Origin of the sequence: Altererythrobacter sp. C41 (genome assembly GCF_016803135.1) — a bacterium.
In the GTDB taxonomy this organism is placed as follows: domain Bacteria; phylum Pseudomonadota; class Alphaproteobacteria; order Sphingomonadales; family Sphingomonadaceae; genus Pelagerythrobacter.
This window is the reverse complement of the sequence record NZ_JAEVFE010000005.1, coordinates 114,233-169,965: the sequence shown is the minus strand read 5'-3', so window position 1 is coordinate 169,965 and position 55,733 is coordinate 114,233. Positions and strand designations below refer to the sequence as shown.

Annotated in this window: 50 protein-coding genes and 1 tRNA gene (2 of these 51 running past the window's edge); 25 read left to right on the top strand and 26 right to left on the bottom strand. The window is 67.5% G+C overall.

All coding sequences use genetic code 11. From position 1 onward, the window contains the following. The 4 genes in view from JNO53_RS10965 to JNO53_RS10950 are tightly spaced (each overlapping or abutting the next) and all read left to right on the top strand, a layout consistent with a single transcriptional unit that may run on beyond the window. Window positions 1-579, top strand: partial view of a DUF1611 domain-containing protein gene (locus tag JNO53_RS10965; RefSeq protein ID WP_203110872.1) — the 3' portion only. Its footprint begins 462 nt before the window's first position; the window shows 579 of its 1,041 coding nt (coding positions 463-1,041); the start codon falls outside the window, past its left edge; its stop codon occupies window positions 577-579. Continuing rightward, on the top strand, window positions 576-1,715 hold the full coding sequence (locus tag JNO53_RS10960; RefSeq protein ID WP_203110870.1) for a YkvI family membrane protein: 1,140 nt from the start codon (window positions 576-578) through the stop codon (window positions 1,713-1,715). Before JNO53_RS10965 ends, JNO53_RS10960 begins: the two co-directional genes overlap by 4 nt. After that, window positions 1,712-3,289, top strand: coding sequence for a serine hydrolase (locus JNO53_RS10955; protein ID WP_203110868.1), 1,578 nt, complete (start codon window positions 1,712-1,714; stop codon window positions 3,287-3,289). The genes JNO53_RS10960 and JNO53_RS10955 overlap by 4 nt, the downstream gene beginning before the upstream one ends. After that, complete coding sequence (locus JNO53_RS10950) at window positions 3,286-4,476, top strand: dipeptidase (RefSeq protein ID WP_203110866.1); 1,191 nt, start codon at window positions 3,286-3,288, stop codon at window positions 4,474-4,476. Before JNO53_RS10955 ends, JNO53_RS10950 begins: the two co-directional genes overlap by 4 nt. On the opposite strand, the gene JNO53_RS10945 is transcribed toward JNO53_RS10950, so the two are convergent. Next, a complete protein-coding gene (locus JNO53_RS10945; protein ID WP_203110864.1) occupies window positions 4,473-4,718 on the bottom strand; it encodes a hypothetical protein in 246 nt (81 codons plus the stop codon). The genes JNO53_RS10950 and JNO53_RS10945 overlap by 4 nt on opposite strands. 13 nt (window positions 4,719-4,731) lie before the next feature. After that, window positions 4,732-5,784 carry a Leu/Phe/Val dehydrogenase gene (locus tag JNO53_RS10940; RefSeq protein WP_203110862.1) on the bottom strand — a complete coding sequence of 351 codons (1,053 nt, stop codon included), beginning with the start codon at window positions 5,782-5,784 and terminating at the stop codon, window positions 4,732-4,734. Window positions 5,785-5,912: 128 nt separating this feature from the next. Between JNO53_RS10940 and JNO53_RS10935 the strand changes: the two genes are divergently transcribed. Further along, the gene (locus JNO53_RS10935; protein WP_203110860.1) at window positions 5,913-6,377 is read left to right on the top strand and encodes an Lrp/AsnC family transcriptional regulator; all 465 of its coding nucleotides are present in this window, start codon (window positions 5,913-5,915) and stop codon (window positions 6,375-6,377) included. A gap of 50 nt (window positions 6,378-6,427) precedes the next feature. Further along, the gene (locus JNO53_RS10930; protein WP_203110858.1) at window positions 6,428-6,688 is read left to right on the top strand and encodes a hypothetical protein; all 261 of its coding nucleotides are present in this window, start codon (window positions 6,428-6,430) and stop codon (window positions 6,686-6,688) included. On the opposite strand, the gene JNO53_RS10925 is transcribed toward JNO53_RS10930, so the two are convergent. Further along, window positions 6,685-7,344 (bottom strand): queuosine precursor transporter, encoded by a 660-nt coding sequence (locus tag JNO53_RS10925; RefSeq protein ID WP_203110856.1) that lies wholly within the window; start codon window positions 7,342-7,344, stop codon window positions 6,685-6,687. The genes JNO53_RS10930 and JNO53_RS10925 overlap by 4 nt on opposite strands. A 121-nt stretch (window positions 7,345-7,465) precedes the next feature. On the opposite strand from JNO53_RS10925, the gene JNO53_RS10920 reads away from it, so the two are divergent. From JNO53_RS10920 to JNO53_RS10900, 5 genes are all read left to right on the top strand, one after another. Next, window positions 7,466-8,773, top strand: coding sequence for a NupC/NupG family nucleoside CNT transporter (locus JNO53_RS10920; protein WP_203110854.1), 1,308 nt, complete (start codon window positions 7,466-7,468; stop codon window positions 8,771-8,773). Window positions 8,774-8,783: 10 nt separating this feature from the next. Then, on the top strand, window positions 8,784-9,713 hold the full coding sequence (locus tag JNO53_RS10915) for an isopenicillin N synthase family dioxygenase (protein WP_203110852.1): 930 nt from the start codon (window positions 8,784-8,786) through the stop codon (window positions 9,711-9,713). A 238-nt stretch (window positions 9,714-9,951) separates the two neighbouring features. Then, window positions 9,952-12,495, top strand: a complete 2,544-nt coding sequence (locus JNO53_RS10910) for a TonB-dependent receptor (RefSeq protein ID WP_203110850.1) — start codon at window positions 9,952-9,954, stop codon at window positions 12,493-12,495. 141 nt (window positions 12,496-12,636) lie between these two features. Next, window positions 12,637-13,350, top strand: coding sequence for a TonB family protein (locus tag JNO53_RS10905; RefSeq protein ID WP_203110849.1), 714 nt, complete (start codon window positions 12,637-12,639; stop codon window positions 13,348-13,350). 71 nt (window positions 13,351-13,421) lie between these two features. After that, the gene (locus JNO53_RS10900) at window positions 13,422-14,450 is read left to right on the top strand and encodes a mannose-1-phosphate guanylyltransferase (protein WP_203110847.1); all 1,029 of its coding nucleotides are present in this window, start codon (window positions 13,422-13,424) and stop codon (window positions 14,448-14,450) included. Window positions 14,451-14,709: 259 nt separating this feature from the next. Here the strand turns inward: JNO53_RS10900 and JNO53_RS10895 are convergent, their stop codons facing one another. The 4 genes from JNO53_RS10895 to JNO53_RS10880 all read right to left on the bottom strand — a co-directional run bounded on the left by JNO53_RS10895 (window position 14,710) and on the right by JNO53_RS10880 (window position 19,015). Further along, entirely contained in the window at window positions 14,710-15,012 is a 303-nt protein-coding gene (locus JNO53_RS10895; protein WP_203110845.1) for a polyhydroxyalkanoic acid system family protein, read from the bottom strand. Beyond that, window positions 15,012-15,752, bottom strand: coding sequence for a hypothetical protein (locus JNO53_RS10890; protein WP_203110843.1), 741 nt, complete (start codon window positions 15,750-15,752; stop codon window positions 15,012-15,014). The genes JNO53_RS10895 and JNO53_RS10890 overlap by 1 nt, the downstream gene beginning before the upstream one ends. Then, a complete protein-coding gene (locus JNO53_RS10885; RefSeq protein WP_203110841.1) occupies window positions 15,752-16,969 on the bottom strand; it encodes a toxic anion resistance protein in 1,218 nt (405 codons plus the stop codon). Before JNO53_RS10885 ends, JNO53_RS10890 begins: the two co-directional genes overlap by 1 nt. Window positions 16,970-17,260: 291 nt before the next feature. Continuing rightward, window positions 17,261-19,015: a fatty acyl-AMP ligase gene (locus tag JNO53_RS10880; protein ID WP_203110839.1), complete on the bottom strand. Its 1,755-nt coding sequence runs from the start codon at window positions 19,013-19,015 to the stop codon at window positions 17,261-17,263. A 129-nt stretch (window positions 19,016-19,144) separates the two neighbouring features. On the opposite strand from JNO53_RS10880, the gene JNO53_RS10875 reads away from it, so the two are divergent. From JNO53_RS10875 to JNO53_RS10860, 4 genes are all read left to right on the top strand, one after another. Beyond that, entirely contained in the window at window positions 19,145-19,720 is a 576-nt protein-coding gene (locus JNO53_RS10875) for a regulatory protein RecX (protein WP_203110837.1), read from the top strand. Further along, on the top strand, window positions 19,721-20,203 hold the full coding sequence (locus JNO53_RS10870; protein WP_203110835.1) for a DUF192 domain-containing protein: 483 nt from the start codon (window positions 19,721-19,723) through the stop codon (window positions 20,201-20,203). Between the two features lie 61 nt (window positions 20,204-20,264). Beyond that, window positions 20,265-20,663 (top strand): NADH:ubiquinone oxidoreductase subunit NDUFA12, encoded by a 399-nt coding sequence (locus JNO53_RS10865; protein WP_203110833.1) that lies wholly within the window; start codon window positions 20,265-20,267, stop codon window positions 20,661-20,663. Between the two features lie 2 nt (window positions 20,664-20,665). Next, window positions 20,666-21,178 (top strand): DUF2155 domain-containing protein, encoded by a 513-nt coding sequence (locus JNO53_RS10860; protein WP_203110831.1) that lies wholly within the window; start codon window positions 20,666-20,668, stop codon window positions 21,176-21,178. Here the strand turns inward: JNO53_RS10860 and aat are convergent. Continuing rightward, window positions 21,097-21,792 (bottom strand): leucyl/phenylalanyl-tRNA--protein transferase, encoded by a 696-nt coding sequence (gene aat / locus JNO53_RS10855; RefSeq protein WP_203110829.1) that lies wholly within the window; start codon window positions 21,790-21,792, stop codon window positions 21,097-21,099. The genes JNO53_RS10860 and aat overlap by 82 nt on opposite strands. A 99-nt stretch (window positions 21,793-21,891) precedes the next feature. Between aat and JNO53_RS10850 the strand changes: the two genes are divergently transcribed. Both JNO53_RS10850 and JNO53_RS10845 read left to right on the top strand, forming a co-directional pair. Next, a tRNA-Trp gene (locus JNO53_RS10850) sits at window positions 21,892-21,967 on the top strand. A gap of 198 nt (window positions 21,968-22,165) precedes the next feature. Then, entirely contained in the window at window positions 22,166-22,315 is a 150-nt protein-coding gene (locus JNO53_RS10845) for a hypothetical protein (RefSeq protein ID WP_203110827.1), read from the top strand. Window positions 22,316-22,394: 79 nt separating this feature from the next. On the opposite strand, the gene JNO53_RS10840 is transcribed toward JNO53_RS10845, so the two are convergent. After that, entirely contained in the window at window positions 22,395-23,936 is a 1,542-nt protein-coding gene (locus JNO53_RS10840; RefSeq protein WP_203110825.1) for an alanine/glycine:cation symporter family protein, read from the bottom strand. Window positions 23,937-24,197: 261 nt separating this feature from the next. On the opposite strand from JNO53_RS10840, the gene secE reads away from it, so the two are divergent. From secE to JNO53_RS10815, 5 genes are all read left to right on the top strand, one after another. Next, on the top strand, window positions 24,198-24,392 hold the full coding sequence (gene secE, locus JNO53_RS10835) for a preprotein translocase subunit SecE (RefSeq protein WP_203110823.1): 195 nt from the start codon (window positions 24,198-24,200) through the stop codon (window positions 24,390-24,392). Between the two features lie 32 nt (window positions 24,393-24,424). Next, window positions 24,425-24,961 (top strand): transcription termination/antitermination protein NusG, encoded by a 537-nt coding sequence (nusG, locus tag JNO53_RS10830; protein WP_203110821.1) that lies wholly within the window; start codon window positions 24,425-24,427, stop codon window positions 24,959-24,961. A gap of 616 nt (window positions 24,962-25,577) precedes the next feature. Beyond that, complete coding sequence (rplK, locus tag JNO53_RS10825; RefSeq protein ID WP_119513976.1) at window positions 25,578-26,009, top strand: 50S ribosomal protein L11; 432 nt, start codon at window positions 25,578-25,580, stop codon at window positions 26,007-26,009. A gap of 4 nt (window positions 26,010-26,013) precedes the next feature. Then, on the top strand, window positions 26,014-26,709 hold the full coding sequence (gene rplA / locus JNO53_RS10820; RefSeq protein WP_119513975.1) for a 50S ribosomal protein L1: 696 nt from the start codon (window positions 26,014-26,016) through the stop codon (window positions 26,707-26,709). Between the two features lie 127 nt (window positions 26,710-26,836). Continuing rightward, complete coding sequence (locus tag JNO53_RS10815; RefSeq protein ID WP_203110815.1) at window positions 26,837-27,016, top strand: hypothetical protein; 180 nt, start codon at window positions 26,837-26,839, stop codon at window positions 27,014-27,016. Between the two features lie 9 nt (window positions 27,017-27,025). Here JNO53_RS10815 and JNO53_RS10810 read toward each other — a convergent pair whose 3' ends face one another. From JNO53_RS10810 to JNO53_RS10790, 5 genes are all read right to left on the bottom strand, one after another. Beyond that, window positions 27,026-27,988: a polysaccharide deacetylase family protein gene (locus JNO53_RS10810; protein ID WP_203110813.1), complete on the bottom strand. Its 963-nt coding sequence runs from the start codon at window positions 27,986-27,988 to the stop codon at window positions 27,026-27,028. Between the two features lie 54 nt (window positions 27,989-28,042). After that, on the bottom strand, window positions 28,043-28,804 hold the full coding sequence (locus JNO53_RS10805) for a competence/damage-inducible protein A (RefSeq protein WP_203110811.1): 762 nt from the start codon (window positions 28,802-28,804) through the stop codon (window positions 28,043-28,045). A 65-nt stretch (window positions 28,805-28,869) separates the two neighbouring features. Beyond that, the gene (locus tag JNO53_RS10800) at window positions 28,870-30,381 is read right to left on the bottom strand and encodes a flavin-containing monooxygenase (RefSeq protein WP_203110809.1); all 1,512 of its coding nucleotides are present in this window, start codon (window positions 30,379-30,381) and stop codon (window positions 28,870-28,872) included. A gap of 123 nt (window positions 30,382-30,504) precedes the next feature. Further along, on the bottom strand, window positions 30,505-31,548 hold the full coding sequence (locus tag JNO53_RS10795; RefSeq protein ID WP_203110807.1) for an ACP S-malonyltransferase: 1,044 nt from the start codon (window positions 31,546-31,548) through the stop codon (window positions 30,505-30,507). Then, window positions 31,545-33,734, bottom strand: coding sequence for a thiamine pyrophosphate-dependent enzyme (locus JNO53_RS10790; RefSeq protein ID WP_203110805.1), 2,190 nt, complete (start codon window positions 33,732-33,734; stop codon window positions 31,545-31,547). Before JNO53_RS10790 ends, JNO53_RS10795 begins: the two co-directional genes overlap by 4 nt. A 119-nt stretch (window positions 33,735-33,853) precedes the next feature. Between JNO53_RS10790 and JNO53_RS10785 the strand changes: the two genes are divergently transcribed. Further along, window positions 33,854-37,189 carry an amidohydrolase family protein gene (locus JNO53_RS10785; RefSeq protein WP_203110803.1) on the top strand — a complete coding sequence of 1,112 codons (3,336 nt, stop codon included), beginning with the start codon at window positions 33,854-33,856 and terminating at the stop codon, window positions 37,187-37,189. Here the strand turns inward: JNO53_RS10785 and JNO53_RS10780 are convergent. From JNO53_RS10780 to JNO53_RS10740, 9 genes are all read right to left on the bottom strand, one after another. Next, the gene (locus JNO53_RS10780; protein WP_203110801.1) at window positions 37,171-38,502 is read right to left on the bottom strand and encodes a PepSY-associated TM helix domain-containing protein; all 1,332 of its coding nucleotides are present in this window, start codon (window positions 38,500-38,502) and stop codon (window positions 37,171-37,173) included. The genes JNO53_RS10785 and JNO53_RS10780 overlap by 19 nt on opposite strands. 12 nt (window positions 38,503-38,514) lie before the next feature. Continuing rightward, window positions 38,515-40,515: a TonB-dependent receptor family protein gene (locus tag JNO53_RS10775; protein ID WP_203110799.1), complete on the bottom strand. Its 2,001-nt coding sequence runs from the start codon at window positions 40,513-40,515 to the stop codon at window positions 38,515-38,517. A 21-nt stretch (window positions 40,516-40,536) separates the two neighbouring features. Continuing rightward, complete coding sequence (locus JNO53_RS10770) at window positions 40,537-41,157, bottom strand: SCO family protein (RefSeq protein ID WP_203110797.1); 621 nt, start codon at window positions 41,155-41,157, stop codon at window positions 40,537-40,539. Further along, a complete protein-coding gene (locus JNO53_RS10765) occupies window positions 41,150-41,710 on the bottom strand; it encodes a copper chaperone PCu(A)C (protein WP_203110795.1) in 561 nt (186 codons plus the stop codon). Before JNO53_RS10765 ends, JNO53_RS10770 begins: the two co-directional genes overlap by 8 nt. Window positions 41,711-41,781: 71 nt before the next feature. Then, on the bottom strand, window positions 41,782-42,195 hold the full coding sequence (locus tag JNO53_RS10760; protein WP_203110793.1) for a DUF2946 family protein: 414 nt from the start codon (window positions 42,193-42,195) through the stop codon (window positions 41,782-41,784). A 34-nt stretch (window positions 42,196-42,229) separates the two neighbouring features. Then, window positions 42,230-43,030, bottom strand: a complete 801-nt coding sequence (locus JNO53_RS10755; RefSeq protein WP_203110791.1) for a TSUP family transporter — start codon at window positions 43,028-43,030, stop codon at window positions 42,230-42,232. Window positions 43,031-43,140: 110 nt separating this feature from the next. Next, complete coding sequence (locus JNO53_RS10750; RefSeq protein WP_203110784.1) at window positions 43,141-44,607, bottom strand: efflux transporter outer membrane subunit; 1,467 nt, start codon at window positions 44,605-44,607, stop codon at window positions 43,141-43,143. Then, window positions 44,604-47,846, bottom strand: coding sequence for an efflux RND transporter permease subunit (locus JNO53_RS10745; protein ID WP_203110782.1), 3,243 nt, complete (start codon window positions 47,844-47,846; stop codon window positions 44,604-44,606). Before JNO53_RS10745 ends, JNO53_RS10750 begins: the two co-directional genes overlap by 4 nt. A 3-nt stretch (window positions 47,847-47,849) precedes the next feature. Then, window positions 47,850-48,944, bottom strand: a complete 1,095-nt coding sequence (locus JNO53_RS10740; RefSeq protein WP_338015340.1) for an efflux RND transporter periplasmic adaptor subunit — start codon at window positions 48,942-48,944, stop codon at window positions 47,850-47,852. 182 nt (window positions 48,945-49,126) lie between these two features. Here JNO53_RS10740 and JNO53_RS10735 point away from each other — a divergent pair, with 182 nt between their 5' ends. Further along, a complete protein-coding gene (locus tag JNO53_RS10735) occupies window positions 49,127-49,738 on the top strand; it encodes a TetR/AcrR family transcriptional regulator (RefSeq protein WP_203110778.1) in 612 nt (203 codons plus the stop codon). A gap of 43 nt (window positions 49,739-49,781) precedes the next feature. On the opposite strand, the gene JNO53_RS10730 is transcribed toward JNO53_RS10735, so the two are convergent. The 3 genes from JNO53_RS10730 to bglX form a co-directional block, all read right to left on the bottom strand. Further along, window positions 49,782-51,071: a sugar MFS transporter gene (locus JNO53_RS10730; RefSeq protein ID WP_203110776.1), complete on the bottom strand. Its 1,290-nt coding sequence runs from the start codon at window positions 51,069-51,071 to the stop codon at window positions 49,782-49,784. A gap of 146 nt (window positions 51,072-51,217) precedes the next feature. Next, the gene (locus JNO53_RS10725) at window positions 51,218-52,897 is read right to left on the bottom strand and encodes a sulfatase family protein (protein ID WP_203110774.1); all 1,680 of its coding nucleotides are present in this window, start codon (window positions 52,895-52,897) and stop codon (window positions 51,218-51,220) included. A gap of 5 nt (window positions 52,898-52,902) precedes the next feature. Further along, complete coding sequence (gene bglX / locus JNO53_RS10720) at window positions 52,903-55,227, bottom strand: beta-glucosidase BglX (RefSeq protein WP_203110772.1); 2,325 nt, start codon at window positions 55,225-55,227, stop codon at window positions 52,903-52,905. 211 nt (window positions 55,228-55,438) lie between these two features. Between bglX and JNO53_RS10715 the strand changes: the two genes are divergently transcribed. Beyond that, window positions 55,439-55,733 carry the beginning of a TonB-dependent receptor gene (locus tag JNO53_RS10715; RefSeq protein ID WP_203110770.1) on the top strand. It continues 2,756 nt past the right edge of the window, so the window shows 295 of its 3,051 coding nt (coding positions 1-295); its start codon is at window positions 55,439-55,441; its stop codon lies beyond the right edge, outside the window.

Sequence of the window (55,733 nt, the reverse complement as noted above, 5' to 3'; positions counted from 1 at the left end):
ACCGTCGGCACCGATTGCGCGCTGGGCAAGAAGTACACCGCGCTCGCGCTGCACCGCGCCTTCGTCGAGCGCGGGATCGACGCGGACTTCCGCGCCACGGGCCAGACGGGCATCATGATAGCGGGCGGCGGTATCCCGATGGATGCCGTCGTGTCCGATTTCGAAGCAGGCGCGGCGGAGATCCTGAGCCCCGACGCGCCCGCTGATCACTGGGACGTGATCGAGGGGCAGGGCTCGATCTTCAACCCGGCCTACGCCGCGGTGTCGCTCGGCCTGCTGCACGGCAGCCAGCCCGACGTCTTCGTCGTCTGCCACGATCCCGCGCGCAAGGTGATCCTCGGGCTCGAAGACTTCGTCTTGCCCTCGGTCGAGGAGGTGGTCGATCTCACGATCCGCCTCGGTAGCCGCACCAATCCGGTGATCCGCTGCGGCGGCGTCAGCCTCAACACCTCAAGTCTGAGCGCCGGGGAGGCTGAGGCGTTGATGGCGGCGGAGCGCGAGCGGCTCAACATCCCGGTCGCCGACCCGATCCGCGGGGGCGCCGCGTTCGCCGCACTGGTCGACAGCTGCCTCGCATGAGCACGGGCGAAGCCGTCGGCGGGGGGAACTGGTTCCAGCGCTTCCTGTTGCCGGGCTTCGCGCTCAAGGCGGTGATCATCGGCGGAGGCTACGCCACGGGGCGCGAACTGGCGGAGTATTTCGTGCCGGCCGGACCATGGGGCGGGCTGGCGGGAATGCTGCTGGCGACGCTGATCTGGAGCGTCGTCGCGGCGCTGACTTTCGCGCTCGCCCGGGCGATGAACGCCTACGACTACCGCGCTTTCTTCAAGGGGCTGCTCGGACCCGGCTGGGTGCTGTTCGAGGCTGCCTATCTGATCTTCGTCGTCCTGATCGTCGCGGTGTTCGGCGCCGCAGCGGGCGCGATCGGGGCGGCGACCTTCGGCTGGCCGGAGCTGGCAGGTTCGATCCTGCTGGCGGCGGCGATCCTGGTGACGACCGCCTTCGGGACTGCCGGGGTCGAGCGCCTGTTCAAATACGCCTCGATGCTGATCTACACGGTCTACGCGCTGTTCATCGTCTTCGCGCTGACGAGCTTCGGCGATCTGATCGGACAAGGCTTCGCCGCCGCGCCGTCACCGGCCGGGGACTGGATGGCGGGCGGGTTCACCTATGCGAGCTACAACATCGTCGGCGCGGTGGTGATCCTGCCGGTGCTGCGCCACCTGACCAGCCGGCGCGATGCGCTGATCGCGGGCGTCGTCGCCGGGCCCCTGACCATGCTGCCGGCGATCCTCTTCTTCACCGCGATGATGGCCTACTACCCGGCGATCGGAGCGGAGATCCTGCCGTCCGACTTCCTCCTGCGGCAGATGGACGTGCCCGGCTTTCACGTCCTCTTCCAGGTGATGATCTTCACCGCGCTGCTCGAAAGCGGTGTCGGCGCGATCCATGCGGTCAACGAACGGATCGCCGGCGCACTGGAATCGCGCGGACGCCCGGCACCGGGGCCGGCCCTGCGCGCATTGATCGGCGCGGCTATCCTCGCCGGATGCATGTTCATCGCCGTTCGCGTGGGTCTCGTGGACCTGATCGCCAGCGGCTACCGCTTCCTTGCCTGGCTGTTCCTCGCCGTCTTCGTCGTGCCGCTGCTAGGCATCGGCACTTATCGCCTCCTGCGCGGAGGCCGCGAACCCCGACCGGAGGTATCGTCATGAGCCACGTCCGCCTGTTTGCCCTCTCGTTCCTGCTGATATGCTCGGCACCCGCGCTGGCCGATCCGCCGGCGGATATCGGCGAAAGCGTCGAGGCGCTGCGGCAGGAGATCGGCGCCGTCGGCGTGGCGATCGCGATCGTCGAGGACGGAGAGACGACGCTCGCGCGCGGCTGGGGCGTGCGCAAGCTGGGCGAGCCTGCACCGGTCGACGCCGAAACGCTGTTCCAGACCGGCTCGACCGGCAAGGCCATGACGGCCGCGGCGCTCGCGATCCTCGTAGACGAGGGCAAGATCGCGTGGGACGATCCGGTGATCGAGCACATGCCTTGGTTCCGCATGTACGACCCCTGGGTCACGCGCGAGATCACGATCCGCGACCTGCTCGTCCATCGCAGCGGTCTGGGGCTCGGGCAGGGCGACCTGCTGTTCGTGCCGCGCAGCAGTCTCACTCGCCGCGAGACGGTCGAGCGCGTGGCCTTCCTCAAGCCGAAGACGAGCTTCCGCTCCGCCTATGCCTACGACAACATCCTCTACACCGTGGCCGGACAGTTGATCGAGGAAGTCACCGGACAGACCTGGGAAGTCTTCATGCGCGACCGCGTATTGCGCGCAGGCGGGATGGAGAACGCGACCAGCGACAGCGCGGACCGGTTCCGCACGCCCAACCGCTCGTGGCCGCATGCCCGTCTCTCGGGCGTGCTGCGAGGTCTCGGGCCGCAGCAGGTGCTCGACGAGCGCGACGAACTCGGCCGCAGCGCCGCACCCGCAGGCGGGCTTGCGCTGAGCGCGGAGGACATGGCGGCCTGGCTCAAGATCCAGCTCGCACACGGCGCGCTGCCCGGCGGCGGGCGGCTGTTCAGCGAGGAGCAGGCGCGGGAGATGTGGACGCCGGTGACGCCGATGCCCATCACCGAACTGCCCGACAGTCTGAAGCCCGCACAGCCCACGCAGCAGGCCTATGCGCTCGGCTGGCAGGTGCAGGACTATCGCGGACACCGTATCGTCCAGCATAGCGGCGGTGTGTTCGGCTCGATCACCCGCGTGGTGATGATCCCGGATCTGGACGTCGGTTTCGCGATCATGATGAACAGCGAGGACAGCGGAATGATCCTCGGCCTGACCTACGACCTGCTCGACCACTATCTCGATCAGCCCGATTTCGACTGGACGACCAAGTGGCAGGACTGGTTCGAAGCCCGGCTGCAGGGGGGCAAGGAATACCTCGAACAGGCGCAAGCCTCGCCGGTCGATGTCGGCCCCTCGCTCGATCTCGCGCGCTACGCGGGGCGGTACCGCGATGCGTGGTACGGCGACGTCGTGATCGGTGCCACGCCCGAGGGCCTGAGAATCGACTTCACCCCCACGCCCGACATGGCGGGGCGGCTGAAGCATTGGCAATACGACAGCTTCGTCACCGAATTCGACGATCCGGCGATCGAGCCCGCCTACGTTACCTTCGCGCTCGATGCGGACGGCAAGGTGACCGGCGTGACCATGAAGCCGGTGAGCGTTATCGCCGACTTCAGCTGGGACTATCAGGATCTCGATCTGAAGCCCGTGGAGGACAAGAAATGAAGAAGCCCGCCCTGCTGCTCGCCGCCACGGCGCTCGCATCCTGCTCGGCCGTGGGCGAGGAGAAACCCGCCGGGCCTGCATCGCTTCACGCGGACATGCTCGTGCTCGACACTCACCTCGACACGCCGCTTCATTTCGAGCGCGAAGGGTGGAGTTTCGCCGACCGGCACGCGCTGGCGAACGACCTCGTCCAGCTCGACATTCCGCGGATGAAGGACGGCGCGCTCGATGGCGGGTTCTTCGTCATCTATACCGAGCAGGGGCCGCTGACACCGCAGGGTTACGCCGATGCGCTGGCGTTCGCGCGCGAGCGGTCCGACCTGATCGATGGCGTGGTTGCGGAGAACGGCAGTGCGATCGCTCCGGCGCTGACCGCCGACGATGCGCGGCGGCTCAACGGCGAAGGCAAGCTGATCGCGTTCAAGTCGATCGAGAACAGCTACCCGCTGGGCGAAGATCTCTCGCTGCTGCAGGAATTCTACGACAAGGGCGTGCGCATGGCCGGCCCGGTCCATTCGGCGACCAACCAGTTCGCGGACTCGGCGACCGGGGAAGCGCGCTGGAGCGGCCTGAGTCCCCTCGGCAGGAAATGGGTGGCGGAGATGAACCGGCTCGGCATCGTCATCGATGCCAGCCATTCTTCGGACGCCGCGTTCGACCAGCTTCTGGAGCTGTCGAAGTATCCGATCATCCTGTCGCATTCGAGCCTGCGCTCGGCCTACGATCACCCGCGCAATCTCGACGAGGAGCGTCTGCGCAAGCTCGCGGCGAAAGGCGGCGCGATGTGCATCTCGACCATCTTCATGTCGGAGATGAACATGTCTCCGGCGCGGGCCGAGCTGTTCGGGCAGTACGAGCAGATCGGCGGGATGGCACCGGAGGAGCAGGCCGAACTCACCCGCAAGTGGCGCGAACTCGACAAGACCGAACCGATGTGGGCCGCCGATTTCGAAGACTACATGGCGATGGTCCTGCGCGCGATCGAAGTCGGCGGGGTAGACCATATCTGCTTCGGCGCCGACTGGGACGGCGGCGGCGGCCTTGCGGGGATCGAGGATATTTCGGCGCTGCCCAAGGTGACCGAACGGCTCGAGGCTGCAGGTTATTCCGATGCCGACATCGAGAAGATGTGGAGCGGCAACGTGCTGCGCATCCTAGCCGCGCAGGGCGGGGAACCTCGACCTTAGGCGAACGCCTCCTCCACTGCCTCCAGCCTCACCGCGACCGCCGCCACGGTTGCGCCCAGCTTCGCCGCAATGACGGCCGCTTGCCGGGCGTCCAGCCCTGAGATCGTCGCTTCGATCCGTACGGCCTCGCCGTCGAAGCGCGCCGACAGGGTATCGGGGATTATCGCGCGCTGCGCGAATGCACCGGTGACGCGCGGCAGCGACTGCGGATCGGCAATCGCGTCGATGCGGAACCGGTGCATGGCGAGATGCGCCTCAGGCCGCCGCCTGCTGCGCCCGGCCGATAACTTCTTCCGCCATCTCGTCGGCAACGGTGGCGGGCGAGCGGCTCTCGTGCGCGGCGCGCTCGAGGATCTCGGCAACGCGCGGGGCAATGGCGGCGACACGCTGCGCCACATCCGTTTCGGTCTCGCCAAGGTACTCGGCGGAGACGCTGATGATCCCGCCCGCGTTCGCGACATAGTCGGGCACGTAGGCGATCCCGCGGTCGAGCAGCATGGCGCCGACCTCGGGGCTGGCGAGTTGGTTGTTCGCGGCGCCGCAGACCAGGCGCGCCTGGAGCTTGCCGACGCTCTCGCGGGTCAGCGCTCCGCCGAGCGCGCAGGGCGCGAACACGTCGGCCTCGACTTCGGCGATCTCGCCCACTCCGACGACCTTTGCGCCGAGGGCGACGCGCAGCTCCTCCCGCCGGGCGGGGCTCGGGTCCGCGATCACCAGGCGCGCACCCTCTTCGGCGAGATGGCGGCAGAGATCCGCTCCGACGTTGCCGGTTCCCTGCACGGCGACTGTCAGGCCGCGCAACTCGCTGCCGAGCGCAAAGGCGGCCGCGGCCTGCATCGATTCGAACACGCCCCGCGCCGTCCAGGGCGAGGGGTCGCCGCCCGCGCGCCCTTCGGCCGGCGGCAGGCCCGCGACGTGGCGCGTCGCCTTTGCGACGTCCTGCATGTCGGCGACCGAAGTGCCGACATCCTCCGCCGTGACGTAGCGCCCGCCGAGTTCCTCGACCGCGCGGCCGAAGGCGTGGAACAGGCGCGCCCGGTCGAATTCTCCCCCCGGCCTGCGCAGGACCGCCTTGGCCCCGCCGAGCGGCAGGCCGGCGAGCGCGTTCTTGTAGCTCATCCCTTCCGCCAGCCGCATCGCATCGGCCCGCGCCCCGTCCATGTCCGGGTAGCTCCAGAAGCGGCATCCGCCGGCACCCGGCCCCAGCGCGGTCGAGTGGATGACGATCACGCCTTCGAGACCGCTCTCGGGGTCGCGCAGCGGCACGCACTGCAGCGGCGGGGTCAGGCGGGCGGGGCGGGCAACCATGCAAGTCTCTCCTTCACGAGCTCGCGCAGATCATCGCACCGGTCCGCCGGAGAAACTTGCTCGCTTTGGCGGCGGTGCAGCTTCTTTGGGGGATGTTCCTGCCCGAGATGTGGGATTATGAGAAACAGATGACCCAGCTCGACCGATACGAGAAAAAGATTCTCCGCGAATTGCAGCGTGACGCGAATCAGACGACGGCGCAGATCGCCGAACGGGTGGGCCTCTCCGCCTCCCCCTGCTGGCGGCGCATCGACCGCCTCGAGCGCGAGGGCTACATCCGTAAGCGCGTGGCGATCGTCGACCGGCGCAAGGTCGGCCTCAACGCCCATGTCTTCGCGCAGGTGAAGCTCAACGCCCACGGACGCGCCAATCTCGACGAGTTCAGCGAGACGATCCGCGGCTTCCCCGAAGTGCTCGACGCCTATGTCCTGATGGGGACGATGGATTTCATGCTGCGGATCGTGGCGAAGGACATCGACGCCTACGAACGTTTCTTCTTCGATCAGCTCAGCAAGCTGCCCGGCGTTCAGGAGATCAATTCCACCGTCGCCCTGTCGGAGATCAAGGCGACGACCGAGCTGCCGCTGGAGTGACGCCCGGGCGGCGCATGGCCGCGGGCCGTGATCTGCGCTAGGCACCCCGCATGGACCTCGACGACCTTCTCCGCCGCTATTTCGCGACCGACGACATCGATGCCGTGCCCGGGCCTGCGCTGGCTGCGGGGATCGAGCGGTGCCAGGTGGATCTCGGTCTCGAGACCGATCCCGGCAAGCGCTTCGCGCTGTGGACGCTGCTCTACATGCTCGGCGCCGCGCCCGATCTGGACGAGGTCTTCGAGAGTCACGAAGAGCGCGAGGCGGCCCGCAACTTCATGGACCTGCTCGACGCCGCCGGAAAATCTTAGGCTCGATCGAGCCGCCGCGCGATCTTCACCGCGATCGCGATCAGGAACGGCACGAGGACGAGCGACAGCACGATCTTCGCCAGCGCCTGGCCCACGATGAGCGATCCGATCTCGCGCTCTCCGCCGAAGGCGAGAGTGATGAAGATGACCGAATCGATCGCCTGGCTCAGCGCCGAGGCGACCGCGCCGCGCACCATCAGGCCCACGCTGCCGTTCGCCTCGCCCTCTCCGCGCAGCTTCGAGAAGATCCACACGTTGAGCAGCAGCGAAACGAGATAGGCGACCGGGCCGGCCGCCATGATCCGCGGCGTCGTCGCATGGATGAGCTGGAACGCCTCCAGTCCTTCCGGCCACATGGCTGGATCGGCCGGCAGGCGCAGCACCACCAGGATCAGCACGATCGACATGGCGAGCGGCAGGAAGCCCCAGACCACCAGCCGGTTGGCCGCCGGCGCCCCGTGTACCTGCGCGGTCGCGCTCGACAGCACGACCAGCACCAGGAACGCGAAGATGCCCGATTCCACCCCCAGCGAGGTCGGCCACAGCATGACCTGCTTGACCGCGAGGAACCCGGCCAGAACCGTCATCCCGCCATAGACCAGCGCGAAGACGAAAAGCGAACGGGGGATGGGATTCGCGGCGGATGCGTCGTTCATGGCCACCGCCTATTGTCTCGCCGGCAAAAAGGGAAGCGTGGCTAAGCGGCGCTGCCCGTTTGACTGTGGATGCCGGGCAGGCAAGAGAGCGGCTTAGATATCTCGCCGAACAGGGCCGTCCATGCATCCAGTCGTCACCAGCCTGCTCGGGATCGTCGCGATCCTGGCGCTCGCCTTCCTTCTGTCGACGGGCAAGCGGCGCATCCGCCTGCGGGTGGTAGCCGCGGCCTTTGCCCTGCAGGCCCTGCTTGCGTTCCTCGTCCTGCGCACCCCGTGGGGCCGGGCGGCGATCAAGGGCATGAGCGACGGGGTCGCGGCGCTCCTGTCCTATGCCGATGCGGGCACCGCGTTCCTCTTCGGGGCGGACAATCCGCTGGAGAACACCTTCGCGCTGGGCGCGCTGCCGGTGATCGTGTTCTTCGCCTCGATCGTCTCGATCCTCTACTATCTGGGTATCATGCAGCGCGTGGTGCGCTGGGTCGGGGGAGCGATCGGCTGGGTGACGGGCATCAGCCGCGTGGAATCGCTCGGCGCGGCGGCGAACATCTTCGTCGGCCAGTCGGAGAGCCCGCTGGTGGTCCGCCCCTATCTCGCCGCGCTGTCGCCGAGCCGGCTGTTCACGCTGATGACCGTCGGCATGGCGGGCGTCGCGGGCACGATCCTCGCAGCCTACGCCGGATTGCTCGGCAACGAATACCTGCCGTTCCTGCTTGCCGCGGCCTTCATGTCGGCGCCCGGGGGCATCCTGATGGCGAAGATCATCATGCCCGATGACGAGGAACCCTCGCCCGAGGCGGAAGGGGAGATCGTGCTGCCCCGCGGGCGGATCAGCGCGGAGGGGCCCGCCGCGATCACCGAAGGGGACAAGGCCCACGAAGTCGAAGTCGCGGAAACGTTCGAGGAAGGGCACAGGCCCGCCAATATCATCGAGGCAGCCGCACAAGGGGCGCAGACGGGCGTCAAACTGGCCGTGGCGGTCGGCGCCATGGTGCTGGCCTTCGTCGCGCTGGTGGCCCTTGCCAACGGCATTCTCGGCGCCGTCGGCGGACTGTTTGGACAACCCGAGCTGTCGTTCCAGATGGTGCTCGGCTGGCTGTTCGCGCCGGTCATGTTCCTGATCGGGGTGCCGTGGGAAGAGGCAGGCATCGCCGGCGGGCTGTTCGGCACCAAGATCGTGCTCAACGAATTCGTCGCCTTCATCGAGCTTGGACAGCTCGAGATGCTGACCGACCGTAGCCGCGCGATCGTCACCTTCGCGCTGTGCGGCTTCGCCAATTTTTCCTCGATTGCGATCCAGATGGCGGTTACGGGCGGACTCGCGCCGAATCAGCGCCCGGTCATCGCGAAGCTGGGCCTGCGCGCGCTGGCCGCGGGCAGCCTCGCCAATCTGATGAGCGCTGCGCTGGCAGGCCTGTTCCTACCTTATTGAGTCGCAGCACATGTCCGAGATCGCTTCCGTTTCCATCGCCCGCCCGCTGTCCGAAGTTTCGGAAGAGATCGGGCGCAGCTTCGAGGAATACGGCTTCGCGGTGATCCGCGACCACGGCATCCCGGCCGACCTGATCGCGAAGGCGGAAGACCTCTCCAAGGCGTTCTTCGCCCTGCCGGACGAGGTCAAGCGCGCCTATCACATCCCCGGCGGCGGCGGCGCGCGCGGCTATACCCCGTTCGGAACCGAGAAGGCCAAGGACGCTTCGGTCCATGACCTGAAGGAATTCTGGCACGTCGGCCGCTCGTTGCCCGAGGGTCATCCGCTCGCCGAATACATGGCGCCGAACCTCTGGCCGACCGAGATCGCCGGGTTCCGCGAGACCTTCGAGGCGCTCTACACCGCGTTCGAGACAGCCGGCGCACGCGTGCTGGAGGCGATCGCGCTCCACCTGGGTCTGCCGCAGGACTGGTTCGCGAGAACGGTGGAGGACGGCAACTCCGTCATGCGCCTGCTGCACTACCCGCCGCTGACCGGCGCCGATGCCGAGGGCGCGATCCGTGCCGCCGCGCATGGCGACATCAACACGATCACCCTGCTGCTCGGCGCCGAGGAAGCGGGGCTCGAGCTGCTCACCGCGAGCGGCGAATGGAAGGCGATCGAGGTTCCGGAAGGCGCGCTGGTGGTGAACATCGGCGACATGCTCGACCGGCTGACCAACGGCACGCTCCGCTCGACCACTCACCGGGTGGTCAACCCACGCGGCGAGGCGGCCTATCGCTCCCGCTACTCGATGCCGTTCTTCCTCCACTTCCGGCCCGACTTCACGATCGAGACGCTGGAAAGCTGCATCGACCCCGACTCGGACGAGGCGGCCCCCGCCCCGATATCGAGCCACGATTTCCTGATGCAGCGGCTGCGCGAGATCAATCTCGTCTGAAATCGGCGCCCGGTTTTCCACCGGATCGCAAAATCTCCCATGATGTTGCATTGCAGCAACAGCGCGAAACCCCAGTGAATCCGCGCTTTTTCGCGGATTGCCGCGGCGGCGGCGGCGTAAGGTGCTGGACTGTCACTATTTGGTAACAAAAGCGACTTCCTAGCGTCGCGGTTCGTGCCTATCGGCCCGACATCCGTTTCCACCCCCGCAACCGAGCCTCACCGAAGGGATCGTTTTCATGAAGCTCAAGTATCTCCTGGCTGCCAGCGTCGTCAGCCTTTCCGCCGCGGCCGTGATGCCCTCCACGGCACATGCCCAGTCCACCGGCTCCGTCGACTTCGAGAATGACGACGTCATCATCGTGACCGGCACGCGCGACTCCGACGTCGGCGGTGTCGATGTGCCCAACACGCCGAAGGCGAAGCAGGTGCTGACCGAGGAAGTGATCCGGCGTCAGCGCCCCGGCCAGACCGTGAACGACATCATCAACCTCGTTCCGGGCGTCAGCTTCCAGAACAACGATCCCTGGGGTTCGGGCGGCGGTGGTTTCACCATCCGCGGCTTCGGCGCCGATCGCGTGTCGCAGACCCTCGACGGCCTGCCGCTCAATGACTCGGGCAACTACGCGCTCTACACCAACCAGCAGATCGACCCCGAGATTCTCGAGCAGGTCAATGTCAACCTCGGCGTGACCGACGTCGACAGCCCGACCGCGTCCGCGACCGGCGGCACGGTGAACCTGCGCACGCGGGTTCCCGGCGAAACGTTCGGCGTCGTCGCGACGGCGAGCTACGGCAACATTCTCGCCGAAGGCGCCGGCGACCGCCCCTACGTTCGTGCGTTCGGCATGGTCGACACCGGCGACATCACCGGCTTCGGCACGCGCGCCTTCGTTTCGGCGTCGTGGACCCGCTACGACAATCCGTTCAACAACTACGGCGAAGTCCGCAAGCAGCAGTACAACGGCCGCCTCTATCAGGAGATCGGCTCGAACGGCGACTTCATCTCCGTGGCCGGTCACTACAACGAGAACCGCAACAACTTCTTCGGCTCGTTCGACGTGCTCGATCTCAAGGAGATGGTGCAGAACGGCGAAGGCCGCGACCGGTTTTACGAAATCAACTATCCCTGCACGATTCCGGCTGGCCAGTTGGGCGGCGGTTTCGGCGAGGGCACAGCTGGCGTCGCCGAGCAATATGATGACCGGAACGGCTGCGGCGCGGAATTCGACCGGCGCTACAACCCGTCGAACACCGGCAACATCCGCGGTTCGTCGCGTTTCACCCTGTCGGACGGTTTGACCCTCACGGTCGATCCGAGCTTCCAGTACGTCAAGGCAAATGGCGGCGGCGTGGAAGATCTTCGCGAAGGTTTCCAGACGATCGGCGGCGTGCAGTACACCGGCTTCATCGGTGGCGGTTACTACTACGGCATGGACCTCAACGGTGACGGCGATCTGGAGGATCGCGTGGCCGGTATCGACCCCAGCCAGACGCGCACCGATCGCTACGGTGTCATCGCGAACCTGATCTACGACATCAACGACGATCACCGCGTCCGCCTGGCATACACGCTCGACCACGCGCGTCACCGGCAGACGGGCCAGACGGGCTTCCTGCGCGCGAGTGGCGAGCCGTTCGACGTGTTCCCGATGAACGATCCGGTCCTGACCTCGGACGGCTATGCGCTGAACAAGCGCGACCGCCTGTCCTACGCCATCCTCAATCAGGTATCGGGCGAATATAGCGGCACGTTCGGTCCGCTCGGCGTCGTGGCCGGGCTGCGGCTCCCGTTCTTCAAGCGCGAGCTGAACCAGAACTGCTTCACGACCTCGGCGTCGGGCTTCGTCGACTGCCTCGGCAATCAGGACACGGCTGCTTACGAAGCGGCCAATCCGGAAAATGCGCCGCCGCAGACGCGTACCTACAAGTACGACAAGCTGCTCCCGAACATCGGGCTGACCTACGACTTCGGGAACGTCTCGCTGTTCGCGAACTATGCCAAGGGCCTTTCGGTGCCCGGCACCGATCCGCTCTACGACTCGCTCTTCCTGGCCGACGTTCGTGAATCGCAGCCGGTTCCGGAAACGACCGACAGCTTCGACGTCGGCCTGCGGTACGGCTTGGGCAACAACCTGACGGCGCAGATCGCCGGCTGGTACACGCGCTACAACAACCGGCTTGCGTCGGCCTACGATCCGATCCTGGACGAGACCCTTTACCGGAACCTCGGCCGGGTGGACAAATACGGCATCGACGGCTCGGTGGCCTGGAGCCCGACTCCGAACACGCTGCTCTACGTGTTCGGCTCGTTCAACAACTCCGAGATCAAGGACGACGTTCTGGGCGGCCAGTGCGGCCTCGACGATGAGGGTATGCCCGATCCGGCGCAGTTCGGTTGCACCGTCGCCACGGTCGGTCAAGACTACTATCTTCCCACCGCGGGGAGCCGCGAGAGCGGCTCGGCCAAGTACACGGTCGGTGCGCGTGGTCAGATCAACTTCGGCCCGGTCGAATTCGGTGCGCAGGTCAAGTACACGGGCAAGCGCTTCGTCAACGACCTGAACGACACCACGGTGCCGTCCTACACGCTGGTCGACCTCGACGTGCGCTACACTCTCGGCGAGTTCGCGCCGGGCAAGGAAGCGGCGCTCCAGTTCAACGTCACCAACCTGTTCGACGAGCTCTACGTCGGTTACTACGGCGGCTCGCTCGACAGCGTGCCCTTCGCGCAGATCGGCGCGCCGCGCGCAGCGAGCATCTCGCTCGTCGTCGGCTACTGACGAACCGATCCAGCACCGTTGAAAAGGCGGCGGCGTTCCGAAAGGAGCGCCGCCGCTTTTTTATGCCCGGGCGCGGCGCATGGTCGGTTATGCTTTTGCAAGGGGAACGCAGGGCGCGAGGGAGGTGTTCTAATCCGCGGGATGATCGGGACCGGCTCCTCCTTCACTTCGCGCCGCAGGCCTCGCTTCGGCACGCTGGCGCTGATCGCGCTGCTGCACGTGCTGGCGATCTACGGGCTCGCGAAGGCGTTCGCGCCCGATCTTACCGGCGCGGTCGAGCGGCAGGTGGTCGAGGCGGTTACGGTCACGATCACGGCCCCGCCCGAGGAACCCGAACCTGCGGCCGAGCCCGACGCCGGCGCTTCGGGCGAGGAGGGGCGCGAGGCGGTGCCGCGGGAGGTCGCGGCGCCCGACCCGCCGATCCCGGTGCCTCGGCCGGTGCCGGCTCCGCGCGCTTCGTCGACCGGCAGCGCCGATAGTTCGGGCGCGAGCGAGAGCGGGTCGGGGACCGGTGCCGGCGGCGAGGGGACCGGCAGCGGACAGGGCGGCAGCGGCCAGGGCGACGGGGCGGTGACCAAGCCCGAGCACATTGCGGGTTCGATCGACGACGCGGGCGACTACCCGGTGCCCGAGGGCGGTCGCGCGGCGCGCCGCGGAACCGAGGTGATCGTGCGAGTGGTCGTCGGGGTCGACGGGCGCGCATCGAACTGCACGGTCTACCGCCCGAGCCCCGACCCCGAAGCGGACCGGATCACCTGCCGTCTGGTGGTCGAGCGGCTGCGTTTCCGCCCCGCGACCGATGCGCAGGGCAACCCCGTTCCGGCCCCGTTCTACTGGCGGCAACGGTGGTTCTGATCGGGACACACGGGCACCGGGCGGGTGCTGAGCCTTGCCCTGCCGCGCAAGCTGGTGAATGACGGGCACGCATGACCGACGGCATCCATCCGGTGATCCTGTGCGGCGGGAGCGGAACGCGGCTCTGGCCGCGAAGCCGCGCCGACCGCCCCAAGCCCTTCCTGCGCCTGCTGGGCGAGCAATCGCTGTTCGAAGCCACGCTGGCCCGGTGCCACGACAGGGCGCGGTTCGCGCCGCCGATGGTCGTGACGGGGGCGCGGCATCTCGATCTTGTCGAGGCGCAGGGACAGCCGGGCATGCGGATCGTGGTGGAGCCGGAGGGGCGGAACACCGCGCCTGCCATCGCGCTCGCGGCGGCGCTGCTGCCGGAGGATGCGATCATGCTGGTCTGCCCGAGCGACCACTATATCGCCGACACTCACGCCTTCCTCGCGGCGGTGGACGCCGCCGTGGCGCTCGCCGGGCGCGGCCGTCTCGTCGCCTTCGGCATCGCGCCCGACCGGCCGGAGACCGGTTACGGCTATATCCAGCGCGGCGCGGTTATCGACGGCGGCTACGACGTGGCGCGTTTCGTCGAGAAGCCGAACGAGGCGCTGGCGCGCGACTTCCTCGCCTCGGGCGAATTCAGCTGGAACGGCGGCATCTTCGCGTTTCGGGCGGGGACGTTCCTGGAGGAGCTGGCGCACCACCGCCCGGCGATGGCCGAAGCCGCGCGGGAAGCCGTGGCCCGCGGATCGGAACACGGCGCACGGTTCCATCCCTCGGCCTCGGTGTTCGCCGGGATCGAGGCGGAATCGATCGATTACGCGGTGATGGAGAACACCGGCCGCGCGGCGCTCGTGCCGGTCGACATGGGCTGGTCGGACATCGGCAACTGGGTCGCGCTGCGCGAGGCGCGGGAAGTGGGCGAAGCCGGTAATGTCGTGCGCGGAGCGGCCGAGCTGGTCGACTGTCGCAACGTCATGGTCGACAGCGACGGCCCGCGCGTCTCGTGCATCGGGCTCGAGGACGTGATCGTGGTGGTCGACGGCGACGAGGTGCTGGTGATGAGCGCGTCGGGCGCACAGAAGGTCGGCAAGCTCGGCGGCGCGAGCGGCTGAGCCCGTCTTAGAACCAATCGACATCCCGCCACGAGGGCTTGCGAAATGGCGGCTCAGCTCAACGCGGCGGCACGTCCCCCTTCTGTCATTCCCGCGCACGCGGGAATCCACGGAGGAACGGCCGCGCCCTGGATCCCCGCTTTCGCGGGGATGACAAAGCGTTGGGCCATCGAATGGGCAAGAGCCCTGCGGATCGATCCCCGCGCACATCCGGTGCCGACCGGCGACGACACGCCAAACCTCTGAATATCGGCCGGCTCTAGTCCTTCGTCAGCAGCTTGTGCCCCTGCTGGCGCACGGCGTTGGCGATCATCGGTTCGACGAAGCCGAGGGCGGGCGGCAGGTCGATCTCGAACACGAGCTGGCCGTCCTCGATATCGACGCGGCCGTCGAGGTTCTGGCCCATGGCGCTGACCCGCATGGTCATGCTGTCCTCGCTGGGCCAGGCGGTCGTCACTTCGGCCATGCCGCCGGGAATGTGATCCGCCATCTCGTGGCTGCGGTTGCGCAGCCGCTCGCGCACCGTCTCGCGCGGAAGATCGTGGGGAATCGCAACGCGCATCAGCCTTCGTCCTTCGTGGCGCCTTCGCCGTAGCGGTAGTCGAGATAGCGGTGGCGCACGGCGAGATCGTCGAGCGCGCCGTCGGCGAGCTGCCGCGTGACGCTGTCGATCTCCCGGCTGATACGGCCCAAGCCGTCGGCAAGCTGCTCGTCGGGCGTCGCCCCCGCACGCTTCTCGCCGCGGAGGTGCGCCGGCACCTTGCGGTAGGAATCGATCATTTCCGGCAGATGCTCGCCGACGAGCTGACGCACGTCGCGCACCGCGGGGTGCGACTGGTCGACCGTCTCCAGCTGGAGGCCCAGCGCGTCGAGCTGCACGCCGAGGTCGTCGACGATCTTCGCCGCCGGCGGGGGCAGGGCGGGACGCTGGTGCTCGAGCCACAGCTCGGTGCGGCCGACCATCTCCCGGGTATCGCCCTTGTTGAGCTCGGCCCGCTTGGGCACCTTCATCTTCGGGAAAGCCGAGAACACGAAGACCGCCGCGACGATCGCCAGCAGGGTGACCATCACGCCGGCAAAGCCGATCCCGTCGATCACCAGCCCGGCGACCATCGCCGCGATCACGATCCCGCCGACGGCGAGCGCGATCCGCTTCACCTTGCCGATCAGGTGCCGGGACTTGAGATCGGCCGATCCGCGCCCGATCGAGGCGCGCCGGTGGTAGCCGCCCGCGCGGTTCTCGGCCAGCGAGCGCCGCGCGCCGGCCATGATCACGTCGCTCTCGTGGGTACTGTCGGGCATCAGCTATCGAGCGTCAGCAGCGACGGTTCGCTGGAGCCGATCTTGGCCTGCGCCTGCGCCTGGCCTTCGGCGCGGGCGATATAGCCTTTCGACTTCTCGACCTCCTGGCTCAGCGCGGTCACCGTCTGCTTCATCGAATCGAGCGCGCGCAGCTTGAAGGTGTCGACCTCGTCCATCGTGTCGTAGATGTTCTGGAACGCGCGCTGCAGCGTTTCGAGCGGGATCGTGCTCGATGCGGCCTGCTCGTGGATCTTGCCGGTCTGCTCGCGCAGCATGGTGCTGGTCGAATCGATGATCCCTGCGGTCGTGTCGTTGAGCGCGGTGATCTGCTGCAGCACCAGCCGCTGGTTGGTCATCGCCTCGCTCACCGTCACCGCCGTGCGCAGCGCGCCGACGGTGGTCGTGCTGGCGCGGTCGACGCCCTTCACCAGCTCGACGTTGTTCTTCTTGACCAGATCGAGCGCGAGGTAGCCCTGCACCGAAACCGCCATCTGCGTCAGCAGGTCCTGCGTGCGCTGGCGGACGTAGAACAGTGCGGTTTCGCGGATCGCCTTGGCCTTGGCCGGGTCGGTCGCGTCGAGCTCGGCGGCCTTCTCCTCCAGCCGCTCGTCGAGCGTCTTGGAGATGTGGATCATCTGTTCCAGATTGCCCATCGCCTCCCACAGCTTGGCGCGCTCGACGTCGATCGCGGCGTTGTCCATCAGCAGCTCGTCCTTGCCGTTGCCGAGCTTGGAGAGAATCTGCTGGATGTGGGTCTGCGCGCTCTGGTAGCTGCGGAAATAGTCGTTCAGCTTGTTGCCGAAGGGGATGATGCCGAGCAGCTTCTTCGGCCCGGTCAGCTTGCCGCGGCGCGAAGGGTCCAGCTCCTCCACCGTGCGGCGCAGTTCGGCCAGGTTGGCGCCCACGCCCTCGTCCTTGTCCATCGCGCGCACCGGGCGGTCGAGGAAACGATTGGAATGCTGCGAGGCCGCCATGATCTCCTTGCGGCCCATGTTGGTGATCTGGTCGACCTTCTGGCCGAAGGCGGGCGAATTCGCGTCCTCGGCGACGAGGTCGCTGATGAACGCCTCGACCTTCTCGTCCAGCTTGGACTTCTTCTCCTCGCTCACCGGCACCAGTCCGGCGGCCTTCTCGGGCGCGATGTCCGGCACCGGATCGGGCGGGGTCAGCTCGAAATCGGTTGCGGTCGCCGTGGCGGTCTTGGTTTCGGTAGCCATGCCTGCTTCTTCGCTCCTCGCCGGGCACGGCCCGGCTCCTGCATACTGTGTTAAGTGCATAACACACGAAATTCAACGGTGGCGCTGACCGTCGTCGACGGAATGTCGGCTTTTTTCGGCGCAAGGCAAGCGAGAAAGGCCTGTCCGAGTCCCCGCGCAGGCGGGGGTCTCAGGCAGCGGGCGATACGCCGGCGCACCTCGTCCGAGCCTCAGCGCGGGCAGGGCCTTATACTTAGGCGGGCGGAGTGCCAGCGGCCTGAGGTCCCCGCCTGCGCGGGGACTCGGGAGAGGTCAGGCGGCTTCCATCAGCGGCAGCGGCTGGATCTCGCCGGCGAGGTAGAGCCGCTTGGCCTTGGCCCGGCTGAGCTTGCCCGAGCTGGTGCGGGGCAGGGTGCGCGGGGGGACCAGTTCGACGACGCAGTTCATCCCGGTGATCGAGCGGACCTTGTCGCGGATCTGCTCGTGCAGGCGCACGCGCTCCTCGGGGTCGGACACGCGGCAATGGACCAGCACCGCCGGCGCTTCCTCGCCGTTCTCGGTCTCGACCGAGAAGGCGGCGATGTCGCCGTGGTTGAAGCCCGGAAGCTGCTCCACCGCCCACTCGATGTCCTGCGGCCAGTGGTTCTTGCCGTTGATGATGATCATGTCCTTCGCCCGGCCGACGATGAACAGGTAGCCGTTCGCCATGTAGCCCATGTCGCCGGTGTCGAGCCAGACCTCCCCGTTTTCCTTGGCCACGAGGCAGTCGCTGGTCGCTTCCTCGTTGCGGAAGTAGGAGTGCATGACGCTCTTGCCGCGGCACCAGACCTTGCCGATCTTGTGATCGCCCTTGGCCTTGTCGTCCTCGCCGCGGATCTCGACTTCCATGCCGGGCAGCGGCTTGCCGCAGTTGACGATCGCGCGGTAGCGGGCGGGGCGCGAGAAATCGGCGCGCGTGCCCGACAGCCGCTCCTCCTCCACCAGCTCGACGCGGATCCCTTCGCCCGGCGGCATCACGGTGACCGCGAGCGTCGCTTCGGCGAGGCCGTAGCTCGGAGTGAAGGCGCTCGCGCGGAAGCCCGCGTCGGCGAAGGCGTTGACGAAGCTCTGCATCACGTCGGGCCGGATCATGTCCGCTCCGTTGCCCGCCGTGCGCCAGCGGGAGAGGTCGAAGCGGTCGGCCACGCTGCTCTGGCTCGATATGCGGCGGGCGCAGATGTCGTAGCCGAAAGTCGGCGAGTAGGAGAGCGTGTTGCCCTCGTTACGGCTGATCAGGTCGAGCCAAGCGAGCGGGCGGCGCGCGAAATGCTCGGTCTTGAGGTAGTCGCAGCTCACCTGGTTGGCGATCGGCGAGAGGAAGCAGCCGACCAGCCCCATGTCGTGATACCACGGCAGCCAGCTCACCACGCGGTCGTTCTCGCCCAGGTCGACCATGGTCGCGTGGCCGTAGAGATTGTGCAGCAGCGCCTCGTGCGTCACGGCCACGCCGGTCGGGAAACGGGTCGAGCCGGAGGAATACTGGAGGTAGCAGATGTCGTCGGGCCGCGCCTCGGGCAGTTCGCATTCGGGCGCTTCGCGCTCGGCGAAGCGCGCCCAGTCGATCCCTTCGCAGCCCTGCCGGTCTGCGGCGGCCTGCGCCATTTCGGCGATCTCGGGCGGATAGATGAAGATCTTCGGGTCCGAGCTCTCGAGCTGCACGGCGAGTTGGTCGATATAGCTGTCCTTGCCGCCGAAGCTGGTCGGCAGGGGCAGGGGCACGGGCCAGGCGCCGGCATAGACGCAGGCGCAGAACAGGGCGGCGAATTCGGGTCCGGTCTCGGCCACCAGCGCCACGCGGTCTTCCTTGCCGATGCCGGCCGCGACCAGACGCCGCGCCATCGCGAGCGCATCCTCGCGCATTTCGCCGTAGGGATAGGCCCGTTCCAGCGTGCCGCGCATGTCGTGGAAATTGAGGCCCTTCTCGCTACGGGCGGCGTAGTCGATCGCCTCGTTGAAGGTGGCGAAATCCGACCTGCGGCGCGGTAAGGCGCAGTCGTTCGGGGTCGGAATCAGGTTGGAATCGGTCATGTCTGGAGGCGGTACCCGTCATTAGTGCGCAACAATGCGCCATTATCCCCTATCCGGCGCCCTTATCCCTTCCTCGCCGTCGTTTCAAACTTTCCCATTTCCGAACGACTGTGGCACGAATAAGGCCGCATGGATCGCGAAGGAACGCACGAGAGGCGCAGGAAGCGCCCGCCGAGGCCGCTCGACGCCCAGCGGCTGGAGGAGCTCGCGCTCGCCTATGTCGCGCGTTTCGCCACCACGGCGGCGAAGCTGGAGGGCTATCTGGCGCGCAAGCTGCGTGAGCGCGGATGGGACGGAGAGCGCCCGGCCGACCCCGCGGCGATCGCGGCGCGATTCGCCGAACTGGGCTACATCGACGACGAAGCCTATGCCCGGGCGCGGGCCGGGGGCTTGCTGCGGAGCGGATACGGCGCGCGCCGGATCGACCAGGCGCTGCGCGGGGCCGGCGTCGAGGAGGATCTGCGCATCTCGGCCCGGCCGGGCGAGCGGGCGCGGCGCGAAGCCGCCCTGACGCTGGCCCGCCGGCGGCGCTTCGGACCGTTCGCGGGGGAGGTGCCCGAACGCGACCGGCGCGAGAAGCAGATCGCCGCAATGATCCGCGCCGGGCATGGATTTGACGACGCCCGCGCGGTAGTGGACGCGAAGGACGTCGCGGAAGCCAAGCAATGGGTGGCCGAAGCCCCCGCCGAAGAAGAGGATCGATAGATGCGCCCACTGCTTTCCCTTCTCGCCGCCGCACTCGCGGTGGCCTGCTCGCCCCAGGCCGGCGCGGGGGCGGCCGCCCCTGCCGAGACCACCACCAGCCGCCATCCGGTCTCGGGGCTGGAGACGATCCCGCTCGCGGTGGTCAGCGACGGCAAGCGCCACGCCTTCACGGTGGAAGTTGCACGCACCCCGCAGGAGCAGGCACGCGGGCTCATGTTCCGCACCGAGCTCGGGCCGAACGAGGGCATGGTCTTTCCCCGCAATCCGCCCGACGTGGCGAGCTTCTGGATGAAGAATACCCCGCTGCCGCTCGACATCATCTTCATCGGCGAGGACGGGCGGATCATGAACATCGCTGCCAACACCGTTCCCTATTCGCTCGATTCCGTTTCGGCCGTCGGGCTGACGAGCGCCGTGCTCGAAATTCCCGGGGGCCGGGCGGCCGAACTGGGGATCGAGCCGGGCGACGCGGTCGAATGGTAATCGCGGCCGTTCTCAATTGCGCGCTTGGCCGCGCGGAGCGAATCGGCTAACCGCCCGCTCCATGAACTTCCTGGCCAAGATCTTCACCTGGTGGAACGGCGCGACGATCGGCACGCTGCTCAATAGCTGGCGCCACGGTGTCGAAGTCGGCACCGACGCGCAGGGCAACCGCTACTTCCGGTCGCGCAAGAAGTCGCCCGACGGGCGGGAGCGCCGCTGGGTGATCTACGACGGTTCGAACGACGCCAGCCGGGTGCCCCCCGAATGGCATGGCTGGCTCCACGGCCAGTTCGACGACGTGCCCGAGAGCCGCCTGCCCCCGCCGCGGATCTGGGAAGCCGACTACACGCCGAACGCGACGGGGACGGAGGCAGCCTACCTGCCGCAGGGGGCGCTGCAGCGCGGCGGGCGCCGTGCGGCGGCAACGGGTGACTACGAAGCGTGGTCGCCGGACAACTGAGCGTGGGCCGGCTCGCCCTCGCGCTGCCACTGGCCGCGGCGCTCGCCGCCTGCACGCAGGAAGCGCCGGCGCCGGAGCCGGTCGAGACCGAGATTCCCGAAAGCCTGCGCACCGGCACGCCGCCCGCGCCGGTCGGCGACAGCGGCGCGGGAACGCAGATGGAAGAGCGGGTCGCCACGCTCGGCCTGCTCAACAAGCGCAACAACCTGTCGCAGGACCTGGAGATGCAGCCCGGCGAATCGCGCCGCGTGGGTGACGTGATCGTCCGCCTCGCCGCCTGCGAGCGCACCGCCCCCTGGGAGATGCCGCACGAGACCGGGGCGTTCGTCCAGGTCTTCGTCCGCCAGGCGGGCGACGAAGGGGTGTGGGACAAGACCTTCTCGGGCTGGCTGTTCAAGAACTCGCCCAGCCTGAACGTGGTCGAGCACCCGATCTACGACGTCTGGGTGAAGGACTGCGCGATGACGTTCCCGGGCGAAGAGGGCGGCTCGGCCTCGGCCAGCAGCGAATCGTAGGCTTCGGCCAGCGTCATGCGCGGCTCGCCGCGCGCATCCTCCAGCAAGGCGCAGTAGCGCCGCTGTGAAATCTCCACCGCACCTAGCGAGGCGAGGTGCGGGGTCATGAACTGGCAGTCGAGCAGCGCGAAGCCGGCCCGCCGCATCAGCGCCACCAGCCAGGCGAGCGCCACCTTGGACGCATTGTCGGCGCGGCTGAACATGCTCTCGCCGCAGAATGCCCGGTCGACCGCGAGCCCGTAGAGCCCGCCGACGAGCTCGCCGCCCCGCCAGCATTCGAGCGAATGGGCGTGCCCGTCGCGGTGAAGTGCGCAGAAACTCTCCTCGATCCGGCGGTTGATCCAGGTCCCCTCGTGATCCGGCCGGGGCGCGGCGCAGGCGCGCAGGACCTCCTCGAAGGCGCGGTCGCAGGTGACGGTGAACCCGCCGTGCCGCAGGACCTTGCGCAGCGAGCGCGAGCAGTGGAATCGGTCGAGCGGGAGGATCGCGCGCTTGCGCGGCTCGACCCAGAACACTTCCGGGTCGTCGCGGCCGTCCGCCATCGGGAAGATCCCGTTGCGATAGGCGAGCAGCAGGAGATCGCCGGGGATCGGGCCTTGCGCGGGCGCGTGCATGACCGCCGCCTCTATCGCGCATGGGGCGAAGTTCCTAGCGCCATGCGCGCGCCGCCTTGCCATCCCCCGTGCTTCGCTTTAGAGGGCGCTTCCGCCTGCAGGGGTGTAGCTCAGTTGGTAGAGCATCGGTCTCCAAAACCGAGGGCCACGGGTTCGAATCCTGTCACCCCTGCCAGGCGATTCCGGCCGCGATGGCATTCGCGCCACAGCTCCTGAAAATTCGCTCTCCACGGGAACCCCCTCGACAAACAGCGCGAGGCGCTCGGGCTTGCGTCCCGCAGTGGAGCAGCCGCCGCAAGGCCGGGAACCGCTGCGCCGAACCGGTCATTGTATGCGTCGGACGGAGGGCACGAGTGATCATGGAGACGATGCCATGTCGGGTTTGACCTTCCGCAGCAGTCGCCCCGACCGGTGGGTTCAGCCCCGCCCCCATCGCGACGCTTCGCTGCGATATCTGATGCACGGACCGATCCGGCCGATGGAAGAGCCGGGGTTCTGGGCCCGCCTGTTCGGCGTCCGCTAGAATCCCGTCACCCGGTGGGACGACAGAACGGAAAAGGGGCCGGATGCACGGGCATCCGGCCCCTTTCTCTGGTCGGCCGTCAGTATTCTTCGGGCTCTTCCGGCGTTTCGCTGCGGTAGTCGCGCCCGGCCTTGCGCTCGCCCCGCGCCAGCTTGAACACGACGCCCGACAGCAGCGCCAGCGCAAGCAGGTTGGGCAGGGCCATCGTCGCATTCGAGATGTCGCCCAGCCGCCAGACGAGCTGGGACGGCTGCATCGCGCCGATGAAGATGGCGATGCACCAGATCACCCGCCAGATGATGTGGAGCACCTTCTCGCCGCCCCGAGTGGAGCCGGGCACCCGGTCGTAGATGAACGTGATTGCGCGCTCGCCGTAATAGGACCAGGTCAGCAGGGTGGTGAAGACGAACAGGATCAGCGCCACACTGGCGACCAGCGTGCCGAGCGGGATCGATCCGATCTCGAACGGGAACGCCGCGGCGAATGCGCCCGATGTCGTCACGAAGCCCGACATGGCCGTGGTCCCGAGGTCGGACTGCCACACGTGATCGACGGGCTGGCCGTTGTAGGTGAAGTCGCCCTGCACCGTCAGGATGACGAGCGCGGTCATGGTGCAGATCACGATCGTGTCGATGAAGGTGCCGAGCATCGCCATCCGGCCCTGCTGCTCGGGATCGTCTGTCTGCGCCACGGCGTGCGCCATCGGCGTCGAACCTTGCCCGGCCTCGTTGGAGAACAGCCCGCGTGCCACGCCCGCGCGGATCGCCAGGATGATCGCCGCGCCGGCGAAGCCGCCGCTGGCGCTCTGCGCGTTGAACGCCCCGGCGAAAATGCGGCCGAAAGTCTCCGGTAGGTCCCCGAAATTGATGGCGAGGGCGATCAGCGCCATGACGATGTAGGCCGCTGCCATGAACGGCACGATTTTCTCGGCCACGTTGCCGATCGACTTGATGCCGCCGATGATCACCACGAACACCGCGATCGCGACGATCAGCCCGCCCAGCCACCGCTCGAACCCGAACAGCTCGGTGAGGCCGCTCGCCACTTCGTTGGCCTGGATCGAATTGCCGGTGACCAGCGCCGAGAACAGCGTGCCGATGCAGAACACGATCGCCAGCCAGGTCCATTTCGGGCCGAGGCCCAGCATGATGTAGCTCATCGGACCGCCGCGAGCGACGCCATCGGACGTGGTCTCGCGATAGCGGATGGCGAGGCTGCCTTCGGCAAAGGCGAGCGCCATGCCGAACAGCGCGGTGATCCACATCCAGAACACGGCGCCGGGCCCGCCGAGCGCGATCGCCGTGGCGACGCCGGCCAGATTGCCGGTGCCGACCTGACCCGAGAGCGCGGTGGAAAGCGCGGCGAAAGGGCTGATCTCGCCTGATCCGGAGCCTTTGCGGCCCGCGAAGAGCCCGCGCACTGCCGCGCCGAACTTGACGATGGGATAGAAGCGCAGGCCGATCATGATCCACAGCCCCACGCCGAGCAGGATCACGGCCAGGGGCGGAATGGGGATCAACTGCTCACCGTTCCACGTCCCGCCCCAGATGAAGTCGGATATGTTGGTGACCGGTGCGATCAGTCGTTCGCCCAGCGTGGCTGGTGCCTGGCTTGCTGCCATTCGCGTCTATCCCCTTAAGTGCCCCTGAAATATGATGGGCAGGCTAACGGCGCGAAGCGGCGAGGACCACCCCCAAGTTTCCACTGCAACCGGTTTGTCGCTCCACGCCGCACCGCCTTGCTTTTGCCTGCCATGCCGCCTAAATGCAGCCCGCCTTCCGACATCGGAGCCTTGAAAAGCCCCTCCCGGACTTGAACCGGGGCGGCGATGGCCCCATTCCGGAAGGCGCGACAGGAATTTCAGGCAAGAGCGAGAGAGCACATGGCCAAGACCAGCCCCGGGGAGTTCATCCGCCAGGTCCGCGCCGAAGGCAGCAAGGTGGTATGGCCGTCGCGCGAAGAGACGGTCCGCACGTCGATCTTCGTCGGGATCATGATGCTGATTCTCTCGCTGTTCTTTCTCGGCATCGATTCGGCCTTCGGCGCAGTGGTGCGCTGGCTGCTGACGATCGCCTGATCGAAAAACACAAAGGCACGACAGGGATCACAATGGCTCGCTGGTACATCATCCACGCCTATTCGGGTTTCGAGAACAAGGTCCGCGACGCGATCATTGCGGAGGCCGAACGGCTGGGCCTGTCGGAAGCCGTCGAGGAAGTGCAGGTCCCGACCGAGACCGTGACCGAGGTCAAGCGCGGCAAGAAGGTGCAGGTCGAGCGCAAGTTCATGCCCGGCTACGTGCTCGCCAAGCTGCGGCTGACCGACGACGTCTACCACCTGGTCAAGAACACGCCCAAGGTCACCGGCTTCCTCGGCTCGGGCAACAAGCCGCAGCCGATCTCCGAGAAGGAGGCCGCGCGCTATTTCGGCGGCGTCGAGGAAGCGAAGTCCGCACCGAAGAAGGACATCAGCGTCGATTACGAGATCGGCGATCAGGTCAAGGTGCTCGACGGCCCGTTCGCGAGCTTCAACGGCGTGGTGGAAGAGCTCGATTTCGACAAGGCCAAGGTCAAGGTCAGCGTCTCGATCTTCGGCCGCGCGACCCCGGTCGAGCTCGACTTCGAGCAGGTCGAACTGGTCAAGTAAGGGCCGGGGCGGCGTCTCGCCGTCCCATTCACTCACACACCGACACCCACACCGTCATCCCAGCGGAAGCTGGGATCGCTGGCCGCCAAGCCGGACCTTGCTGCACCCGATCCCAGCTTCCGCTGGGATGACGGAGGGACCGGGTCAGGCGGGCTGTGGGCCGGGCTCGAGATTGCCCCTTTCCTACATGCGCGTTTCCCGCTTACGTTCCGTATATGTTCTATCGAACGAACGATTCGCGGGCCACCATGGTGCCAGTCTCCCGTCCTCTGCGGGCGGTGAAGAAGAAGGTGACGGTGCAAGGTGACAGTGTGGCTTTCGCGATGGGAAAAGCCACACCCGGTCCGCGCAAGCATCCCGCAAGTCCCTGGTGTGAAAGCGAAAAGGTGCCAAGGTTACACTTGCTAAAACCCGCGGGAGCGTCAGGCCTCGGCGTCACCTTGCGCCGCCGCGGCGGGCACTATCGCTTGCATTTTGCCCGGTTGGCGCTATCTGCGCGCCTTCCCACGCGACAGCACCGGGAAACCATTGCGGGAGGTCTGCCCCGGTAGACCGCTTGACCGCTTACCATGAGCTTCGGCCTCGGCCGGGGCAACAGTGAGAAAGGAGTGGCCTCATGGCCAAGAAAATCACCGGCTACATCAAGCTGCAGGTGCCGGCTGGCGTTGCCAACCCCAGCCCGCCGATCGGCCCCGCGCTGGGTCAGCGCGGCGTCAACATCATGGAATTCTGCAAGGCGTTCAACGCCGCGACGCAGGATCTCGAGAAGTCGATGCCGATCCCGACCATCATCACGGTCTATGCGGATCGCTCGTTCACCTTCGTCACCAAGACCCCGCCGGCGAGCTTCCTGATCAAGCGTGCGGCCAAGCTCAAGTCGGGCTCGAAGGAGCCGGGCAAGGTTTCGGCCGGAACGATCAAGCGCTCGCAGCTTGCCGAGATCGCCGAGACCAAGATGAAGGATCTCAACGCGAACGATATCGAGCAGGCGACCAAGATCATCGAAGGCTCCGCGCGTTCGATGGGCCTCGAAGTGGTGGAGGGCTGATCCGATGGCAAAGCTGACGAAGAAGCAGAAGACGCTCGCCGAGCTCGACGCCGAGAAGCTCTACAACGTCGAAGAGGCGCTGAGCACCCTGCGCCAGTACGCGAGCAAGAAGTTCGACGAGACGGTCGAGGTCGCGATGAACCTCGGCGTCGATCCGCGCCACGCCGACCAGATGGTCCGCGGCATGGTCTCGCTGCCCTCGGGCACGGGCAAGGACGTCAAGGTCGCGGTCTTCGCGCGCGGCGACAACGCCGACAAGGCGCTGGCCGCCGGTGCCGACAAGGTCGGTGCCGAGGACCTGATGGAAGACATGCAGAACGGCAACCTCGACTACGACCGCGTGATCGCGACGCCCGACATGATGGGTGTGGTCGGCCGCCTCGGTAAGGTGCTCGGCCCCAAGGGCCTGATGCCGAACCCGAAGCTGGGCACCGTGACGCCGAACGTGGAGCAGGCCGTGAAGGACGCCAAGGCGGGCCAGGTCGAATTCCGCGTCGAGAAGCAGGGCATCATCCATTCCGGCATCGGCAAGCTCTCGTTCAAGGACGAGGACCTGCTGAAGAACTTCAAGGCGCTGACCGACGCCGTGGTGAAGGCCAAGCCGGCCGGCGCCAAGGGCAAGTACGTGCGCAAGGTCACCCTGACCAGCTCAATGGGCCCGGGCCTCAAGCTCGACCTCGCCGAGGTCGAAGGCGCCTGATCCAGCCTGAGTTGACGCGATCGAAGGGCCGGGAAGAGCGATCTTCCCGGCCCTTTCTCTTTGTCCGCCGGAAAGATCGGTGCCGCCGCGCGTTTTCCTTGGATGAGCTGATCCAAGGAGCAGACCGATGGGTTCCATCTGGGGCGTCGCCGTCATTCTCGGCCCGATCATTCTCCTCGTCGTGGCGATCTACGTCTGGATGAGGGACAAGCAGACCGACGAGAGCTCGGTGCGCGAGTCGGAGCGGGGCGCCCGCGAGCTGCGCGAGGATCTCGAGGAACGGCAGGATCGGACGATCGACCTCTAGCCCACCGCCTCAGCGCGCGCCGTAGAGACTGTTTGAAACGAGCTGCTCCGCCATCCGCATGCCCGCGCGCATGCGGCTTGCAGGCAGGACCGGCCGCGGGCCTTCCTTCGCCGAAGGGCGGGGCGGGGCGTCGGCGTAGGTCGCGCTTGCCACGCCGGGCATTTCCGCGATCCCCTTGCACAGCTTCTCGAAACGCCGCTGCAGGATGGTGTTGACCCGCATCCGCGCACGGCACAGCAGCTCGAAGCTGTGCGAGACGAGCGTGAAGCTCGACAGGTGGTGATCGCGCGCGTGGCGGATCGCCGCCAGCATCTCGTCCGAGGAGATCGCCGTGACCTGCGCGTGGCGCAGCCCGCGGCCGAAGGTGCGGATGCAGCCGGTCGGCACTTCGATCACCCCGCAGTGGCGGATCGGCCGACGATGCCGGCGGGTCAGCGAGATGCGGCACGCGCTATCGGCGATGCCCGGGGTGTGGCTCGTATCGTAGGCGAGCCCGATCTCGGCGAGGGCGTGCAGGGTGTCGTCGTTCGCACCGTAGTTGCCCGCGCGAAACGCGACCGGCCGCGGCGCGCCCGCCGCCACCAGCGTATCGCGCGCCCATTCGAGGATCGCGCACTGCTCGTCGAATGGGAAGTCGGCGATGTTCCGGCCGGTCCGCCCGCCGAACGGATTGGCACTGCCGGCCAGTTCGAGCCATTCGGTATGGCAGTGGAGCTGGACGTCGTGACCCGCCTCGACGATCGGGCGGACGACGTCGACGATCGCCTCCCGCCCCCACAGCAGCGCGGGCATGGGATCGACGAAGAACACGCCCTTGAGGCCGCAGCGCTCCATCAGGCGCATCTTGTAGAACACGCCGGCAGGACCCTCGGGCGTCTCCCCCGCGATCGAGCGCGCGAAGTTCTCCGCCCGGCCGAGGCCCGCAAGGCTCGACGCGTACTCGGTGTCGATCGTGATGTAGACCCCCGTCATGCGTGGGGCCTAGCAACCCAAGGTTAAGACCGGGTTTTCACCGCTGCGTGCGCTTCAGATGCCGCCGGGGGTAAAGTCGAAGCCCAGCTCGCCGAGGCCTTCGCACAGCGTGTGGACGCAGCTCTGCAGCGCATCGGGATCGGTCGAGCGGACGACGAAGTTCGCACCCACCTTGCCCTCGCGGAAGAAGGGATAGCTGCCGATCTGGCAGTTCTCGTGCGCCTGTTCGACCTCGCGCAGCAGCACCGCGACTTCGCTTTCGGGGATGTAGCCGCCGACCGTCTCGCTCAGCAGCGGCGCGCCGCCTTCCAGCGTGCCCGTCAGCGCGTCCAGCATCTGCGCGGCGATGTGCGGCACGCCCGCCATCATGTGGACGTTGCCGATCTTGATCCCCGGCGCGCCCGACATGCGGTTGGGGATCAGCTCGGCCCCTTCGGGTACGCGGGCCATGCGCAGGCGCCCTTCGTTGAGCCCGCCTCGGCCGGCATAGTACCGCTCCAGAACCGCGCGCGCCTCCGGGTGAATGACCACCGGAACGCCGAGAGCGGCAGCGACCGCGTCCACGGTGATGTCGTCGTGCGTCGGCCCGATCCCGCCGGTGGTGAAGAGATAGTCGTTCTCCGCCCGCAGCGCGTTGACGGCGGCCACGATCCTGTCGAGCACGTCGGGCACCACGCGCACTTCGGCCAGGCGGATGCCCTGAACCTGCAGCCAGCTCGCCACTTGCGCGATGTTCCGGTCGTGCGTGCGGCCCGAGAGAATCTCGTCGCCGATCACGACGAGGCCGGCGGTGTAGATGCGGTCGCTGGCGGTCATGCGGATCGGGTTATTCGATATGCCGCCGTGCTGCTAGCCCTCTCACCTCGGGAGAAGAGGGCCCGTTATTCCGCCGCCTCGAGCTGCTCTTCGGGAGCGCTCGCATTCGCCCCGGCACGGCGGAAGGCGATGATCCCGTCGTCCACCGGATCTTCCGCCATGCGCTTGCGGTCGAGCACGTATTCCTGGTTCAGTCGCCACGGGAAGTCGACCGCGTTCTTGGGCATGATGTGCTTCGAACGCTGGATGTAGCCCGACGAGAAATCGAAGATGTCGTCGTCCTCCAGCGCGGCTTGCTCGGCCTCGCTCAGCACCGGCATGGCGATCTGCGCGCCTTTGGCCTCCATCTCGTTGAGCAGGCGGCAGACGTAGTCCGAATTGAGATCCGCCCGCAGCGTCCAGCTCGCATTGAGATAGCCGAACACCACCGCCAGGTTCGGCAGGTTCGAGAACATGCAGCCCTTGTAGTAATAGCGCTGCGCGAAATCGACCGGCGCTCCGTCCTGGCTGACGGCGATCTTGCCGGCGATGGCGAGCTTCAGGCCGGTGGCAGTGATGACGACGTCGGCAGGCAGAACCTCGCCGCTTTCGAGCTCGATCCCTTCCTTTACGAAGCGCGCGATGCGGCCGGTCTTGATGTCCGCCTTGCCTCGCTTGATCGCTTCGAACAGATCGTCGTCGGGCACCAGGCACAGCCGCTGTTCCCACGGATTGTAGGGCGGGGTGAAGGCGGCCGCGTCGTAGTCGCGGCCGGCGAAGATCTTGCGGATGCGCTTGTGGAGGAATTCCTTGACCTTCTCGGGCCGTTCGCGCGCGCGCTTGTAGCTGATGTCCTGCAGCTTGATGTTCTTCCACCGCGTAATCCGATAGGCGAGCTCCTCGGGCAGAAGCTTGCGCAGGAAATTGGCGATCCGGTCCTTCGCCGGGCGCGAGAACATCCAGGTCGGCGTGCGCTGGAGCATGGTGACGTGCGCCGCTTGCTCGGCCATCGCGGGAACGATCGTCACGGCCGTGGCGCCCGATCCGATCACCACGACGTTCTTGCCGGCGTAGTCGAGATCCTCGGGCCAGAACTGCGGATGCACGACCCGGCCGGCGAATTCGCCGAAGTCGAACCCGGCGTCGTAGGGATCGTCGTAGTCGTAATAGCCCGAGCCGAGGTAGAGGAAGTTGGCGGTGAGAGTGGTCGTTGTCCCGTCGGGCAGCTCGGCCGTGACGTGCCAGCGCGCCTCGCTGCTGCGCCAGTCGGCCGAGAGCACCTTGTGACCGTAGCGTATCTTGCCGCGAATGCCGCGCTCGTCGACGATACGGTTCAGGTAATCGAGGATGGCGGGCGCATCGGCGATCGATTTCTCGTGCTTCCACGGTTCGAACACGAAGCCGAGCGTGTGCATGTCGCTGTCCGAACGGATGCCGGGGTAGCGGAACAGATCCCAGGTTCCGCCGAGGTCCTCGCGCCGCTCGACGACTGCGTAGCTGCGGCCGGGACACATCATTTCCATGTGCGCCGCCATGCCGATGCCGGAAATTCCGGCGCCGACGATCAGCACGTCGAAATCGGGTGGTGTTGCTGACATTGGCCTCTCTCCCTCCTTACGCGAACGTAAACTATCGCGTGCGGGTTGGCGAGTCCCCATGGCAAATTGAAACCGACCGGCTTGGCTCGGCCGCCCTCCGGTGTCGCAGGCGGCGCGCCTCGGCTACGGTCCGGCGGCGAGAGCGCGCTGCTCGGCCATGCCCATCGAGACGAGCAGCGGTTCGCTGTCCTGCCGTGCCTTGAAGTCGGCCTTGCCGCCCATCCCGCGCCAGTCGGCGAGGATCAGCGACTGCGCCACCGCGCCGCCCAGCGTCGTGCCGGGGCCGGTGACGATGAACAGGTCGGGCGCGAACTCGCGCGCGGCGACAGCGATCGCGCGGGTGAAGTCGTAGGTCTCGGTGACCTGCGCGCCGAGCGTGTAGTCGCGCAGCGCGTGCACGTCGGCCGAGCGCGGCCACCAGACCGCACCGCGCCCGTCGATCATCGGCAGCGCAGGCTGGCCGAACAGGTCCAGCGCGAGCGCCGCGCGGCCCCGCTCGGCGACCGGTGCCTGGAGATGCGTGTGGAACGCGGCGTGGTTGCCGAGCTGCATCGGGAATCGCCCGTCGATCGGCTCGACCGCGTTCTCGAACGCCTTCAAGCCGGCTTCGTCGCCCGCCAGCACCAGCATTCCGCCGAGGTCGATCGACAGCGCCAGCGTGTGATCGGGCCGTGCGTCGATTTCGGCGACGATGCCGAGCAGCGCGGCTTTGCGCGCCGGGTCGGGCCGCCAGTCGTCGCCAAGGAAGGGATAGACGAGTTGCCCGCCGATCAGCGCTTCCTGCATCAGAGTGCCCATCGTGTTGGCGACTGCGAACCCGTCCTCTGCCGAGACCGCGCCGGCGCAGGCGAGGGCGGAATACCAGCCCATCGAATTGCCGGTCACGGCGACCACCTCGATCCGCTCGCGGTCGATGGCGAGGAAATCGCCCAGCGTCGCGGCGTAGATCAGGCCCGAGGCATTGTCGCCGCGGGTGTGCTGCGCAAGGCTGAAGCGCTCGGCGCCGTCGAGCGCGGAGAGCGTGTCCTGCCCGGCCGCAGCACGTTGCGCGTCGAACGCCGCGAGCAGCGCGGCGTCCGGGAAGTGGCGCCCCAGATAGCCAAGCTCCGCCTTGTTGTAGGTGCCGCGTCCGGGGCAGACGACCACGGCGGTTTTCCGGCCGCTCATGCCTTGCCTCCCGCAAGCGCGCGCGCGGCGTCGAGGATACCCTCCACGCTCGGCATCGTCGCAGCATAGGCGGGACCGGTCGGGATGAAGCTGTCCTCCGCGACATAGCGGGCATGCGGCTTCTCGGTGCGCTCAGTCAGCAGCGTCATCAGCGCCTCCGCCAGCCCGCCGGTGCGGCGTGTCTCGTCGACCACCAGCACGCGCTCCGCGTCGCCGAGCGCCTCCAGCAGCGCCTCCTCCGGCAGGGGATTAAGCCAATGGAGGTCGATCACGCGCGCGGCGATCCCCTCTCCGGCCAGCCGCTTCTGCGCCTGCAACGAAAGATGCAGGCCGTTGGCATAGCTGACGATAGCCAGATCGCGGCCGTCACCGTGCGCCGTCACCTCGCCCAAACCGATCCGCTCGGAAGGCTCGGGATAGTGCCGCAGCCACAGCCCATCGCCGGGCTCGTGCAGGTCGCGCATCGGGTAGAGCGCGATCGGCTCGAGGAACACGACCAGCCGCTGCTCCTCCCGCGCCAGCCGTACGCATTCGCGCAGCAGCCTGGCGGCATCCGCGCCGTTCGACGGGCAGCAGAGGATCACCCCCGGCACGTCGCGCAGCGCGGCGAAGCTGTTGTCGTTGTGGAAGTGCCCGCCGAACCCGCGCTGGTAGCCGAGCCCGGCAATGCGCACGACCATCGGGTTCGTGTATTGCCCGTTCGAGAAGAACGGCAGCGTCGCGCCTTCGCCGCGAAGCTGGTCCTCGGCGTTGTGATAATAGGCGAGGAACTGGATTTCCGGAATCGGCAGGAACCCGTTCTGCGCCATGCCGAGGCCGAGGCCGAGAATCGATTGCTCGTCGAGCAGCGTGTCGATCACTCGCGCACGGCCGAAGCGCTGGCCCAGCTTCTGCGTCACGCCGTAGACGCCGCCCTTGGTGCAGACGTCCTCCCCCATCAGCGCGATCTCGCGGTGTTCGAGCATCAGGTCGGTGAGCGCCCAATTTATCAGGCGGCTCATGATCTGCGGGCTTTCCATCGCCTTGAGATCGGCTCCGAACGCGACCTCGCGCGTCTCGGCGGAGGGGCCGTTGCTGGGCGCATTCTCGCGCTTCGGCGGGATCAGGCTGGCCATGACCTCGGACGCGGTTTTCAGCCGCGGGCGCGTGACCGCTTCCGCCCGCACACGTTCGACGCGGGCGAGGGTGTCCTGATAGATGGCCAGTGCTTCCTCACGCTCGAGCGCGCTGGCCTCGCCGAGCAGCCGCACCGAATGGAGCAGCGGATCGTTCGCCTCCTCCGCCTCAACTTCGTGCCTAGCCATGTAGGTCGTGGGCATGTCGGCTCCGGCGTGGCCGTAGAGCCGCACCGTGCGCACATGGAGGAAGGCAGGCTTGCGGCGCGTGCGGACGAACTCGGCGGCGGCGCGCGCGGTGGCGTAGGTGTCGTAGATGTCGAGCCCGTCGCAGGCGAAGTAGCCGAGGCCGGGGCGGTGCGCGAAATTGGCCGCGATCCAGCCGCTCGGGGTCCTGGTCGAGATGCCGATCCCGTTGTCCTCGCACACCCACAGCACCGGCATCGGGATCTTCTGGAACGCGGTCCAGCAACTCGTGTTGATCGCCCCCTGCGCGGTCGAGTGGTTGGCGCTGGCATCGCCGAAGCTGCACATGACGATGGCGTCGTCGGGCAGAACCTGATGCTCGGGCTTCACGCGCTTCGTCAGGCCGACCGAATAGGCGGCGCCGACGGCCTTGGGCAGGTGGCTGGCGATGGTCGAGGTCTGCGGCGGGATGTTGAGCGCTTTCGAGCCGAGCACCTTGTGCCGTCCGCCCGAAATCGGGTCCTCGCTCGAACAGGCGAAGCTCAGCAGCATGTCCCACAGGATCGACTGGCCCGGCACCTGGTTCGCGCGCTCGATCTGGAAGGCGGCGTCGCGGTAGTGGAGGAAGGCCATGTCGTTCGGCCGCAGCGCCGCGGCGACCGCGGCCATGCCCTCGTGGCCGGACGATCCGATGGTGTAGAAGCCCTCTCCGGCCGCCTGCATCCGCCGGCTGACGATGTCGAGCGCGCGCGTCAGGCAGCCCGAGCGATAGAGCTGCACCGCCGCCTCGCGGCGGAGCGGCCCGTGCGGCTCCGCCCCCTGCGGCAGGTCGCCCTGCGCCACGCGGCGGAGGAAGTTCTCGTGAACGATTGTCGCCCGGTCCATTGCGCGGTTGCTAGACTGTCCGGCGCAAAAGGAAAGGGTGCGAAATCAATCGACGGGCGGCATGGACCTGGCGCACCGGCTTGCATAGAACGCCTCCTTTCCCAGGGGAGACAGATCACATGAAAGCCAGCGTCGCATCCGTCATCGCCAGCCTGCTGTTCGCCACCTCGCTTAGTGCGCAGGACCAGGAACCGCAGCCCTCGCCGAACCCGGTGGAGGAGCAGGAGGTCGATGCGTCGCAAGGCGACGAAGGCCCGCTCCCGACGGAAGGTAGCGGCGAGGCAGTGACCTCCAGCCCGGTCGACCCCACCGAGACCGAGGCGGACAAGGCCAAGTGGGACGTCATGGCACCGCGCGGGGCGACGATCCGGCAGATTCCGATCCGCACCGACGAAGGCACGTGGATGGACGTCGACGTCTCGCCCGACGGCAGCACGGTTGCCTTCGCGCTGCTCGGCGACATCTACACCATGCCGATTTCCGGCGGCACGCCGCGGCGGATCGCCGAAGGGCTCGCCTGGGAGGTGCAGCCCCGCTTCTCGCCCGACGGGAGCCGGATCGCCTTCACCTCCGACCGTGGCGGCGGCGACAACATCTGGCTGATGAACCCCGACGGTTCGGACAAGCGACAGGTCACCGAGGAGAAGTTCCGCCTGCTGAATCAGCCGACCTGGAGCCCGGACGGGCGCTTCATCGCGGCGAAGAAGCACTTCACCACCGGCCGCTCGGCGGGCACGGGCGAAGTCTGGCTCTACCACGTGTCGGGCGGTAGCGGCGTGGCGCTGGTGGAGCGTGCGAACGAGCAGCTCCAGAAGGAACTGGGCGAGCCGGTCTACGCGCCCGACGGAAGCGCGATCTACTACACCCGCAATGTCACGCCCGGTCCGATCTTCGAATATGCGCAGGATTCGACCCAGAGCATGTTCGAGATCGAGCGCTACGACCTCAAGACCGGCAAGGTTACGACGGCGGTTTCCGGCTACGGCGGCTCGGTCCGTCCCAATCCCTCGCCCGACGGCAAGCTGCTGTCCTTCGTACGACGCGACAAGGATCAGTCGCAGCTCTGGGTCAAGAACCTGGAGACGGGCGAGGAGCGGATGATCTATGGCGATCTCGACCTCGACATGCAGGAGACCTGGGCGGTCTACGGCGTCTATCCCAATATGGACTGGACGCCGGACAGCCGCAGCGTGGTGTTCTGGGCGGGCGGCAAGCTGCGCCGGGTGAACGCCGACGGCAGCGGGCTCAGCGAGATTCCCTTCGCCATCGACGACACCCGCGGCGTCGCCGACGCGCCCCATCCGGTGATCCCGGTGGCGCCCGACACCTTCGTGGCGAAGATGCCGAAGTTCGCCGCGATCTCGCCCGATGGCGGGCGCGTGGTCTTCGCGAGCCTCGGCAAGCTCTACGTCAAGGACACCGCCGGCGGCGAGCCGCGGCGGCTGACCCAGCAGGACGAGGCGCTGGAGCTCTGGCCCGCCTGGTCGCGCGACGGGCGCCAGCTCGCCTGGGTGCGCTGGACCGACACGGGGCTGGGCGAAATCGTGGTTGCCGACGCCAGCGGCCGCAACGTGCGCACGGTGACAAGCCAGCCGGGCCACTACGCGGTGCCGCAGTTCTCGCCCGACGGCAGCACACTGGTGTTCGAAAAGCGCGCGGGCGGCGACCTGACGGCGCCCGAGTATTCGGAAGATCCGGGCGTCTACCGTGTTCCGGTATCGGGCGGCACGCCCGAGCTGATCGCGCGCGATCTCGGCGATCCGCAGTTCGGCGCCGACGGCGAGCGGGTGTTCATGCTCGGCCGGGAGGAGGGCAAGCTGCAGCTCATCTCCGCCGACCTCAACGGCGAAGCGCGCCGCGTGCATGCGCAGGGCGAGCTGGCGAGCGAGTTCCGCGTCTCGCCGAACGGCGAGTTCTTCGCCTTTCGCCAGAACTACGAGGTTTTCGCCATGCCGCTGATGCCCGGCGGGCAGGCGGTCGAAGTCGATGAAGAGGCAAAGGTCCTGCCCGTGGTCCGCGCGAGCAAGGGCGGCGCCGAATACATCGGCTGGTCGGGCGGGGGCGATACGCTCTACTGGTCGATGGGCCCGACGGTCTATCGCGCCACGGCCGCGGCGATGTTCCCGCGCGCACCGCAGGCGGAAGGTGCACCCGGCTTCACCCCGCCCGAGAGCGGGATCTCGATCGCGCGCACCCTGCGCGCCGACAAGCCGAGCGGCACGGTCGCACTGACCGGGGCGCGCATCCTGACCATGGCGGGCGAGGATGCCGGCGCCATCGACAACGGCACGATCGTGATCGAGGGCGACCGGATCGTCGCGGTCGGACCGGCCGGCAGCGTCAGCATCCCGAGCGGCGCGACGGTGGTGGATGCGAGCGGCAAGACGATCATGCCCGGTCTCGTCGACGCCCATGCGCATGGGCCGCAGGGCACGGGCGACCTAGTGCCGCAGCAGAACTGGGCGCTGGTCCAGGAACTGGCGATGGGCGTGACCACGATCCATGACCCCTCGTCGAGCGCGAGCATGATCTTCGCCGCCTCCGAACGCCAGCGCGCCGGCGAGCTGCTCGGCCCGCGCATCTTCTCGACCGGCGAGGTGGTCTACGGCGCCAAAGCCGCCGGCATCTACGCGCGGATCGACAGCTACGAGGATGCGCTCGCGCACGTCCGACGGATCAAGGCGCAGGGCGGCATCTCGATCAAGAACTACAACCAGCCGAGGCGCGAGCAGCGCCAGCAGGTCGTCGCCGCCAGCCGCGCGGAAAACATGCTGGTGGTGGCCGAAGGCGGCTCGCTGTTCGGCATGGACATGGCGCTGGTCGCCGACGGCAACTCGACGATCGAGCACAACGTGCCGGTCGACGTGATGTACGAGGACGTGCTGCAGTTCTTCAGCCAGAGCCAGAGCAACTACACCCCGACGCTGGTGGTGACCTACGGCGGGCTCGCCGGCGACCCGTACTGGCGCCAGGCGACCAACGTGTTCGAGAACCCGCTGCTGGTCCACACGCCGCCGCGGCAGTTGCTCGCCGCGACCGCACGCCGGGTGAAAGCGCCCGAGTGGGCTTTCGTCGACGACAACAACGCGCGCGAGGCGGCCAAGCTCGCCGACCGCGGCGTGAAGGTCGCAATCGGCGCGCACGGGCAGCAGGCGGGCGTTGCAGCCCACTGGGAGCTGTGGAGCTTCGTACGCGGCGGCATGACGCCGGTGGAGGCGCTGCGGGCGGGCACGATCGTGGCCGCGCAGTCGCTCGGCATGGCGCAGGACATCGGTAGCATCGAGCCGGGCAAGCTCGCCGACCTTGTGGTCCTCTCGGCCGATCCCTCGCAGGATATCAGCGCGAGCGACGAGATCGAGCGGGTCATGCTCGGCGGCCGCCTCTACGACGCGCGGACGATGAACGAAGTCGAGACCGGCGACTTCCAGCGCCTGCCCTACTGGTGGGAGGACTGAGGCTCGCTTCGCTGCATCGCCCCTTGCAGCCGGGTCCACAGGTGATCGGCTGCGAGGACGGCTAGCAGCGAGAGGCCGAACAGCGGCAGCAGGATCGCCAGCGCGGCGATCGCGAGCCATAGCCGCGGGCCGAAGGGGCGCTCGTCACCTGCGGGCGCGCCGAGTTCTCCGCGCGGGCGGCGCTTCCACCACATCGCGGCGCCGAGCGCGCTTACGGCGATCAGCGCCAGCGCGGTCGCGAGGCCGAGAAGCTGGTTGGCGAGACCGAAGAGCTGCCCCTCGTGCCAGGCGATGCCGTAGTTGACCGCGCGGTCGATCGGATGCTGGTCGGCGAACCCCCTGCGGCCGGTCTCCGCGTCGGTCAGCGGATCGTAAGTGACCGAGCGCACGAGCGGGCGGTTCTGCGCCTGCGACTTAGCGGTCCACTCGTTGCCCGTCGGCGGACCGAAGAGTTGCGGCGCGTGCGGCGGCAGAACCAGCGCGGGAAAGGCGAGGTTCTCCTGCCCGGCTTTCGCGACGAAGGCCGAGAGCGGGAGGCTCTCGGCCGGCGGGGACGCAGGCATGTGCATCGCCGCGCCGTGCGTATGACCCGAATGCCCGCCGCCGGCGCCGATCTTCCAGTCCTGCGGTCCGTCGATCAGCCCCAGCTCGGTACGCGCCCACTTGAAGCCGCTGCCCCATACGCTGGCCCAGGGCAGGCCGCTGGCGAGCATCACCAGCACCAGTCCCGAGATCCAGAAGCCGGTGGCCCGGTGGAAATCCCTGAGCAGCGGGCGACCGCGCAGCGTCAGGCGCGGCCAGAACGTGCCGGCCGCTTTGAACGGCCGCGGCCACCAGAGGTAGAGGCCGCTCAGGATCATCACGATCGTCCAGCTCGCCACCAGCTCGACCAGCGCATCGCCCCAGTCGCCGAGCAGCAGCGTGCCGTGGATCCGCGAGACGGAGGCCGAGATGCGGGCCCCGGGATCGAGCGCGCCGAGCACTTCGCCCTGCGGCGAGACGTAGACCTCGGCCAGTTCGCCGCCCGGCAAGGCAAGCTGGAGCATGGCCGCGTCGCCGGGGTTCTCCGGCAGCCGATAGTGATTGAACCGGCTGCCGGGATAGGCCGCCATCGCGGCGTCGAGCTGCGCGTCGGCCGATACGGCACCCTGCGCCGGGAGCCCGCGGAACGCGCTTTCCTCCCACCGGTCGATCTGCGGCTTGAACAGATAGATCGCCCCGGTGGCGGCGAGGATCAGGATGAACGGCAGCACGAACAGCCCGGCATGGAAATGCCAGCGCCAGACCCTGCGATAGAGCGCCGTGTCGGCCATGATGCTTCCCCCCTAGAACCGGGCACGGACGCCGCCGAACACGGCGCGGCGCTCCACCGGATAGAAGATCGCCGATTCCGGCGTGGCGCTGATCGCCGCGCTGATGTCGCCGACGGCTTTCTCGCCCAGCAGGTTGCGGGCGTCGAGGAACAGGTCGATCCCTTCGGCGACCGTCGCCCCCGCACTCAGCCCGACCAGAGCATAACCGTCGACCCGCAGTGTGTTCGCATAATCCGCCCAGGCGCCGCGCGGCACCCATTCGACATTGGGCGCGACGTGGAGCGCGTCCGTGCCCAACCGCAGTTCGGCGCGGTAGACGTGCTCGGGCACGACCGGCAGGCGGTTGTCGCCGTACTGCGGATCGCCGACGAAGCGGAAGTCGCTGTACTGGTAGATCTGGCGGAGCTGGAGCCACTCGGTGACGTTCAGGGCCAGCGCTGCCTCGATCCCCTGATGCCGCGTCTCGCCCGCGTTGAAGGTCGCGGCCGGAATGTCCGGTCCGACATCGAATTGCAGCAACTCGCCATCGAGATCGGCGCGATAGGCGGCGATGTCCCACTCCGCGATGCCCGTGCGGCCGCGCGTGCCGACTTCGAAGCTCCACGCGCGCTGCGGATTGAGGTCGACGAAGCTGGCGATCTGCGCCAGCTCGATGAAGCCGGGGAATTCGACCGAGCGGCTGTAGTTGGCGAAGATCTGGACGCCTGCCGACGGTTCGTAGAGCAGGCCGACCTTGGGTGAGAAGGCGTTGTAGTCGGCGCGGCCGGTCACGTCCGCGGGGCCGCCCTGGAACGCGTCGTAGCGCAAGCGCTGCGCGCGGTAGCCATCGGCGTAGATGCCGCCCGCGATCAGTTGCAGCGAGTCGATCGGGCGGAAACGCACCTCGCCGTAGAGGTTGGCGGTGCGCGCATCCTGCTTCGCATCGAAGGTCCGGTCGCCGCGCTGGCCGTCGAGATTGACGAAGCGCTTCGAGGCGACATCGCCGAACCGTGCCTCTCCGCCCAGCGTCAGCTCGAACGGGCCGGATGCGTAGTCGAGCCGCGCATAGACACCCCGGTCGACCGACTCCTGATCGACCACCTGGAAGATCGGGTGATAGAGCGACTTGGCGTTGACGAAGACCCCTGCATCGAGCTGTCCTCCGGCGAACGAGAACCGCGTGCGGTTCTGCAGCCGGATCGAATCGATATCGCGCGCCTGATCGCCGGCGAAGTTGCCGGTCTCGGGTACGTTCAGGACGGTTGCGAGATCGAGCGCGCCGGGCAGTTCCTGATCGATGTCGTTCACGCTGGCGTAGAAGCGCGTCTCGATCGACTCCGTGACATCGAGCCCGACATTGCCGTGGAAGCGAAGCGAGCGCCGCTTCGCATGATCGCGGTCGCCGTCCGAACCGTCGACGCTGAGCGCAGCCCACGCGTCGCCCGGCCCCATCTGCGTGCCGGCCGAGACGAGTCCGCGCCAGGTGTCGAAGCTGCCGACATCGCCGCGCAGGTAGAGCCCCGGCGCAGTCTCGCCCGTCGGCGTCACGCCGTTGATCGCGCCGCCGAGCGTGCCCGAGCCGAAACGCAGCGCGTTGGCGCCGCGATAGACCTCGAGGTAGTCGAAGAAGATCGGCTCCAGTTCCTGAAAATCGCCGTTGTCGTCGGCGAGGTTGATCGGCACCCCGTCCTGCAGCAGCGTGATGCCGCGCATGTGGTAGCCGCGCGACAGCCCCGACCCGCGGATCGAGATCCGCACCTCCTGCCCGTAGCGCGGCTGGAGATAGACACCGGGCGAGAACGCGAGCGCGTCGCGCAGCGAGACGAGCGATTTGTCGGCATATTCGTCGTGCGTCACGACATCGGTGCCGCCGGGTGTCGCGGCGGCGCGCGCTTCGGCTTCGTCCGCCGCACTGACGCCGGTGACGATGATGGTGCGGCCCTCCGCCCGATCGGCTTCCACGGCGGTCTCCGCATGAGCGGGAAGGGCGCAGGCGAGCAGCGACGCCGCCAGCGCAAGGCGTGAAATGGTCATGGTGTGTCCTCCCGAGGACGTTCAGGCGCTTACGAGCCGTTCGAGTTTCTCGAGCGAGGTCTCGGCGCTTTCGTGATGGTCGATGATCGACTGGAGCCTGCCCTCGCGGTCCATCAGGAACACCGAGGCCGTGTGATCGACGGTGTAGCCGCCGCCTTCCGTCGGTACTTTCTCGTAGAAGGCGTGGTAGGCGCCGACGATCGCGTCGACCTGCTTCCTAGTGCCGGTAAGGCCGATGATCGGGGTGTCGAACAGCGCGACATAGCGGCCGATGTCCTCGGGCGTGTCGGATTCCGGATCGACCGAGACGAACACAATCTCGAACTTGTCACTATCCGCGCCCATCCGCTTGCGCAGCTGCGCCAGCCGGGCGAGAGTGGTCGGACAGACGTCGGGGCAGCGGGTGAAGCCGAAGAACAAGGCGAACGGCCTGCCGGCCAGCGTCTGGTCGGTGACGACGGAGCCGTCGGGCGCGGTGAGCGCGAACGAGCCGCCTACTGCGTCGGCATAGGCTGCCGCTTCGGGCGGCTCTTCGCTTCGATTCAGGAGGGCGTAGAGCCCCGCGCCCGCCGCCAGCAGGACGAGGAGCCAGAGGATAGTGCGCAGGGCTTTGAGACGGCTTGCTGGTGCGGGATCAGTCATGGTGCGCCTCCTCGGGTCCCGCGGCGCCGATGGGCTGGACCGCAAGGTTCACTTCGACGCGGCCCGCATTCTCGAACTCGAGCGTCAGCGGCACTGCCTCGCCCCGGTCGAGCGGCTGCTGCAGGTCCATCAGCATGATGTGATAGCCGCCCGGCTTCAGCGTCACCGTCCCGCCTGCGGGGATTTCCAGACCTTCCGTGAGCTGACGCATGCGCATGACGCCCCCAGTCATGTCCACCATGTGGATCTGGACGTCGTCCGCAATGGGGGCCGTGCCGCCGATCAGGCGGTCGGGGGCGCTGCCCGGATTGACGATCGTCAGGAAGGCGCCGCCGGCATCCTGGCCGGGCGCGGTCTCGCGCGACCACGCGCGCTCCACGGTGATGCGGCCGGCAGCCGCCTCTGTGGGAGCACCCGTGTTGGACGCTGAGCCGCAAGCGGACAGGGGAAGGGCGAGAACAAGCGCGGCGGCGATGGCTTTCGCCACCCGGCGAGGTCCGGCGGCAACGGCCGCCTTCGGCTGCCTTTGCGGGCAGCGCGGGATAACAGTCATGTTCGATTACTCCGACAGCCCGGCGCGCGGGCGCGCGGCCGGGAGGTTGGCCAAAGGATCAGGTCAGATCGTCAGGCCGCTGCCGGAGGGCCGCGCAGAGGCGGCAGGAGGTAGCGAAAGCGTGCGAGCGGTGCCGCGCGAACCGGCGCGAGGCCGAGCACGAGGATGAATGCGAAAGCTGCGGCGAGCAGGACTGGATCGGCCCCGCCCAGCGCCGCCTGGGAAAGCCCGGTGAAGGCGCAGTGATCGGCCTTGACGGTGTCGCTCGGATGGCCGGCGCCCTTTTCGGCGTTCACTGGTACGGCAAGCGCGATCGTCTCGACCTCGCCCGCGCTTCCGGTGCAGACGGTTACCGTCAGCACCTTGTCGGGCGTGCTCGAGATCATCATGCCGGCGGGGACCGCCGCCTTGATGAAGAACGCCAGCACCAGCAGCACGATCGCCAAACGGTGATGCCTGCGAATCGAGGCGCGCAACTGCGTCATCGGGCGCACGCCATAAGCATCGCGGCCGTGTCTGTCACCGGGGCGGGCGGGCCCACCATTCGAGAATGGCGGCTGTGAGTGGATTGGCCGGGTCGGCGAGCAGTTTCGCGGTCAGCGCCAGGCACATGACGATCAGCAGCGGCCGCACCGCCTTGCCCCCGAAGCGCAGGGCGCTGCGCGCGCCGACGTAACCGCCCGCAATGCTTGCGACTGCCATCGCCAGGCCCGGCACGATCAGAACCTCCCCGGCGGCGAGCAGCACGGCCAGGCTGGCGAGGTTGCTCGCGAAGTTGAGCAGCTTGGTATGGGCGATCGCGTTGACGGTGCCGAGGCCGAACACGGCGATCAGCACGGTCGTCAGGAACGAGCCGGTGCCGGGACCGAAAAAGCCGTCGTAGAACCCGATCACCAGCGCCACGGCGAGCAGCAGGATCGGCCGCGCGCGCCCGTGCCGGTCCTCGTCGCTCAGGCTGGGCTTGAGCGAGTAGTAGATGGCCATGGCGATCAGAAGCACCGGGATGAGGCCGGAGAGAAACTCCGGATCGATGCGCGTCAGCACGAAGGCCCCGCCGACCGAGCCGACGAAGGCAGCGATCGCCGGGCCGCCGAACCGCTTCAGATCGATGCGGCCCTTCCGCGCGAAGGTGATGACGGCGGTGGCTACGCCGAACGTGCTTTGCAGCTTGTTCGTCCCCAGCGCCGCCGCGGGCGATGCTCCGGCCGCGAGAAGCGCGGGAAGCGTCAGCAGTCCGCCGCCGCCGGCCATGGCATCGATTGCCCCGGCCACGAAGGCGACCGCCATCAGGAAGGCGACGAGTTCGAAAGTGAGCTCCATCCGCCGGCCCATAGGCTTGCTGCCGGAGAGGGCAATGGCCCTATGTTACCGGCGGCGGATTTCGGATGGGAGCGACTGCGCGCGCCGGGCCCGCTCGCGGCGGAAAGGCGTTAGTCCTCCACCGGTGCCTGCGCGGCGCGGCCGTCCTGCTCGAACCCGCCGCCGAGCGCGACGAACAGCGTGGCGCGGTTCTGCAGCCAGGCCCGGCGCGTGGCGAGAAGCTGCTGCTGCGCGCTGAACAGGTTACGCTCGGCATCCAGAACTTCGAGGTAGTCGGCGACGCCCTCCCGATAGCGCAGGCGGGCGATGCGAGCGATCCTCTCCTGCGCCGCGAGCGCCCGTTCGAGCGTCTCGACCTGCTCGGCGAGATAGCGCCGGCCCGCGAGCGCGTCGGCCACTTCGCGGAAGGCGGTCTGAACCGTGCGGTCGTAGTTGGCGATCTGCTCCACTTCCAGCGCGCGGGCGAGGTCGAGGTCGGCCTCACGTGCGCCCCAGTCGAAGATCGGCAGGCTGATGGTCGGGCCGAAGCTCCAGCCCAGCCCATCGGAATCGAACAGGCCGCCGAGACTGTCGGAGCTGAAACCCGCGTTGCCGGTGAGCGAGATCGTCGGGAAGAACGCCGCCCGTGCCGCGCCGATGTTGGCGCGTGCGGCGCGGAGTTGCTCTTCCGCGGCAATGATGTCGGGTCGGGCGAGCAGGAGGTCCGACGGCAGCCCCGCAGCAAGTCGCCGTTCGTCGGCCTGTGCGGCAAGGGTCAGACCCTGCGGCAGGCCCTGGGGCACCGTTCCGCCGACCAGTACCGCAAGCTGGTTGCGGAGCTGTGCGAGCGCGAGCCGCTCGGCGGCGAGCTGCTGCTCGGCTTGCGTCAGCAGCGTTTCCGCCTGCCGGTAGGGCAGGGCGGAGGTCACGCCGGAGTCGAGCCGGAGGCGCGCGATCCGCAGGCCTTCGCGGCGGGATTGCGCCGTCGCCTCCGCCAGCGCGACTTGTTCTTCGGTCTCGACGATCTCGAAGTAGGTGTTGGCGGTATCGGCGATCAGCGAGAGATAGAACGCGCGTTGAGCGGCGATGGTCGAGAGGTACTCGGCTCGCGCCGCTTCACTCAGGTTCGCGATACGGCCCCAGAAATCGAGTTCGAAGGCGCTGATGCCGACGCCGACCTGGAAGCGGTTGTACGTCACCGACCCGGGCGCATCGCTGCCCCCTTCGCCGCCGCCCCCGCCGAGCGCGGGATTGCCGGCGAGCGACTGGCGCGTGCGCGTACCGCTGGCATCGGCGACCACCGTGGGCAGCCTGCGGCTGTCCTGGATGCGGTAGCGGGCGCGTGCCTGCTCGATCCGTGCGGTCGCGGCGACGAGGTCGCGGTTGTTCTCCAGTGCACTTGCGATCAGCCCCTCGAGCCGCGGATCGAGGAACCAGTCGCGGTACGAAAGCTGCGAGGCGACGACCGTTCCGTCGGGCCGCAGCTCGCCGTCGTAGGCGGGGGCGACCGCGAGCTCGGGTCGGGTGTGCTCGGGCGCGAAGTTGGCGCAGCCCGCAAGCGCGGTCGAGAGCGCGGCGAGGGCGATCAGACGTTTCATCGTGCGGGCTCCTGCCCGGTCGGCGGGACCGGCGATTCCTCGAGATGACCGGCGGCCACCGGCTGCTTGCGGCTGATGTTCCGCCTGACGAGCAGGTAGAGCATCGGGATCAGGAAGATGCCGAACACGGTCGCGGCGATCATGCCGCCCATCACGCCCGTACCCACCGCAGCGCGGCTTGCCGCGCCCGCGCCGCTCGCGAGCACCAGCGGCACCATGCCCATGGTGAAGGCGAGCGAGGTCATGATGATCGGACGCAGGCGCAGGCGCGCGGCCGCCTTCACAGCATCGATGCGCCGCTTGCCGAGCTCTTCCTCCTCGATCGCGAACTCGACGATCAGGATCGCGTTCTTCGCGGCAAGGCCGATGATGGTGATCAGCCCGACGTTGAAATAGACGTCGGCCGAAAACCCGCGCAGCATCGTGAACAGGACGGCGCCGAGCACGCCGGTCGGCACGATCAGCAGCACGGCCAGCGGCACCGCCCAGCTCTCGTAGAGCGCGGCGAGCACCAGGAAGACGACCACGACCGAGAGGCCGAGCAGCAGGCCGATCTGGCCTCCCGCCTGCTTCTCTTCGAACGAGATGCCGGTCCATTCGTAACCGATGCCCTGCGGAAGCTGGCTGGCGAGCCGCTCCATCTCCTCGAGCGCGGCGCCCGAGGATTCGCCCGGCGCCGCCATGCCCGACAGGGTCATGGCCGGATAGCCATTGTAGCGCGAGAGGCTGGCGGGTGCGGCCGACCATTCGACGTCGGCGAAGGCGCTGAAAGGCACGAGCTCGCCCTGCTGATTGGGGATGCGCAGCGACAGCACGTCCTCCGGCTGCATGCGGTACGGTGCGTCGGCCTGAACCAGCACCTGCAGCACGCGCCCGTCGCGGTTGAAGTCGTTCGCGTAGGCGGAGCCGAAGGTGATCGAGAGTGCCGCGTTCACGTCCTGCAGCGAGAGGCCGAGCGCGCGGGCCTGCACCCGGTCGATGTCGACCGCGAGCTGCGGGCTCGGGCCCTGGTCCTCGGGCATGAGGTTGGCGATCAGCGGGCTTTGCGAGGCCATGCCGAGCAGCTGGTCGCGCGCGGCGACCAGAGCTTCACGGCCGAGGCCGCCACGGTCCTGCAGCTTGAGCGTGAACCCGCTCGCCGTGCCGAGCGACTGGATCGCTGGCGGCTGGATGACGAAAGCCGTGGCCCCGTCGATCTGCATGAACTGGCCCATCGCCTGCTGGAGCATCGATTCGGCGCTGCTTTCGTCGGCAGTGCGCTCTTCCCACGGCTTGAACGAGGCGAACATGATCGCGTTGTTCTGGCCCTGGCCGAAGAAGCTGAAGCCGCGCACGACGACCAGGCTTTGGACCTCGTCCTGATCCAGCCAGTACTGGGTGATCGGGTTCAGCGCCTCGTCGGCACGTTCCTGCGTCGCACCCGGGGGCGCCTGCACGGCGGTGATCAGGAAGCCCTGGTCCTCGGTCGGAAGGAAGGCAGTGGGAAGCCGGAAGAACAGCAGTGCGGTGACGGCGGTCAGCGCGAGGAAAACCGCGAAGCCGCGCATCGGCCGCGACAGGATCTTGTCGTTGGCGCGGCCATACTTGCGCGTCATCTCCGCGAACCAGCGGTTGAAGCGGGTGAAGAAGCGGCTGAACCATGCGCGTGCACGGGCAACCCATCCGCGCCAGCCGGGCTGCGCCTGAGCGGCTTCCAGCTCGGCCTGTGCTTCGGCGTCGGGTTCCTCGTCGTGGCCATGCATCGGCTTGAGGAACGTGGCGCACAGCGCCGGCGTCAGCGAAAGCGCGAGGACCGCCGAGAAGAAGATCGAAATGGCCAGCGTGACCGAGAACTGGCGGTAGATTCCGCCGGTCGAACCGGGGAAGAACGCCATCGGTACGAACACCGCGATCAGCACCAGGGTGATACCGATGATCGCGCCGGTGATCTGACCCATGGCCTTGCGGGTGGCCTGCAGCGGCGGCAGACCTTCTTCGCGCATGATGCGCTCGACGTTCTCGATGACGACGATCGCGTCGTCGACCAGGATGCCGATGGCCAGCACCATGCCGAACAGCGAGAGCACGTTGATCGAGAAGCCCAGCAGCCACAATCCAAGGCACGCACCGGCCAGCGCAATCGGAACCACCAGTGTCGGGATCAGCGTCGCGCGCCAGTTCTGCAGGAACAGGAACATGACCAGGAAGACGAGGATCATCGCCTCGACCAGGGTCTTGACCACTTCCTCGATGGAGGCCTCGACGAAGGGCGTGGTGTCGTAGGGGATAGACCATGTCACGTCGCCCGGCAGCGTGGGCGCGATCTGTGCCAACCGCTCCTTGACCCCTTCGGCGGCTTCAAGCGCATTGGCGCCCGTGGCGAGCTGGATCGCCATGCCGGTCATCGGCTGGTCGTTGAGCTCGGTCGAGAAGGCGTATGTCTGCGCGCCAAGCTCCACCCGGGCGACTTCGCCGAGCCTGACCACGGCGGCGCCGGTACTGGCGCGCAGGATGATATCCTCGAACTCCTCGACCGTGGTGAAGCGGCCCTCGGTCGAGATGTTGGCGGTGATCTGCTGCCCGTCCGTGAACGGCTGAACGCCGATCGCGCCGCCCGCCGTCTGCGCGTTCTGCTCCTGGATCGCGGCGAGCACGGCGCTCGGCGAAAGGTTATAGGATGCGAGCGCATCGGGATCGAGCCAGATGCGCATCGCGTAGGGCGAGCCGAACAGCATGACGTCGCCCACGCCCGGTACGCGGCGCAGTTCGTCGACCACCTGGTTGGTGGCGATGTTGCCGAGGTCCGTGCTCGACAGTGTGCCGCTCTCCGAAGTGAGCGCGACGATCATCAGGAAGCCGGCGTTGGCCTGGCGTACCGTAATCCCTTGTCGGCGAACTTCCTCGGGCAGACGGGCCTCGACAGTGCTCAGCCGGTTCTGAACCTCGGTCTGGGCGATATCGATATCGGTGCCGGCCTCGAAGGTCAGCGTGATGCTTGCCGTGCCGTTCGACTGGCTCGACGAGGACATGTACAGGAAGCCCTCGACGCCGTTGAGCTGCTGCTCGATCACCTGCGTGACGTTGTTCTCCAGCGTCGCAGCGTCGGCGCCGGGATAAGTCACGTTGATGGTCAGCGAGGGCGGCGCAACCTCCGGATACTGCTCGATCGGCAGTGCGCGCAGCGCCATCACTCCGGCGAGCAGGATGCCGAGCGCCACGACCCACGCGAAAATGGGCCGGTTGATGAAGAATTGTGCCATGGCTTAGCGCGCCTCGCCGGCGGTCGCCGCCTTGTTGCCGGCAGGGGATGCCTCGGCGGCAGGGGCCTTGCGGCCGGTCGGCGTCTCGACGCGAGTCACCGGCGCGCCCGGACGTATCTTCTGCAGGTTGCTGATGATCACCACGTCGCCGGCCTTGAGGCCGCTTTCGACGATCCAGCGCCCGTCGACCATCGCACCGAGTTTAACCGGCCGCAGCGCAGCCTGGCCCTCCTCGTCGATAACGAAGACCGATCCGCCATCTTCGCCGAGCGTCACCGCGCGCTGCGGTACGGCGATGCCCTGGCTGACCTGGCCCGCGAAGATCTGCGCGCGGACGAACTCACCCGGGAGCAGCAGGCCCGACGGGTTCGCGAATTCCGCACGCAGCTCGACCGTACCCGTCTGCTGGTCGACCGAGAAGCCGCGGAAATCGATATGGCCGGGGACCGGATATTCGGTGCCGTCGCTGAACGTCAGACGAACCTCGACGCGATCGTTTTCATCGAGCTCGATCTCGCCCGCCGCGACCGCGCGGCGCAGCGCGAGGACCTCGCTCGCCGATTGGGCGAAGCTGACGTAGACCGGCGAAATCTGCTCGATCCGCGTCATCAGCGTGCCTTCGGGCTGACTGACCAGCGCACCTTCGGTCACCTGCGCGCGGCCGGCGCGACCGGCGATCGGCGCGCGTACGGTGGTGTAGCCGAGCTGGAGCGAAGCGGCCTCGAGCTGCGCGCGGATCTGCGCGACGTTGGCGTCGGCCTCGCGCGAGGCGGCAAGCGCGGCGTCGTATTCCTGACGGCTGATCGCGTCCTCGGCCACCAGCGGACGGTAACGTTCGACCACGGCCTTGGCATTGGCGGCAGTGGCGCGTGCGCGCTCGAGGCTCGCCTGCGTCTGGGCATAGGCGGCGCGCAGCTCGCGCGGGTCGATGCGGAACAGCGGCTGACCGGCGGAGACGTTGGTGCCTTCCTCGTATAGCCGCTCCTGCACGATCCCGGTCACCCGGGCGCGCACTTCGGCCACCCGCACCGGCTCGACCCGGCCCGGCAGTTCGATGACATTGGGGATCGCCTGGTTCGCGACCGTGATGGCCTTCACGGGAACCGCCTGTGGCGCCGGCGGTTGCTCGCTACCGGAACAGGCAGCAAGCAGGAGGCTGGCGAACATACCGGTGAGGATGCGCTTCATCGATGGACTTTCGGGCAGAAATTGTGCAGGTGCGAAGGTGTAATATCCATTACACGATTGTCAGGCAAGCCATTATCGTAGAGCCCCGCATTATGACCGACGAATTCGAATGCGACCGGCTCGATCGCCGCCGGCGTGCGATCACGGACGCAGCGCGCGCCCTGTTCATCGAACAAGGTTTCGAGCGTACGACACTCGGTCAAATTGTCGAGCGGGCGGGCGGTTCCCTCGCCACGATCTACAAGCTGTTCGGCAACAAGGAAGGGCTGCTCGACGCCGTCGTGTTCGAGAAGGCGGCCTCGGGCGAGAACCTGATCCGCGAGATCGCGCAATGCGGGGCGAGCCCTGCCGATACGCTGCGCCGCTTGGCGGCGGTGCTTTACGAGCGTTTCCTCGACCCGGACGACGTCGCGCTCGTCCGCATCGTCATCGCGCGCAGCATCGACGATGCCGACTTTGCGCGCCGCTTCTTCGAAAGTACGGCCATGCACACGCGCCGCGCGCTGGAGCGCACCTTTGCGCAGTGGGAGGCGCAGGGCGTGCGGCTGCGCGGCTCGCCCGACATGCTGGCGGAAGTGTTCCTGGGACTGATGGTCAGCGACATGCAGACCGACGCAATCAGCCACGGCGTGGTCGCCCGCCCGTCTGCCGAGCGGATTGCCGCGCGCATCGAATTCTTCCTGCGGGGTGCAGGCCTCGCGTGACGGGCGCAGCCGCCGGCGGCACGCCGGGGCTGCGCCGCGCGCGTTACGCCGGACGGCGGGCGAAGATTCCGAAGCCGGCGATAATCGCATAGCAGATGGCGGGCAGAATGAGGGCCGCGGCCAGGCTCGTCGCGTCGGCCAGCGCGCCATAGACCGCCGGGATGACTGCGCCGCCGGCGATGGCGACGTTGATGATCCCGGAGCCGTCCGCGGCGCGCGCGCCGAGCTTCTCGCAGGCGAGGGTGAAGATCGTCGGGAACATGATCGAGTTCATCAGTCCGACGGCGAGCAGCGAATAGCCCGAAACGGTGCCCGTCGTGCTCATCGAAATCGCGATCAGCGCGATCGCGCCGCTAGCGAAGGTGGCGAGCAGCAGGCCCGGGTTGATCACGCGCAGCAGCCCCGATCCGATGAAGCGGCCGATCAGTGCCCCCAGCCAGTAAACCGAAATCAGCTTGCCCGCTTCCTGCTCCGGCAGGGCAAGCACGTCGGCCTGCATCAGGTAGTTGACGATGAAACTGCCGATCGCGACTTCCGCGCCGACGTAAAGGAAGATGCACGCCGCGCCGTAGCCGAAGCGCGGGCGCTTCAGCAGCGCCAGACCCTCGGCGAGGCTGGTCTGCTCGTGCCGCTCCCCCTTGAGACGGTTACGGAACAGCCAGACGACGAAAGCGACGACCGCGATGGCCGCAGCGAGGCCGAGATAGCCGTCGACGATCGCCTGTGATTCGGCCTGCCGATAGGCGATGAGCTCCGCGCCCGAGAGCTCGGCCGCGGTCACGGTCGCAAGGCTGCCGAGGATCAGGATCGACCCGAAGTAGGGGAAGATCGTGGTGCCCACCGAGTTGAAACCCTGCGCGAAAGTCAGGCGACTGTGCGCCGTCTTCGCCGGACCGAGCAGGCTGATCAGCGGGTTGGCGACGATCTGCACCAGCACCACGCCTGTCGCGAGTACGAAGTAGGCGACGAGGAAGAAGGCGAACACCGCCGACTGACTCGCCGGAATGAACAGCAGGCAGCCCGCGATCATCGTGACCAGTCCGGCGACCGCGCCGCGCATGTAGCCGATCTTCTTGATCAGCTTGGCGCCCGGAATGCCCACGACGGCGTAGGCGATGAAGAACCAGACCTGCACCAGCGAGGCTTCGAAATAGCTGAGCGTAAACAGCTCCTTCAGCTTCGGGATGATCACGTCGTTGAGCGATGTGATGCCGCCGAAGATGAAGAACAGGCCGAACACGAAGTATTGCAGACCGGGCGCATTCACGTTCTGCCCGTCGCCTTCCAACGGATTCGGATCGGCGCTCGACGAGACTTCCGGTGCGATTGCCATACCTTGCATTCCTCCCAATCGATCGCCGTGCCCGAACCGCCTATGCGGTCATGTAATCAGTTGCACAGCCGATTCTCTTCCATCGCAACTCATCCCCGGAAACCGCACCCCGTCAATTTGCATACGTAGGCGCGTGTTGCCGGCGGTCAGTGGTGATGCAGCCCCGCTGCCGCCTCTGCATCATGTCGGCCCTTCGCGACCGTAGACAACGGGTCGTCGACCGCAGGACCGTCGGTGTCCTCGTACTGCGTGCGCAGGTCCACCAGCTTGCGCTTGAGCCCGGCGATCACGCCCTGCATCGACGGATCGTCGATCCGGTTGTGCATCTCCCCCGGGTCGGTTTCCAGGTCGTAGAACTCCCACGCGTTGATATCGCCGTAGAAGCGCATCAGCTTGTAGCGGTCGGTGCGCACGCCATAGTGCGCGCGGACCGAGTGGAAGCCCGGATATTCGTAGTAGTGGTAGTAGACGTCCTCGCGCCAGTCCGCGGGCGCCTCGCCGTCGTCGACCACTTCGCGCAGCGAGCGTCCCTGGATCGTGTCGCGCATCGGCAACCCGGCGAAGTCGAGGAAGGTCGGGGCGTAATCGACATTCTGCACCGGCGCTTGCACCCGTGTCCCCGGCGCAATGTGGCCCGGGTACTGCATCACCAGCGGCGTGCGCAGCGACTCCTCGTACATGAAGCGCTTGTCGAACCAGCCGTGCTCGCCGAGATAGAACCCCTGATCGGATGTGTAGACGACGATCGTGTTCTCATCGAGCCCTGTCCGTTCCAGCCAGTCGAGCACGCGTCCGACGCTCTCGTCCACGGCGCTGACGGTTGCGAGATACTGATTCATGTAGCGCTGGTACTTCCACAGCGCGAGGTCGCGGCCGTGGAGATCAGCTTCGTTCATGGCATCGTTGTTCGCCTGCAGCCGCGCATCCCACGCGGCGCGCTGCTCAGGCGTCATGCGAGCGAAATCGTCGGGCCAGCGGTCGAAGCGCAGTTCGCTCGATCCCGCCGCCTCGGTCATGTGAAGGTCGTGGCCCTCGTACATGTCCCGGTAGATGTTCATTTCCTGCGCCGCGGCGGCGGGGCGGCCGTCGTAATGGTCGAAGTAATTGGTCGGCACCGGGAATTCGGTGCCCAGGTACTTCTGCAGGTGCCGGATAGCGGGCATGAAGTTGCGGTGCGGCGCCTTGTGGTGGATCAGGATCGCGAACGGCTTGTCGGGATCGCGCTCCTCCTCCAGCCACTCGAGGCTGTAATCGGTGACGAGGTCGGTCGCATAACCCTCGACCACGCTGCGCCCGTCGGGCGTGATGATGTCGGGGTTGTAGTACTTGCCCTGATCGTCGAGCACCTTCCAGGTGCCGAAGCCTGCGCCTTCGGGCGAATAGTTGAGGTGCCACTTGCCGAACAGCGCGGTCTGATACCCCTGCTGGCCCAGCGCCCGCGGCCAGTTCCACATCGAGTTGTCGAACTTCTGACCGTTCTTGGTGAAGCCGTGCATGTGGCTGAACCGGCCGGTCAGCATGGTTGCGCGGCTCGGGCCGCACAGCGAGTTCGTGACGTAGCTGTTGAGGAAGATCGCGCCGTTCTGCGCAATTCGGTCGATGTTCGGGGTCGGCGCCAACCGGCCGATCTCGCCGCCATAGGCGGATACCGCCTGATAGGCGTGATCGTCCGACATGATGAACACGATGTTCGGCCTCTGCCGTTCGTCCTGCGGCGTCGCCGAAGGTGCCGCCGCATGGCGCGGGGCATCCTCGGGCAGTGTGGTGCAGGCGGGCAGCGCCAGCGTGCAGAGCGCGGCGGCGAGAGCGATCCGGGATCGACCCATCGTTCCTACTCCGTGATCGTGAAGGTGACCGGCGTGCTCGCCTTCGCTCCGGAGGAAGGCGCGATCCAGAGCTGGAACTCGCCCGGCTCCCACCCGTGGCTCATGTCGGCACGGGTGAAGGCGAGATCCTCGGGCCGCAGCGTGAAGCTGACCGTGCGCGCCTCGCCCGGCTGGAGCATGATCTTCTCGAAGCCCTCGAGCTCCTGCACCGGCCGCGTCACTGAACCTACGAGGTCGCGGACATAGAGCTGCACGACTTCCTCACCGGCGCGGCTGCCCGTGTTGGTGATCGTTGCGCTAGCGGTGATCGACCCGTCCGGCCCCATCGAGGCGGCCGAGAGCGTGACCGGCGAGTAGCCGAACGTCGTGTAGCTGAGGCCGTAACCGAAGCGATAGAGAGGGTCGTTGGGCGTGTTGAGATAGCGCGAGACGTACTTCGCGTCCGGTGCGCCGAGTTCGATCGGGCGGCCGGTGTTCTTCATGTCGTAGTGGATCGGCGACTGGCCGACCGTGCGGGGGAAAGTCACCGGCAGCTTGCCCGAAGGGTTATAGTCGCCGAACAGTACGTCAGCGACCGCATGGCCGCCCTGCGTGCCCGGATACCAGGCGTGCAGGATCGCCGGCACGTTTTCGTCCGCCCAGGTGATCGTGTTTGGCCGCCCGCTCAGCACGACCAGCACCACCGGCTTGCCGGTCGCGACCAGCTTCTCGAGCAGGGCCCGCTGGTTGCCGGGCAGGTCGAGCGAGGTGCGGCTGGCGGCCTCGCCGGTCATGTCCCATCGCTCGCCCATGGCGGCGATTATGACATCGGACTTCTCGGCCAGTGCGAGGGCTTCGGCGAAACCATCGGTCTTGCCTTCGTCCTCGAAGGCATAGCTCGCGCCCTTGGCGTACTCGACGGTCACGCCGTCGCCTGCGCGCGCCTGCAGCCCTTCGAGGATGGTGACCGGACGGGTCTGGCGGTCGCCTGCCGCCGACCAACTGCCGATCATGTCGGTCTTGCTGTCGCCGAGGGGGCCGATCAGCGCGATCGACTTCGCTTGCGCGGCGAGGGGCAGGACGCCGCCCTCGTTCTTCAGCAGGACCATGGACTTGCGCGCCACGTCGCGCGCGGCCTCCAGGAACTCGGGTTTGTAGAGCGTGGCTTTCTGCCGCGCCTCATCGGAATAGCGGTAGGGATCCTCGAACAGGCCGAGGCGGTACTTCATTTCCAGGATGCTGCGAACGGCCTGGTCGATACGCGCCATGTCGACACGGCCTTCCTCGACCGATTTGGCGAGGTTCTCCATGTAGACCGCGCCCTGCATGTCCATGTCGACGCCGGCGTTGATCGCCTGTTCGCCGGCCTGGGCAAGGTCCTTGGAATAGCCGTGCGGGACCATCTCGTTGATCGACGTGTAATCGGTTACGACGAAGCCGTCGAAGCCCCACTTGTGGCGCAGGACGTCGGTGAGAAGGTACTTGCTGCCGCTTGCCGGGACGCCGTCGTACTCGTTGAACGAGGTCATGAAGGTCGCGACGCCTTCATCGAGCGCGGCCTTGAACGGCGGCAGATAGACGTCGCGCAGGGTGCGTTCGGAGATGTCGACCGTGTGGTAGTCGCGGCCCGCCTGTGCCGCGCCGTAGGCGGCGAAGTGCTTGGCGGTCGCGAGAATGGTGTCGACCGCGCCGAGATCCTCGCCCTGATAGCCGCGCACGCGCGCCCGCGCGATCGCGCTGCCGAGGAACACGTCCTCGCCCGCACCTTCGGAAATGCGGCCCCAGCGCGCGTCGCGCGCAATGTCGACCATTGGCGAGAACGTCCAGTGGAGGCCCTCGGCGGAGGCTTCCTGCGCGGAAACGCGGGCGGATTTCTCGATCGCCTCGAGGTCCCAGCTTGCGGCTTCGCCCAGCGAGATCGGGAAAATCGTGCGATGTCCGTGGATTACGTCATAGCCGAACAGCAGGGGGATCCCCAGCCGCGTCCCCTCGACCGCCATCTGCTGCAGCTCGCGCGTGTACTTGGCGGTGTAGGCGTTGAAGATCGAGCCGACGCGGCCGGCCGCGATGTCCTGCTTGTAGCCTTCGCGCATCGTGGGGCCGGTCGACTCCCAGTCGCTCGTCAGCAAGGTGAGCTGTCCGACTTTCTCCTGCAGCGTCATCTTCGCGATGAGTTCGTCGAGGAACGCATCCATCGCGGGATCGGGGCGCGCCCATTCGGGCTCGGCCTGTGTGATCGGCACGGCGGTTGTGGACGCGGTCGGGGCGGCCGGCTGAGCCTGCGCCGTTGCGCACCCGGCGAGCGCCATCGCAGCGGCGCCGGCGAGCAGGAATCGGGCTGTCTTGATCATCTCTATCTCCCCGCACCCGTCCGCCTTTTTAACCGCGGAAGGGTCTGAACGAATACCGGAATCGGTGTGTGGGGGAGGCTATACAGGCGATATGAAACCGGTTACAAGACCCTTCATGTTTTGATTCGGCAGCGCCCCGCCGAGGGGTTCGGCCGTGTGTGAAAGCCTTTCGGATCGCGCTGAGAATGCGGCCGACCACGGGGAGAAATTCATGTCGCATACCCAATCCCACACCGTTCGCGCCAACCCCCGCTTCGCCCGCAAGCTGGCCGCGGCGCTCGCTCTCGGCGTTGCCGGCGGCGCGCTGTCGCTCGCCATGGTCGCACCGGCGCATGCGCAGCAGGTGAACGCGTCTTTGCGTGGCACGATCACCGGTGCTGAGGGGGTTAGCCAGGTCGCAGCTATCGAGGTCGACACCGGCATTCGTCGCACCGCCGTGGTCGATGCGGGGGGCGGCTACACTTTTGCCTCGCTGCGGCCCGGCAACTATCGTCTGGAAATCACTA

What these genes read in the sequence shown, in the direction of transcription:
- JNO53_RS10955 (WP_203110868.1), top strand. Translation starts at nt 1,712, where the DNA reads ATGAGCCACGTCCGCCTGTTTGCCCTCTCGTTCCTGCTGATATGCTCG.
- JNO53_RS10725 (WP_203110774.1), bottom strand. Translation starts at nt 52,897, where the DNA reads ATGGGTCGATCCCGGATCGCTCTCGCCGCCGCGCTCTGCACGCTGGCG.
- JNO53_RS10735 (WP_203110778.1), top strand. Translation starts at nt 49,127, where the DNA reads ATGACCGACGAATTCGAATGCGACCGGCTCGATCGCCGCCGGCGTGCG.
- JNO53_RS10960 (WP_203110870.1), top strand. Translation starts at nt 576, where the DNA reads ATGAGCACGGGCGAAGCCGTCGGCGGGGGGAACTGGTTCCAGCGCTTC.
- JNO53_RS10840 (WP_203110825.1), bottom strand. Translation starts at nt 23,936, where the DNA reads ATGGCAGCAAGCCAGGCACCAGCCACGCTGGGCGAACGACTGATCGCA.
- nusG (WP_203110821.1), top strand. Translation starts at nt 24,425, where the DNA reads ATGGCTCGCTGGTACATCATCCACGCCTATTCGGGTTTCGAGAACAAG.
- aat (WP_203110829.1), bottom strand. Translation starts at nt 21,792, where the DNA reads ATGCACGCGCCCGCGCAAGGCCCGATCCCCGGCGATCTCCTGCTGCTC.
- JNO53_RS10780 (WP_203110801.1), bottom strand. Translation starts at nt 38,502, where the DNA reads ATGGCCGACACGGCGCTCTATCGCAGGGTCTGGCGCTGGCATTTCCAT.
- bglX (WP_203110772.1), bottom strand. Translation starts at nt 55,227, where the DNA reads ATGATCAAGACAGCCCGATTCCTGCTCGCCGGCGCCGCTGCGATGGCG.
- JNO53_RS10925 (WP_203110856.1), bottom strand. Translation starts at nt 7,344, where the DNA reads ATGAACGACGCATCCGCCGCGAATCCCATCCCCCGTTCGCTTTTCGTC.
- JNO53_RS10760 (WP_203110793.1), bottom strand. Translation starts at nt 42,195, where the DNA reads ATGACGCAGTTGCGCGCCTCGATTCGCAGGCATCACCGTTTGGCGATC.
- JNO53_RS10950 (WP_203110866.1), top strand. Translation starts at nt 3,286, where the DNA reads ATGAAGAAGCCCGCCCTGCTGCTCGCCGCCACGGCGCTCGCATCCTGC.
- JNO53_RS10810 (WP_203110813.1), bottom strand. Translation starts at nt 27,988, where the DNA reads ATGACGGGGGTCTACATCACGATCGACACCGAGTACGCGTCGAGCCTT.
- JNO53_RS10875 (WP_203110837.1), top strand. Translation starts at nt 19,145, where the DNA reads ATGGATCGCGAAGGAACGCACGAGAGGCGCAGGAAGCGCCCGCCGAGG.
- JNO53_RS10880 (WP_203110839.1), bottom strand. Translation starts at nt 19,015, where the DNA reads ATGACCGATTCCAACCTGATTCCGACCCCGAACGACTGCGCCTTACCG.
- JNO53_RS10800 (WP_203110809.1), bottom strand. Translation starts at nt 30,381, where the DNA reads ATGTCAGCAACACCACCCGATTTCGACGTGCTGATCGTCGGCGCCGGA.
- JNO53_RS10900 (WP_203110847.1), top strand. Translation starts at nt 13,422, where the DNA reads ATGACCGACGGCATCCATCCGGTGATCCTGTGCGGCGGGAGCGGAACG.
- JNO53_RS10935 (WP_203110860.1), top strand. Translation starts at nt 5,913, where the DNA reads ATGACCCAGCTCGACCGATACGAGAAAAAGATTCTCCGCGAATTGCAG.
- JNO53_RS10755 (WP_203110791.1), bottom strand. Translation starts at nt 43,030, where the DNA reads ATGGAGCTCACTTTCGAACTCGTCGCCTTCCTGATGGCGGTCGCCTTC.
- JNO53_RS10915 (WP_203110852.1), top strand. Translation starts at nt 8,784, where the DNA reads ATGTCCGAGATCGCTTCCGTTTCCATCGCCCGCCCGCTGTCCGAAGTT.
- JNO53_RS10865 (WP_203110833.1), top strand. Translation starts at nt 20,265, where the DNA reads ATGAACTTCCTGGCCAAGATCTTCACCTGGTGGAACGGCGCGACGATC.
- secE (WP_203110823.1), top strand. Translation starts at nt 24,198, where the DNA reads ATGGCCAAGACCAGCCCCGGGGAGTTCATCCGCCAGGTCCGCGCCGAA.
- JNO53_RS10945 (WP_203110864.1), bottom strand. Translation starts at nt 4,718, where the DNA reads ATGCACCGGTTCCGCATCGACGCGATTGCCGATCCGCAGTCGCTGCCG.
- JNO53_RS10890 (WP_203110843.1), bottom strand. Translation starts at nt 15,752, where the DNA reads ATGCCCGACAGTACCCACGAGAGCGACGTGATCATGGCCGGCGCGCGG.
- JNO53_RS10745 (WP_203110782.1), bottom strand. Translation starts at nt 47,846, where the DNA reads ATGGCACAATTCTTCATCAACCGGCCCATTTTCGCGTGGGTCGTGGCG.
- JNO53_RS10790 (WP_203110805.1), bottom strand. Translation starts at nt 33,734, where the DNA reads ATGGACCGGGCGACAATCGTTCACGAGAACTTCCTCCGCCGCGTGGCG.
- JNO53_RS10905 (WP_203110849.1), top strand. Translation starts at nt 12,637, where the DNA reads ATGATCGGGACCGGCTCCTCCTTCACTTCGCGCCGCAGGCCTCGCTTC.
- JNO53_RS10885 (WP_203110841.1), bottom strand. Translation starts at nt 16,969, where the DNA reads ATGGCTACCGAAACCAAGACCGCCACGGCGACCGCAACCGATTTCGAG.
- JNO53_RS10785 (WP_203110803.1), top strand. Translation starts at nt 33,854, where the DNA reads ATGAAAGCCAGCGTCGCATCCGTCATCGCCAGCCTGCTGTTCGCCACC.
- JNO53_RS10940 (WP_203110862.1), bottom strand. Translation starts at nt 5,784, where the DNA reads ATGGTTGCCCGCCCCGCCCGCCTGACCCCGCCGCTGCAGTGCGTGCCG.
- JNO53_RS10805 (WP_203110811.1), bottom strand. Translation starts at nt 28,804, where the DNA reads ATGACCGCCAGCGACCGCATCTACACCGCCGGCCTCGTCGTGATCGGC.
- JNO53_RS10750 (WP_203110784.1), bottom strand. Translation starts at nt 44,607, where the DNA reads ATGAAACGTCTGATCGCCCTCGCCGCGCTCTCGACCGCGCTTGCGGGC.
- JNO53_RS10775 (WP_203110799.1), bottom strand. Translation starts at nt 40,515, where the DNA reads ATGACCATTTCACGCCTTGCGCTGGCGGCGTCGCTGCTCGCCTGCGCC.
- JNO53_RS10895 (WP_203110845.1), bottom strand. Translation starts at nt 15,012, where the DNA reads ATGCGCGTTGCGATTCCCCACGATCTTCCGCGCGAGACGGTGCGCGAG.
- JNO53_RS10770 (WP_203110797.1), bottom strand. Translation starts at nt 41,157, where the DNA reads ATGACTGATCCCGCACCAGCAAGCCGTCTCAAAGCCCTGCGCACTATC.
- JNO53_RS10815 (WP_203110815.1), top strand. Translation starts at nt 26,837, where the DNA reads ATGGGTTCCATCTGGGGCGTCGCCGTCATTCTCGGCCCGATCATTCTC.
- JNO53_RS10845 (WP_203110827.1), top strand. Translation starts at nt 22,166, where the DNA reads ATGTCGGGTTTGACCTTCCGCAGCAGTCGCCCCGACCGGTGGGTTCAG.
- JNO53_RS10920 (WP_203110854.1), top strand. Translation starts at nt 7,466, where the DNA reads ATGCATCCAGTCGTCACCAGCCTGCTCGGGATCGTCGCGATCCTGGCG.
- JNO53_RS10795 (WP_203110807.1), bottom strand. Translation starts at nt 31,548, where the DNA reads ATGAGCGGCCGGAAAACCGCCGTGGTCGTCTGCCCCGGACGCGGCACC.
- JNO53_RS10910 (WP_203110850.1), top strand. Translation starts at nt 9,952, where the DNA reads ATGAAGCTCAAGTATCTCCTGGCTGCCAGCGTCGTCAGCCTTTCCGCC.
- JNO53_RS10930 (WP_203110858.1), top strand. Translation starts at nt 6,428, where the DNA reads ATGGACCTCGACGACCTTCTCCGCCGCTATTTCGCGACCGACGACATC.
- JNO53_RS10870 (WP_203110835.1), top strand. Translation starts at nt 19,721, where the DNA reads ATGCGCCCACTGCTTTCCCTTCTCGCCGCCGCACTCGCGGTGGCCTGC.
- rplK (WP_119513976.1), top strand. Translation starts at nt 25,578, where the DNA reads ATGGCCAAGAAAATCACCGGCTACATCAAGCTGCAGGTGCCGGCTGGC.
- rplA (WP_119513975.1), top strand. Translation starts at nt 26,014, where the DNA reads ATGGCAAAGCTGACGAAGAAGCAGAAGACGCTCGCCGAGCTCGACGCC.
- JNO53_RS10730 (WP_203110776.1), bottom strand. Translation starts at nt 51,071, where the DNA reads ATGGCAATCGCACCGGAAGTCTCGTCGAGCGCCGATCCGAATCCGTTG.
- JNO53_RS10765 (WP_203110795.1), bottom strand. Translation starts at nt 41,710, where the DNA reads ATGACTGTTATCCCGCGCTGCCCGCAAAGGCAGCCGAAGGCGGCCGTT.